The sequence below is a fragment of the Cupriavidus pauculus genome (genome assembly GCF_002858765.1).
In the GTDB taxonomy this organism is placed as follows: domain Bacteria; phylum Pseudomonadota; class Gammaproteobacteria; order Burkholderiales; family Burkholderiaceae; genus Cupriavidus; species Cupriavidus pauculus_B.
The window spans coordinates 56982-114652 of the sequence record NZ_PJRP01000015.1 but is presented as its reverse complement, the minus strand read 5'-3'; the positions used below and the strand labels follow the sequence as shown (position 1 = coordinate 114652).

Genomic DNA, 57671 nt, shown 5'->3' with positions numbered 1-57671 from the left:
TCCGGTTCGATCTGGTCCAGCAACGACCTGACTTCGGCATGATCATAGTGGCGCTCGCCGACTACGCAAGATACCGGTTGGCCCAATGCGGCAATGTAGGCCTGAGCCAGATGCACACCGTCCAGCACCGACTGCCCGGCCTTGCGACGTTGATGCGTAGACCCGATCAAGGCCTTCAGGTGCTTGAACAGCGCGTTATCGCGCGAAGTGACGTGCTTCAAGGACGTGTCTTAGAAAGGCGGGGTTTCCTGGGCCTGAGCCAGAGCATTGACGCGCTCCAGCGCCAAACGGACCGGGGCGAACGACCGCCGATGATGCGGCGTGGGGCCATGCCGATCCAGCGCCGCAAAATGTTGCGGCGTGGGATAGCCAAAATGCGAATCAAAGCCGTATTCGGGGTATGCCGCGTGCAACTCAACAAGATTCCGGTCGCGCGCCACCTTTGCCAGGATCGACGCAGCCGAAATGGCACGTACCTTGGCGTCACCCTTGACGATGGCTTCGACAGGATAGGCCACTTGCGGGCAGCGATTGCCGTCGACCTGTACAAGGTCTGGAATCACACCCGTGGCAGCCAGCCCCTGGACGGCTCGCTGCATGGCCAGCATCGAGGCATGAAGGATATTGATCGAATCGATCTCCTCGACTGTCGCAAAGGAGATGTGCCAGCCAAGCGCGCGCTCGCAAATCCGATCGAACAGGGCTTCCCGCTTTGCCGCGGTCAGAATCTTCGAGTCGGCAAGCCCACGGATCTGGCGGTCTGGATTCAACACGACAGCGGCTGCATACACGGGTCCCGCCAGCGGGCCACGGCCCGCTTCGTCCACGCCACAAAGGCGCTGGACTACGGCGACCGTTTGGGCCAGCTCGAGCCCCATCTGGCCGACATTGACAGCCTTGACGCGCGGCATCACACGGCTCCTCGAGTGTGGAGCAGATCCGCCACGACACCGGCTGCCAGCCGTGACGTATCGCGCTTCAGCGTTTCATGCATGGTCGTGAAGTGTTCGCGCAGGAAGGCAATGTTGCCTTCGTCATTGAGTTGCAGCAGCGTTTCACGCGCCAGCGCTTCCGGCGTGGCGTCGTCCTGCAGCAACTCCGGCACCACGAAGCGCCCAGACAGAATATTAGGCAGTCCCACGTACGGCAGATATCCCTGCCGCTTCATGATTTGCGCCGTCAGCCAGGGCACCTTGTACGAGATCACCATCGGCTTCTTGTACAGCGCGGCTTCGAGCGTGGCCGTGCCACTGGCCAACAAGATCACATCGGCCGCCTCCATCGCCAGATGTGATTGACTATCCACAATTGTCAGGTCAATTTCCGGATGTTGTGCGTACAGCTCCTCGACAATCGCGTGCAGTGCCGGGCTGGCCGCTGGCAACACGAATGCAAGGTTGGCGTCCATGCGATGCATGCGCGCCATGGCCTCGAAAAATGTGCCGCCTAGATTACGCACCTCTGACTGTCGGCTGCCCGGCAGCACCGCCACGATGCGCTTGCCCTCCGGCAGGCCAAGTTTTGCGCGAGCCCCTGCCACGTCGGGCACCATCGGGATTACGTCGGCAAGCGGGTGTCCCACGTATGTGGCCGGAATACCTGCCTTGGCGTAGATCTCCGGCTCGAACGGGAACAGACAGAGAATATGGTCGACCGCGCGGGCAATGGTACGAATGCGTCCGCCCCGCCACGCCCAGATTGACGGGCTGACAAAGTGCACCACGGGTATGCCCGCGCGCCGCAGCGGCACTTCAAGTCCGAAATTGAAATCCGGGGCGTCGACACCGATGAAGCAAAGCGGCGGCTGAGCCAGCAGCTGGTCGCGGATGGCGCGGCGCGTGGCCAGGATTTCTCGCAACGATCCCAGGACTTCCACATAGCCGTTGACGGAGAGCGTTTCCATCGGCCAATGCGAGACGAAACCCTGCGCCATCATCCGACGGCCGCCAATCCCGGCATAGTTCACGGACTCGCCTAGCCGCGCGTGCAGTCCCTCCAGCAACAGCGAAGCCAGCAGGTCGCCGGATGCTTCTCCAGCGACCATGGCAATCGTGCCACGCTTGTTTACATGAGCCTCCGCGTCAGCGGATAGCACGGCCTGCATGGCTGCCTCGACCATGTCCGACTGACGTCTAGCGCACGATGCCGCGTTGGGTCGCGGCGAGGAACTCGACGAAGGCCTTCAGCGGCGTCGCCGTGGTGGCATCCGACTGGCCAAGCATGGCCGAAATCTCGTTGCGGGCATCGTCGAAGCTCAGGTCCGACTTGTACAGCAGCTTGTAAGCCTGACGCAGCGCCGCGATCTGGGCCGCGTCGAAGCCGCGACGACGCAGACCCTCGACGTTGATGCCGTGCGGCGTCGCCTTGTTGCCGCTCTTGTCGCTGGCGGCGATCACGAACGGGGGCACATCCTGGACCAGTGCCGAAGCCCCGCCCAGCATGGCATGCGCGCCGATACGAACGAACTGATGCACGCCGCTCATACCGCCGAGAATCGCCCAGTCGCCCACCTCCACGTGGCCGGCAATCTGCGCATTGCTCGAAAACACCGTGTGATTACCCACGCTGCAGTCGTGCGCGATATGCACGTACGCCATGATCCAGTTATCGCTGCCGATGCTGGTCAGGCCGCGATCCTGCACGGTACCCGTGTGGATCGTGGTGAATTCGCGAATCGTGTTGCGATCGCCGATCTCGAGCCGGGTGGGCTCGTTGGCATACTTCATGTCCTGCGGCACCCCGCCCACCGAAGCATAAGGCCCGATGCGGTTTCCTTCGCCAATCGTGGTATGCCCCTCGACCGTGGTATGCGAGCCGATCCGCGTGCCACTGCCAATCCGCACGTTCGGACCGACGATCGAGAACGGGCCAACTTCAACGTCGGCGGCGAGTTCGGCCTTCGGGTCGATCAGTGCGGTGGGATGGATTTGCGTCATACGTACTGTCCTGTGCTTTCGGTTCTGCTCGGTATCGGGAAAATCAGGCCTCGGCCTGCTTGACCGTGCACATCAGCTCGGCTTCGCAGGCAACCTCGCCATCAACGGTGGCGCTGGCCTTGAACTTCCAGATACCGCGAATGTAGCGCTCCACGGTCACGTTCAGGTGCAACTGATCGCCGGGATACACCACGCGCTTGAAGCGGGCGCCGTCGATGCCGACGAAGTAGTACAGCGCGCCTTCCTTGCGCTCCATGTCGGCGCCAAAGGTCAGCAGGCCGGCCGATTGCGCCAGCGCTTCAAGAATCATGACACCCGGCATCACCGGTTGTTCCGGGAAGTGGCCCATGAAGTACGGCTCGTTGATCGTCACGTTCTTCAGGGTCTTGATCCGCTTCTGCGGTTCAAACTCGAGCACGCGGTCAACCAGCAGGATCGGATACCGATGCGGCAGCAGCTTCAGGATCTTGCGGATGTCGATATCGGAGGCTGTCATGATGATTTCTCTTCGTCTTGTTTGCTATTGACCCCGGCGGATGCGCCGCGCAGCCGGCGTTCCAGCTGCACCACTCGTTCGCGCAGCTTCGACAGGCCGCGCACGATGGCCGCGTTGCGTTCCCATTCGCCATGCGACGTGAACGGGAACACGCTGGTGAAATGCCCACCGGGTTTTGTAATCGATTTGGTAATCGAGGTACCGCCAGACACTGTGGTCCGGTCGGCGATATTCAAATGGCCGGAAAAATTGGCCGCGCCTCCAATCACGCAGAATTTGCCGATCTTCGTGCTGCCCGACACCGCGGCCGTGCCGGCAATCACGGTATGGGCACCCACATGGACGTTATGGGCGATCTGCACCTGATTGTCGATCTTGCAGCCGTCCTCGATGATGGTGTCGGCCATCGCCCCGCGGTCCACGCAGGTATTGGCGCCAATCTCCACATCGTTGCCCAGCACCGCACGACCTACCTGCGGAATCTTGACGTACTCGACGCCGGCCGGCCCGATATCGGGCGCAAAGCCAAAACCATCGGCACCGATCACCGCCCCGCTGTGCAGGATATTCCGCGCACCCACCACGCAACGATGATAGACAGAAACATTGGCGTAGATGAGCGTATCTTCGCCGATCTGCGCGCCTGCGCCGATAAAGGCATTTGCCAGGACTCGGACCCGCTCGCCAAGACGCGCGCCGGCCTCGATGACCACGTTCGGGCCGACAAAGCAGGACGCCGGCACGATTGCGTCGGGTGCCACCGTGGCGCGCGGATCGATGCCAACGCGCGGATCGGCATTGGCGACGCGATCGAAGCGCTGCGCCACACGGGCGAAGCAGACGTACGGATTGCGCGCCACCAGCCAGTTACGGCCATCGGCCTGCCCGTCCGCACGGATGCGCTCCAGGTCTGCCGGCGACACAATCACGGCACCGGCTTTCGAGGCCAACGCCTGGGGCAGGTAGAGCGGATTGGAAAGAAACGACAGATCGCCGGGACCGGCCTGGTCTAGCGGTGCCAGACCGCCTACGGCCAGGTCGGGATCACCCACAACCTGCGCGCCGTTCTCGGTGGCGAGCTGACCCAGTGTGGGTGTCTGCATGGCGGTACTTCCTTGATAAAAAGCGAAAAGCGGCGCACGAGCGCCCGCCGCTTACTTGCCCGAGCCGGCGTTCAGCGCCTTCATCACGTCGTCCGTGATGTCGATGCGCGGATTGACGTAGACCGCTTCCTGCACGATCAGGTCGTACTTGCGCTGCTCGGCCAGTTGACGGATCACGCGGTTGGCGCGCTCCAGCACCTGGGCCAGTTCTTCGTTACGACGCTGGTTCAGGTCTTCGCGGAACTCGCGCTGCTTGCGCTGGAACTCGCGATCGAGGTCGGCCACTTCGCGCTGACGGCGCTGGCGGTCGGCGTCGGCCAGCACGGCCGTGTCCTTGTCGAGCTTGTCAGCCATGGCCTTGATTTTCTGGGCCATATCCTGAAGTTCGCGGTCGCGCTTGGAGAATTCCTGCTCAAGCTTGACCTGCGCAGCCTTGGCCGGCTGCGAGTCACGCAGAATGCGCTCCGAATTCACCGCGGCAATGCGCGCCTCCTGAGCCATCGCCGGGGCCGCCGCGCAAAGGGCCGCAGCGGCCAGCGCGGCCGCGCTCAGGGATTTGATCAGTGGAGTGTGGAGTTTCATCAAACAAATCCTTTTGGGGATCAGAACGCGGTACCAATCTGGAACTGGAACCGCTGAACCTTGTCGTTCTCGTCCTTCTTCAGCGGGAAGCCCATGCTGACCTTCAGCGGGCCGATCGGCGACAGCCACGACATACCGAAGCCGGTCGAGTACTTCAGGTCGCTAACCGTGATCGGCGCGCCTTCCTGATAGACGTTACCGAAGTCGAAGAACGTGAACAGACGCAGCGTGCGGTCGACACCCGAACCCGGCAGCGGGAACACGAATTCCACGTTACCGATCATCTTCGAGGCACCACCCACCGGGTTGCCGTTCTGGTCCTTCGGACCGAGCGTGCTGGTCTGGTAACCACGGACCGAACCGATACCACCGGCATAGAAGTACTTGAACACCGGGAACGGCGTATTGCCGTAGCCGTGGCCGTAGGCCACCTCACCGTTGAACGCCAGCGTGAAGGCCTTCGACAACGGGTAGAAATACTGCTGCTGGAAGCTGGCGCGATAGTACTGCGTATCGCCGCCCGGCACGCCGATTTCCAGGTTGGCCTGGGTGTACGGACCCTTGGTCGGAATCAGCGCACTGTCCCGGCGGTCGCGTGCCCAGCCGATCGTGAACGGGAAGTTGTTGATCGGGTCGCCGCTGGTCTTGCCGATTTTCTGCAGCCAGGCCGTGTACTGGCTCGGCGTGTTGATCGAGGTATAGACCTGCGTCCGCTCGTAGCCAATGCCGAAGAACACCGTGTCGTTCTCAGAGAACGGCACGCCGAACTTGAAGCCGCCGCCGGCCGACACGATCTTGTAGTCCTGGTCGCCCGTGTAATACAGCGGGCGGGACGTACGATAGTAGATATCGGTCGAACGGCTGATGCCGTCCACCGTGAAGTACGGATCGTACTGCGTCAGCGCGATGGTCCGGAACGACTTGGCCGTATTCACATCCAGGCCAAGGCTGGTACCGGAGCCGAACACGTTGTCCTGGCGCAGGCCGGCTTGCAGCACGAGCTTGTCGGTCGACGAGAAACCGAGACCCAGGCTGATCTGGCCAGTCGGCTTTTCCGTCACATTTACGTTCACATCCACCTGATCGGGCGCGCCGGCCACGTCCTCGGTCGTGATGTTCGTATCCGTGAAGTAGCCGGTGCGGTTGATACGCGCCTGCGACTGCTGGAGCTTCTCGCTGTCGAACCACGAGCTTTCCATCTGGCGCATTTCGCGGCGCACCACTTCGTCGCGCGTCTTGCTGTTGCCCACGACGTTCACGCGGCGCACATAGACGCGGCGGCCCGGGTCGACCATCAGGGTCAGCGCCACTTCACGCTTTTCCTTGTCGATCTGCGGTTGCGGGTTGATCGTGGTGAACGCATAGCCGTACGTGCCGAGCAGGTCGGTGATGGCCTTGGTGCTGGCCGTCAGCTTTTCGGACGAGAAAATATCGCCCTTCTTCAGCTGCAGCAGCTTCTGCATTTCTTCCTGCTTGCCCAGCAGTTCGCCAGCCAGATGGATCTCGGACACCTTGAACTGCTCGCCCTCGGCGATATTCAGCGTCAGGTAGATATCCTTCTTGTCAGGCGTGATCGATACCTGCGTCGACTCGATCTGGAATTCCAGGTAGCCGCGATTCAGGTAGAACGAGCGCAGCGCTTCCAGGTCGGCGGTGAGCTTCTGCTTGGAATAGAGATCGTTCTTGGTGTACCACGACAGCCAGTTCGGCGTGGAGAGCTGCATCTCGTCGCGCAGCGTGCCTTCCTTGAACGCCTTGTTGCCGACGATATTGATCTGCCGGATCTTGGCAACCGGGCCCTCTTCCACGTTGAACACCACGGACACGCGGTTGCGGTCCACTGGCGTCACGGTGGTCTGGACTTCGGCGGCGTAGTAGCCACGGGCCACGTACTGGCGCTTCAGTTCCTGCTCGGCCTTGTCGATCAGCGCCTTGTCGTAGTAGCGCGCTTCGGCCACGCCCACCGCCCGCAGGGAGCGGCGCAGCGTGTCCTTGTCGAATTCCTTGATACCGACGAACTCAAGCTGGGAAATCGCGGGTCGTTCCTCGACCTGCACCACCAGCACGCCATCTTCGGCGCGGATCTGCACGTCCTTGAAAAACCCGGTATTGTAGAGCGCACGGATGGCGTCGGCGCCCTTGTCATCGGTGAAGGTTTCGCCGACACGCACGGGCAGGTAGCCAAAGACGGTACCCGGTTCCACGCGCTGCAGGCCTTCAACGCGAATATCCTTGACCACAAACGGATCTGCGGCCCAGCCCGCCGGGCTCCACGCCGCAATAATGGCACTCGTCAGCAAGCCCAGCGAGATGCGCTTATTTCTGATCAAAGTCGATCCCCTCTTCCTCATCGATTTCATGCAGGGTGTTGGCTCCAGCGCCGATTGCAGCTACGCCTGACAATACCGGCACGACTGATCCCTCCCGACGGGGAAAATCCCCCCGGGATACGACCGCCCCCGTCCGACTGGCGTTTCCAGCTGCGCGAAACTAGCCGCGCGCAAGAAACAGTCGGCTGACGTCATTGAACAAAGCGAGTGAGGTCAGGAGCAAGATGCATGCGATGCCGACCTTCTGCAGCATCGCTTGCCAGTGGTCTGGTACAGGCCTGCCAGTCAAAAATTCCACGCAATAATACAGCAAATGCCCCCCATCCAGCACCGGAATAGGTAACAAATTCAGTACACCGAGGCTGACGCTGACCAGCGCGAGGAAGCTGATGAACGGCTGCCAGCCCATGTTGGCTGCCCGCCCGGCATAGTCCGCCACGGTCAGCGGACCGCTCAGGTTCTGCAGCGATGCCTGGCCCACGAGCATCTTGCCGAGCAGCTTCAATGACAGCGTGCTGGTGCTCCAGACCTGATCCGCCGCACGGGCCAGCGCCTGGGTAAATGGGTAACGCACAATTTCGGTCTGCACGGCCTGGTTCAGCGCGGCACCCAGCTTGCCCACCATCGGCGTCGGCTCGCCCTCGGCGCCAGACTTGCCGCCCGGCGCAGCGTCGAGCTTGACGGTCACGTCCAGGCGCTGGCCGGCGCGTTCGATCCCCAGCGTGACATCCTGGCCCGGCCGCGCCCTGACCCCGCGGATCAGTTCGCCGGCCTGGGTCAGCGGCTGCCCCTGCCACGCCACCACCTTGTCGCCAGCGCGCAGGTCCGCCCGTTGCGCCGCGGAATCGGCGACGATTTCTGTAATGGTGACCGGACCGCCCTTGAGCGCCAGACCCAGCGTGGCCAGGGGATCCTGATCGGGATTACCGCCCGTGTCAGGCAGCCGGCCCAGCGCGATGTCGCGTTCGGCGCCATCTGCACCACGGACGTGCATGACCGCCCTCGTGTCGCCGAACCCCTGGGCAAACACCGCCATGCGCAGGTCATTCCAGGATCGGACGGCCTCGGTCTGGCCATTCGCGCTCAGCGACAGGACACGGTCCCCGTCGCGCACCCCGGCCTGCGCCGCCACGGTATTGACCGCTGGCGTTGCCAGCACCGGCGCGGGCTCGCGCATGCCACCGGCAAACAGCACCAGGTACAAGGCGATGGCCAGCGCGAAATTGGCAAGCGGACCTGCCGCCACGATGACGAAGCGCTTGCCCACCGGCTGGCGGTTGAACGCGCGCGGCAGGTCGGCGGCGTCGATGGCCGGATCGGTCTCGGGATCACGCTCCCGCTCGTCCAGCATCTTGACGTAACCGCCGAGCGGGATGGCAGCCAGCGTCCACTCGGTGCGGTCGCGCCCCTTGCTGACCCAGCGGGCCAACGGGCGGCCGAAGCCGATCGAAAACCGCAAGACCTTGACCCCGCACGCACGCGCGGCCAGGTAATGCCCCATCTCGTGAACGAAGATCAGGACGCAGAGGGCGACAACGAACGCGATAACGGTTTGCATGGCAAATCACCTCTTTCCAGATCCGGGCCTCGCCGCGATCGTGACGTCGATCAGCGGCCGGCCAGTTGTTTCAGCAGCGCCTGGGCGGCCTTGCGCGCCGCGGCATCTGCGGCGAGCACGCCGTCGAGCGACCCGGCCTCACCTTCGGCGGGTTGCTCCAGGACACCGGCCACCACGCGCGCGATGTCCGTGAACCGGATACTACCGGCCAGGAACGCCTCCACCGCTACCTCGTTTGCAGCATTCAGCACCGCCGGCGCCACACCTTCGGCACGCAATGCATCAAAGGCTAATCCCAGGCACGGGAAGCGTTCAAGGTCCGGCGTCTCAAAATGGAGGCCACCCGACACGGTCAGATCCAGCGGCGTGACACCGGAGTCGATCCGCTCTGGATAGGCCATGCCATAGGCGATGGGCGTACGCATGTCGGGGTTGCCGAGCTGCGCCAGTACCGACCCGTCGGCATAGGCCACCATCGAATGGACAATGCTCTGCGGGTGGATCAGCACCTCGATCTTGTCGGCCGGGGCGCCAAATAGCCAGTGGGCCTCGATGACCTCGAGCCCCTTGTTCATCATCGTGGCCGAATCCACCGAGATCTTGCGACCCATCACCCACTTCGGGTGCGCACAGGCCTGATCCGGCGTGATGTCGTGCAACGTCGACGGATCGCGGGTGCGGAACGGGCCGCCCGACGCCGTCAGCAGCACCTTCGACACCCCCGCGCCATAGCGCGGGTCACTGGTCGGCAGACACTGGAAGATTGCGTTGTGTTCGCTGTCGATCGGCAGCAGCGTGGCGCCGTGATGGTGCACCGCATCCATGAAGATGCTGCCCGACATCACCAGCGATTCCTTGTTGGCCAGCAGCACGCGCTTGCCGGCACGCGCGGCCGCCAGCGACGAGCGCAGGCCCGCCGCGCCGACGATGGCAGCCATCACGGCATCGGTCTGCGTATCCGCGGCGATCGATTCGAGTGCTTCGGGGCCGTAGCTGACTTCGGTCGCCAGGCCCGCCGCACGCAGCTTGCCTTCGAGCTCGCGCGCCGCCTCGGCCGAACCCACTACCGCCCGCGCGGGGCGGAATTCGACGCAGGCCGCGGCCAGCTTGTCCACCTGACGATGGGCGCTCAGCGCATGCACCGTGTAGCGGTCGGGATGACGGCGCACCACGTCCAGCGTGCTTTCGCCGATGGAACCCGTGGCGCCCAGAATCGTAATGCGTTGCATATAACCAGACGAATTCAGTTGTGATCAGACCCAGGACAACAGCAGTGCTGCCAGCGGGAATACCGGGATCAGCGCGTCGATGCGATCGAGAATGCCGCCGTGGCCAGGCAACAGCCGGCTGCTGTCCTTGATGCCGACCTGACGCTTGAGCAGGGACTCGAACAGATCACCGACCACGCTGGCCGCGACCAGCAGCGTCGTCAGCATGGCCAGCACGCCCAGACCCACCTTGTCGGCGATCAGCGAATACCAGGTGGGCGCGAAGGCATGGCTGACCGCCAGGCCAAGCGCGACGATCATCGCCAGCAACCAGCCGCCGATCGCGCCCTCCCAGGACTTGCCCGGGCTGATGGTCGGTGCCAGCTTGCGCTTGCCGATGGCCTTGCCGACGAAATAGGCACCGATGTCGGCCGCCCAGACCAGCACGGCGGCGGTCAGCAGCACGCCTACTCCGGCCACGCGCAGTGCCATGACCGCATGACCGAAGGCCGGCAGCATGATCAGCCCAAGCACGACACCCAGCACGGTAAACCCGGGGGTTGCCTTCCGTACACCGCGCGCCAGCAATACCAGCGCCACGCCCCAGGCCACAAGCGAAGCCTCAAGCAGCCAGTCGATGGCGAATCCGGATGGAGCGAGATGCCAGGCCAGCAGCGCCACCAGGCATGCCACGGCATAGACATAAGGCCACGGACGCGGCAGGCCGATCAGGCGGCCGAACTCCCATCCACCCAGCAGCACGATGACCGCCACCAGCACCGCCAGCGCCGTGGGCGGCGCCAGGAACAGGATCGGCAGGATCAACAGCAACAGGCATACGGCGGTGATAACGCGGGTCAGAAGCATGCGGCTGCGATTCCCGTAGGTATGAAGGTACGACCGGCCTCAGGCCGTTCCGGACAGGCCCGGCGCCACAACCTGGGCACTGGTCCTGCCAAACCGGCGCTCGCGCTGGCGGTACGACGCAAAGGCCTTGTCGAGCTCCGCGGCGTCAAAATCGGGCCAGAACGTATCGGTGAAATACAGCTCCGTATAGGCGAGCTGCCAAAGCAGGAAATTGCTGATGCGCTGCTCACCGCCGGTGCGGATGAACAGGTCCGGCTCCGGCGCATAGGCCATTGCCAGGTGCGGGGCCAGCAGCGACTCGTCGATCGACTCCCCGTCGAGCATGGGCGAGCGCGCCAGCATCTTGCGCATGGCCTGCAGCAGATCCCATCGGCCACCGTAGTTGGCGGCAATGGTCACCGTCAGACCCGTGTTGCCGGCCGTACGCGCCTCGGCGTCCTTGATCATCTGCTGGATACGGGGGCTGAAGCGCGCCAGGTCGCCCACCACGCGCAGGCGGATGTTGTTGGCGTGCATCCGCACCACCTCGCGGCGCAGGGCGGTCATGAACAGGCGCATCAGGAACGATACTTCGTCCGCGGGCCGGCGCCAGTTCTCGGAGCTGAACGCGAACAAGGTCAGGTACTGCACGCCCCGTGCGGCACAGGCCTGCACGATCTCGCGCACGGTATCCAGACCCCGCGTGTGGCCGGCCACGCGCGGCAGGTGACGCTTTGTCGCCCAGCGGCCGTTGCCATCCATGATGATGGCAACGTGTCGTGGCACATAGGTGGTATCGGGAACGCCGAGCGTCGAACTGATATGCTGCATGGATTCGCGGACGGTCTGGGACAACCCCGGCGGACGAGCCGCCGGGACGGCCTTACACCGTCAAGATCTCCTTCTCTTTCTCGGCGACGAGCCTGTCGATCTCGCCGACATACTTGTCCGTCAGCTTCTGGACGTCGTCCGTGCCGCGGCGCTCGTCATCTTCCGAGATGGTCTTGTCCTTGACGAGCTTCTTGAACTGCTCGTTGGCATCGCGGCGCAGGTTGCGCACGGCCACCTTGGCACCCTCGGCCTCGCCCTTCACCACCTTGATCAGCTCCTTGCGGCGCTCTTCGGTCAGCGGAGGCATCGGCACGCGGATCACGTCGCCCATCGTTGCGGGGTTCAGGCCCAGGTCGGCATCGCGGATTGCCTTTTCCACGGCCTGCACCATCTTCTTTTCCCACGGTTGCACGGTAATCGTGCGGGCATCGCCCAGGCCAACGTTGGCCACTTGGCTGATCGGCACCGGCGAGCCGTAGTAATCCACCTGAACGTGGTCGAGCAGGCCAGTGTGCGCACGGCCAGTGCGAATTTTCGCCAGATCGGCCCTGAAGGCTTCGATCGACTTCTGCATCTTCTGCTCGGCGCTCTTCTTAGTGTCGGCGACGGTCATGATTACCTCCGGAAAACAGCCAGACAGGATCCCGCCTAGCGGGATCGAAAATGGAACATTCTACTCTCAGGCCAGACCGAATCAGCATTTTGATGCGGTCCGGACTGCTTAAACGTGCACTAGCGTACCTTCGTCCTCGCCCAGGATCACACGCTTCAGGGCACCCGGCTTGACGATCGAAAACACCTTGATCGGCAGTTTCTGGTCGCGGCACAGGGCGAACGCGGTGGCGTCCATGACCTGGAGGTTGCGGGAAATGGCTTCGTCGAACGTGATCGTCGTGTAGCGGGTGGCGCTGGGGTCCTTCTTGGGGTCGGCCGTGTACACGCCGTCCACCTTGGTGGCCTTGAGCACGATTTCCGCGCCGATTTCCGAACCGCGCAGCGCGGCGGCCGTATCGGTGGTGAAGAAGGGGTTGCCGGTGCCGGCGGCAAAGATCACGACCTTGCCTTCCTCGAGCTGGCGGATGGCACGCGGGCGGATATACGGCTCCACCACCTGGTCCATACGCAGCGCGGATTGCACGCGGCCTTCGATATTGGCGTGGCGCATGGCGTCCTGCAGTGCCAGCGCATTCATCATCGTGGCCAGCATGCCCATGTAATCGGCCGTGGCGCGGTCCATACCGGCCGCACCGCCGGCAACACCGCGGAAAATGTTGCCGCCACCGATGACAACCGCCACCTGGACGCCCAGTTTCACGATTTCGGCAATGTCATTGACCATGCCTTCGATAGTCGCCCGGTTGATGCCGAAAGCATCGTCGCCCATAAGGGCTTCGCCGGACAGTTTCAGAAGGACGCGCTTGTAGGCTGGCATGTTCACCCTCGGGCAGGTTCTAGTCGCTCGTTTGAACGGATGGATGGGCGCGGGCGGCACAACGCAACTGCGCACCGGCCGCGCATGAATTTGGATTACTTGACAGCTGGAAAGCCGGTTTTCGCCGTCATCTGCCGGCATCGCCCCACTAAAGGCGCGCATATTGCAGGTGACTGCGAAAACTGACTGGCACGGCGCACGTGACAACCGTACTTGTGAAGAGGGGCACCTTTCGGCGCCCCTCGGCATTATACGGTGGCTGACCGGGCATCCCACCAGGGAAACCCGTCCGGCCACCCGGACATCAGCCCTTCTGGGCGGCAGCCACCTGGGCGGCCACTTCAGCAGCGAAGTCGTCCTGCTTCTTCTCGATGCCTTCGCCCACCACGTACAGGGTGAAACCCTTCACGCTGGTGTTCACGGCCTTCAGCATCTGCTCGACGGTCTGCTTGTCGTTCTTCACGAACGGCTGGTTCAGCAGCGACACTTCCTTCAGGTACTTCTGGACCGAACCTTCCACCATCTTGGCGGCGATTTCAGCCGGCTTGCCCGATTCGGCAGCCTTCTGCTCGGCGATGCTGCGCTCCTTGGCGATCAGCTCGGCCGGCACCTGTTCCGACGACAGCGACACCGGCTTCATGGCGGCCACGTGCATGGCGACGTCCTTGGCGGCGGTTTCGTCGCCGTCGAACTCGACCATCACGCCGATACGCGTGCCGTGCAGGTACGAAGCCAGCTTGCCACCGTTGGCGTAGCGCACGAAGCGGCGGATCGTCATGTTCTCGCCGATCTTGCCGATCAGGGCCGAGCGCACGGCATCAACCGTCGAACCGTCCATTTCCAGGGCCAACAGGGCAGCCACATCGACCGGCGCCTGCTTGGCGATCAGTTCGGCGATCTTGGCAGCGAAGCCCAGGAAATCGTCGTTCTTCGACACGAAGTCGGTTTCGCAGTTCAGTTCAACCAGCGAGCCCGTCGTGCCGTCGATGTACGTGGCCACGATGCCTTCGGCGGTCACGCGCGACGCGGCCTTGCTGGCCTTGTTGCCCAGCTTGACGCGCAGCAGTTCTTCAGCCTTGTCCAGGTCGCCATCGGCTTCCGTCAGGGCCTTCTTGCATTCCATCATCGGCGCGTCGGTCTTCGCGCGCAGTTCTGCAACCATGCTTGCGGTAATTGCCGCCATTTGTCACTCCTTGATTGGTTGTCCTCATCCGCGGCGAATCATATCCACGGCGGATGACAACTGAATCTGTTTGCAAAAAGGGGGCGCCAGAAGTGCCCCCTTTTCTTGGTTGCCGCAAGGCGGGCGCCAGTGGCCGGTGTATCCCGGCCTCAAGCGCCAGCAGGCAATCAGCCTTCCTGGACTTCGACGAATTCGTCGTCGCCGCCGCGAACGGCTTCCACCACTTCCTGCACCGCATTCGCACGGCCTTCCAGGATGGCGTCGGCCACGCCGCGCACGTACAGGGCAACAGCCTTGCTCGAGTCGTCGTTGCCCGGGATCACGTAGTCGATGCCTTCCGGCGTGTGGTTCGTGTCAACCACGCCGATCACGGGGATGCCCAGCTTGTTGGCTTCGGTCACGGCAATCTTGTGGTAGCCGACGTCCACCACGAAGATGGCGTCAGGAACGCCGCCCATGTCCTTGATGCCGCCGATGGACTTTTCCAGCTTTTCCATCTCGCGCTCGAACATCAGCGCTTCCTTCTTGCTCATGGTTTCCAGCGCGCCGGCTTCCTTGGCGGCTTCCATGTCCTTCAGGCGCTTGATCGAGATCTTGACGGTCTTGAAGTTCGTCATCATGCCGCCGAGCCAGCGGGCGTCGACGTACGGCATGCCAGCGCGGCCGGCTTCCTCAGCCAGGATCTCGCGCGACTGACGCTTGGTACCCACGAAAAGCACGGTGCCGCGGTTTGCTGCCAGCTGACGCACGTACTTCAGCGCGTCCTGGAACATCGGCAGGGTCTTTTCGAGGTTGATAATGTGGATCTTGTTGCGATGACCGAAGATGAAGGGGGCCATCTTCGGGTTCCAGAAGCGGGTCTGGTGGCCAAAGTGGCAACCGGCTTCCAGCATTTCGCGCATGGTCACGGACATGTGAGTTACTCCAAAAGGGTTAGGGTCTGAAGTCCGCCCCGACATTCCTGAAAAGGAACACCCCGGATGGGCGGACCAGCGATTTACTAAAAACAGCGATAATTTCCAACCCGCAGCAGTTCGTTTCCGGACCGTCAGCAAGTCAGCCCGCGATTGTAGCAACAAAGCAGCCCTTCCCTCAAGCCCCTTCGCAACCGCACGCGAACGGCCGATCCGCGTCCGCCGGGCCAGCCTCCCCCCGTATTTCCCTGCTTTCTCGTCACGAAGGTGAGATAATCCCGCTTTGCGAACAGTAAAGGCGCAGCTGCGGCTGGGCCATCACATTTCAGGCGAAGCAGCATGAGCATCCATATCAATACCGCCGAAGACATCGCCCAAATGCGCGTGGCTTGCCGCCTTGCCTCCGAAGTCCTCGACTACATCACCCCCTTCGTCAAGGTTGGCGTCACGACCGGAGAACTGGACCGCCTCTGCCACGCCTACATGCGTGATGTACAAGGAACCGTGCCGGCCCCGCTGAACTACGCGCCGCCGGGCTACCCGCCCTTCCCTGGCGCCATCTGCACGTCGGTCAACGACGTGATCTGCCACGGCATCCCGGGCGACCGCGTGCTCAAGGGCGGCGACGTGATCAACCTGGACATCACAGTCATCACGAAGGAAGGCTATTACGGCGACACCAGCCGCATGTTCGTGGTGGGCGAGGCATCGATCCTGGCCAAGCGCCTGGCGCAGATTACCTATGAATGCATGTGGAAGGGCATCCAACAAGTGCGCAATGGCGCACGTCTGGGTGACATCGGCCACGCCATCCAGACCCATGCCGAAGGCGCGGGCTACACCGTGGTGCGCGAATACTGCGGCCACGGCATCGGCAAGGTGTTCCACTCGGATCCGCAGATCCTGCATTACGGCCGTCCGGGCACCGGCATGGAAATCAAGTCCGGCATGATCTTCACGGTCGAGCCGATGATCAACGCCGGCAAGCGCGATATCCGTACGATGCCCGACCACTGGACGGTCAAGACGCGCGATCGCAGCCTGTCGGCCCAATGGGAACACACGGTGCTGGTGACGGACACCGGCTACGAAGTGCTGACGCTGTCGGAAGGTTCGCCCGTGCCGCCCGCGTTCATCACCGACACCGTGGCGGCCTGAACCCGCACCGAACGCCAGGGCGCCCACCAAGGCGCCCTTTCTTCTTCCAGCCGTGCCCACGCCTACCCTCGAACCGCCGCCCATGGACACCACGCCGGAACTTCTGCTCTGCCAGCGCATTCGCGACAGGCTCAAGGCCGACAAGCAGGCGCTGTTTGCCGAGTTCGACGCCAACAATCTGGTCACGCCACTGGTGACGAAGCTGCGTCGCGCCGTCGACGCCGCGCTGATCGAGGCCTGGACCGCCCTGGAACTGCCCGCCTCCGCCGCGCTGGTCGCCGTGGGCGGGTATGGCCGTGGCGAGCTGTTTCCGTATTCCGATGTCGACGTGCTGCTGTTGCTGCCCGGCGAGCCCGACAGCGACACGGCCGCCAGGCTGGAGCGCTTCATCGGCCTGTGCTGGGACCTGGGGCTGGAAATCGGCTCGTCGGTGCGTACCGTGGACGACTGCATCCGCGAGTCGGCGGCCGACATCACCATCCGCACGGCGCTGCTCGAGGCGCGCCTGCTGACCGGCAGCAAGACACTGCTGCAGTCGCTGCAGGAACGCTACCAGGCCGACATGGATGCGGCCGACTTCTTCCAGGCCAAGCTGCTGGAATTGCGCCAGCGCCATGCCAAGTACCAGGACACGCCCTACGCGCTGGAGCCGAACTGCAAGGAAAGCCCCGGCGGCCTGCGCGACCTGCAGGTGATCCTGTGGATGACCAAGGCGGCCGGCCTGGGCGACAGCTGGAAGGAACTGTTTGAACGCGGCCTGCTGACCGAGCGCGAGTCGCAGGAACTGAGCCGCAACGAACGTCTGCTGCGCACCATCCGTGCCCGCCTGCACCTGCTGGCGGGCCGCCGGCAGGACGTGCTGGTGTTCGACCTGCAGACCGCGCTGGCCGAGTCGTTCGGCTATCGCCAGACCACGCACAAGCGCGCCAGCGAGCAGCTGATGCGCCGCTACTACTGGGCGGCCAAGGCGGTCACGCAGCTGAACAGCGTGCTGCTGCTGAACATCGAGGCGATGCTGTTCCCGAGCGAGTCCAAGGTCACGCGCGTGATCAACGATAGCTTCGTGGAGCGCCAGGGCATGCTGGAAATCACCAGCGACGACCTGTACGAGCGGAACCCGCACGCGATCCTGGAAACGTTCCTGCTGTACGAGCGCACCCCGGGCGTGAAGGGCCTGTCGCCGCGCACGCTGCGCGGGCTGTACAACGCGCGCACGGTGATGGATGCCAGCTGGCGCAACGACCCCGTCAACCGCAAGCTGTTCCTGGCCATCGTGCAGGAGCCGCAGGGCATCACGCACGCGCTGCGGCTGATGAACCAGACCAGCGTGCTGGGGCGCTACCTGATCAACTTCCGCCGCATCGTCGGCCAGATGCAGCACGACCTGTTCCACGTGTACACCGTGGACCAGCACATCCTGATGGTGGTGCGCAACATGCGCCGCTTCGCGATTGTCGAGCACACGCACGAATTTCCGTTCTGCAGCCAGCTGATGGCCGGCTTCGACCGCCCGTGGGTACTGTGGGTGGCGGCGCTGTTCCACGATATCGCCAAGGGCCGCGGCGGCGATCACTCGAAGCTTGGCACCGTCGACGCGCGCCGCTTCTGCAAGCAGCATGGCATTGCGCGCGAAGACACCGACCTGATCGCCTGGCTCGTGGAAAACCACCTCACGATGAGCCATGTGGCACAGAAGCAGGACCTGACCGACCCCGACGTAGTGAACGCGTTCGCCCAGGTAGTGGGCAACGAGCGCTACCTGACGGCGCTCTACCTGCTGACCGTCGCCGATATCCGCGGCACCAGCCCCAAGGTGTGGAATGCTTGGAAGGGCAAGCTGCTGGAAGACCTGTACCGCATCACGCTGCGCGTGCTGGGCGGCGCCAGGATCGACCAGCATTCGCTCTGGGCACAGAAGCGCGACGACACCATCGCGCAGCTGCGCCTGAAGGCCTTCGACCCCGAACTGGCCAAGCCGCTCTGGAGCCGGCTGGACATGTCGTTCTTCATGCGGCACGATGCGCGCGACATCGCCTGGGTGACGCGACACCTGTTCAACAAGGTGAACAGCGTCGACCCGGTGGTCAAGGCACGCGTATCGCCCGCCGGCGAAGGGCTGCAGGTGGTGGTGTACGTGAAGGACCAGCCCGACCTCTTTGCGCGCATCTGTGGCTATTTCGAGCGCAAGGCGTTCTCGATCCAGGACGCCAAGATCGAGACCACGCGCGACGGCTACGCGCTGGACACCTTCCAGATCACCGACCCCGGCCTGGACGGCGACTACCGCGACATCCTCGCGCTGGTGGAGCATGAACTGGCCGAGCGCGTGCGGCTGGAATGCCCCCTGCCCGATCCGACGCAGGGCCGGCTGTCGCGCCAGTCGCGCAGCTTCCCGATCAAGCCGCGAGTGGACTTGCGTCCCGACGAACGCGGCCAGTACTACCTGCTGTCGGTGTCGGCCAACGACCGCACCGGCCTGCTTTACGCGCTGGCCCGCGTACTGGCCAAATATCGCGTGTCCGTGCATTCGGCGCGCATCAACACGCTCGGCGAACGCGTGGAAGACGTGTTCCTGGTCGACGGCTCGCCGCTGGCCGCCGACAACCGATTGCAGATTCAAGTGGAACAGGATTTGCTCGACGCACTGGCCATCTGATCCTCCGATGGCCGGCGCGCGAGCGCTTGGAAAGATATGACAGACAGCAACAAGCCCGGCCGCAAGACGCTGGGCATCAAGACCTCCACGACGGACGCACCGCGCAAGGCGAGCCGCCCGGTGCGCGTGTCGGACCTGAACCGCAAGCGCGTGCAGGAAGTGGTCACCGGCATCAAGCAGGCCAAGGACCGCGCGACCGACAAGGACAAGCGGGACAAGCGCAAGACCGCGCCGGCCGAAGGTGCGCCGCGCCGTTTCGAGGGCCAAGGCTCTGACCGTCCGCGTCGCTTTGAAGGCCAGGGGTCTGACCGCCCGCGTCGCTTTGAAGGCGAAGGCGCCGATCGTCCGCGTCGTTTTGAAGGCCAAGGCGCCGATCGTCCGCGTCGTTTTGAAGGCCAAGGCGCCGATCGTCCGCGTCGTTTTGAAGGCCAAGGCACCGACCGTCCGCGCCGCTTCGAGGGCCAAGGCTCCGACCGCCCGCGTCGCTTTGAAGGCGAAGGCGCTGATCGTCCGCGCCGCTTTGAAGGCCAAGGCTCCGACCGCCCACGCCGTTTTGAAGGCCAAGGCTCCGACCGCCCGCGTCGCTTTGAAGGCGAAGGCGCCGACCGCCCGCGTCGCTTTGAGGGCCAAGGATCTGACCGTCCGCGTCGCTTTGAAGGCGAAGGCGCTGATCGTCCGCGCCGCTTTGAAGGCCAAGGTTCCGACCGTCCGCGTCGCTTCGAGGGCGAAGGCTCTGATCGTCCGCGTCGCTTCGAGGGCCAAGGTTCCGACCGTCCGCGCCGCTTCGAGGGCGAAGGCGCCGACCGCCCGCGTCGCTTCGAGGGCCAAGGCGCTGATCGCCCGCGTCGCTTTGAAGGCGAAGGCGCCGACCGTCCGCGTCGCTTCGAGGGCCAAGGCTCTGACCGTCCGCGTCGCTTTGAAGGCGAAGGTTCCGATCGTCCGCGTCGCTTTGAAGGCCAAGGCTCCGACCGCCCCCGCCGTTTTGAAGGCGAAGGTTCCGATCGTCCGCGTCGCTTTGAAGGCCAAGGTTCCGACCGTCCCCGCCGTTTTGAAGGCGAAGGCGCTGATCGTCCGCGTCGCTTTGAAGGCCAGGGTTCCGACCGGCCGCGCCGCTTTGAAGGCGAAGGCGCCGACCGTCCGCGCCGTTTTGGCGATGATGGACGCACGGATCGTCCGCGCCGTGACGACAGCGCGCCGCGCCGTGGCAATGCGCCGGCACGCCGCTTCAGCGATACGTCGGACCGCGCGCGTCCGGTACGCGCCGAACGCAGCGAACGCCCGGCGCCGCAAGCCCCGGCCGAGCCGCGTGAAGATGGCCTGGTCCGCCTGTCCAAGCGCATGTCGGAGTTGGGCCTGTGCTCGCGTCGTGAAGCCGACGAATGGATCCCGCTGGGCTGGGTGCTGGTCGACGGCAAGCCCGTGACGGAACTGGGCACCCGCATTCGCCCCGACGCCGAGATCGAAATCCGCCAGGAAGCGCGCTCAGAGCAAGGCGAGCGCGTGACGGTGCTGCTGAACAAGCCCGTCGGCTATGTCTCCGGCCAGGCCGAAGACGGCTACGAGCCCGCCGCCGCGCTGTTCACGGCCGAGAACCAGTGGGAAGCAGACCCCACGCGCAAGCGTTTTGCGCCGTGGCAGCACAAGAACCTGGCCCCGGCGGGCCGGCTCGATATCGATTCCACCGGTCTGCTGGTGCTGACGCAGGACGGCCGCGTCGCGCGCGCCCTGATCGGCGAAGACTCGACCGTCGAGAAGGAATACCTGGTGCGCGTGGAGTGGGAATCGCCGCAAGGGCTGGTTGACCGCAACATCAGCGCCGTCTTTCCCGAAGACCAGCTGGAGCGCCTGCGCTTTGGCCTGTCGCTGGACGGCGTGGCGCTGAAGCCCGCCAAGGTAAGCTGGCAGAACGAGGAGCAACTGCGCTTTGTGCTGCGCGAAGGCCGCAAGCGTCAGATCCGCCGGATGTGCGAACAGGTGGGACTGAAGGTGGTGGGCCTCAAGCGCGTGCGCATGGGCCGTATCTCGCTGGGCGACCTGCCGCCGGGCCAGTGGCGCTTCCTGGGCCAGTTCGAGAAATTCTGAGGCGGCGCGAATCATCACGACCCGCCCCCCTCTCCCGCGTGTTCAGACCGGACACATAGGTGACAGGTGTGCGAGGACATGGTTGACACTTCCGGACGGTTTGCCGTCCGGAGGTTCAAACCATGCCTTGGAACACACGAGACACTATGAGCCTGCGTCTGGAATTCATTGCGTTGGCCACCCAGCCCGGCTGCAATCGTCGCGAGCTGTGCCGGCGCTTTCACGTCAGTCCGCAAACTGCCTATAAATGGCTTGCACGCCATTCGAGTGAAGGCACGGATGGTCTGCGCGATCGCTCCAGGCGTCCGCAGCAAAGCGTACGGGGGCCGGGATCGAGAGGCAGGTGGTCCAGCTGCGCGAGCAGCATCCTGCGTGGGGCGGACGCAAGATCAGCCGGCGCCTGGCCGATCTTGGCCTTGCCGATCCACCGGCACCGAGCACGGTTACCTCCATCCTTCATCGCCACGGATTGATCCCCGAACACGCCACGGGCCAGCACTGCGCGTGGCACCGCTTCGAACATGCCGGCCCCAACGAACTGCTGCAGATGGACTTCAAGGGCTATGTGCGCAATGAGCGCGGTCTGTGTCATCCGCTGACGCTGCTCGACGACCATTCGCGCTATGTCCTGTGCCTGGATGCGTGCGATGACGAACGTGGGACGACGGTCCAGCAGTGCCTGGCAGCGGTCTTTCGGCGCTATGGCTTGCCGCGGCGCATGACCATGGACAACGGATCGCCATGGGGTGGCGACGAGGAGGGGCTGGGATATACGCGGCTGACGGTATGGCTGCTCAGGCTGGGAATCCGGGTCAGCCACTCGCGGCCCTATCACCCGCAGACCCAGGGCAAGGACGAGCGGTTCCATCGCACGCTCAATGCGGAATTGCTGCAGTACCGCCGCTTCGCGGACAACACCGACGCGCAACGCGCATTTGACCGGTATCGGGCCATCTACAACCATGAGCGCCCGCACGAGGCGCTGGGAATGGCGGTGCCGGCTACGCGCTACCAGGTCAGTCCGGTGCCGTATCCCGAAAGCCTGCCCGAACCCGAATACCTGCCGGGCGACCGGATCTACAAGGTAGACAGCGCGGCCCGGATCATGATCGGGCACCGACGCGTGAAGATTGGCAAGGCCTTCATTGGCCAACGCATTGCCCTGCGCGAAACACGGCACGATGGCATCTATGCCCTCTGGTTTGGCGCCATCCGGATCGGACAGATCGACCTGAGCGCCCCGCAGGGCACTCAGGTCTCGACGGCCCCGACCTAGAATGTGTCAACCATGTCCTCGCACATGTGTCAGCGATGTCCCCGGTCTGAACACCGCGGCGCGGGGGAGGGGTTCAGGGAGAGGGCACAGCGTTCCGATTACGACCAGTCGTAATGTGAGCCGCCTGCCCTTTCTCCTCTCCCACAGGTGGGAGAGGGGAAAAACACCTCACACACGCACCGGCGGCAGCTTTCGCAGGGCCGCTTCGGCCTGTTCGTCGGCCGGCACATACACCAGCAGCCGCGCGCCATTGCGCGGCGCCGTCCAGAAATTGGTCTGGGTCAGCTGGAAATCCCCGGTTTCCGGATTTGTGAAACGCTTGACGTGGTTCTGGATGCCGCGCACCTGGTATCGCTGCCAGAGCTGCTCGAATTTCTCGGACACGGCCATATAGCGCGCCAGCTGCGCCTCCCATAGCGGATCGTCGACGTGCTCGGCCATCGCCGCGCGATACATCGCCACCATGTTGCAGACCATGCCTTCCCAATCGGGCACGGCCTTGCGCCAGCCCGGGTGCGTCAGCGCCAGGTAGATGCAATTGCGATCTTCGGGCGGCAGGCTCGGGACATTCATGCCAAGCAACCGGCAATAGGCGTCGTTGTGCGCCACGATGTCGAAGCGGGCGTTCTGCACCAGCGCCGGAATCGGGTCGAGCTGGTCAAGCATGCGCTGCGTGGTGACCGACACCGTTTCGCAAACCGAGGTGCCGGCCAGCGCCGCCGGCCGTTGCAGGCCGGCCAGCGTAAACAGATGCTCGGTCTCGGTGGGCGAGCACTGCAGCGCGGCGGCTACCGCATTGAGCACCTTCGGCGACACACGGATTGGCCTGCCCTGCTCCAGCTTGGTGTACCAGGTGATGCCGATATCGGCCATCGCGGCCACTTCCTCGCGCCGCAGGCCCGGCGTGCGGCTTCGGCCGGCGCGCGACAACCCGATCCGCGCCGGGTCCAGGTTTTCGCGGCGGGCCCGCAGGAAGGCGCCCAGTTCAACCTCCCTGCCGGTGCCGGCGTGGCCGGCGGACTCACCCGGTTCGTTGTCCGGCTCCAGGCCTGCGCCTCGGCCTGTCCCCTGGTCTGCTCCCCGGCTCCATAGCGCACTCGGTTCCTGACGCGCGTTCATAATGCTGCACTCCTGTGTAGCCTGACACTGTTTATACCAGTCTAACTGGACTCTTGTACCAGTCTGATTGCATGACCATACTCCCAGCCTCACGCCTTGTCGAGGTCAGCATTCCATGAAAGCCCCCGCACCCTCTACCCCACTTTCCACCCCAACTTCCGCACCGGATGCCGCGCCCGCGCTCGGCCGCACCGGCCTGTACGTGCTGCTGGCCGGCCAGTTGCTGCCGCAGATCGATTTCTCCATCGTCAACGTCGCCCTGCACCCCATCGAGCATTCGCTGGGCGCGTCTCCGGCCGAGCTGGAGCTGATGGTGGCCGTCTATGGCGTGGCGTTCGCCGTCTGCCTGGCCATGGGCGGCCGGCTGGGCGACAACTTCGGGCGCCGCCGCGTGTTCAATGCTGGCGTTGTGCTGTTCGGTATCGCCTCGCTGCTGTGCGGCGTGGCGGGATCGATGCCGGTGCTGCTGGGCGCCCGGTTGCTGCAAGGTGCATCGGCCGCGCTGCTGGTGCCGCAGATCCTGGCCACCATCCACGTGGGCCTGCGCGGCCACGCGCACTCCCGCGCGCTGGCGCTGTTTGCCTCGGTGGGTGGCGTGGCCTTCATCATCGGGCAGGTGCTGGGCGGCTTCCTGGTGGATGCCGATATCGGCGGCCTGGGGTGGCGCAACGCGTTCCTGATCAACCTGCCTGTGTGCGCGGCCATCCTGTGGCTGTCGCCGCGCGTCATTCCGGAAACGCGGCGGGACAACCCAGCAGGCGTGGATATCCCCGGCACGGCGCTGCTGGCGATGGTGATCCTGGCCGTCCTGCTGCCAGTGGCGATGGGCCCGATGTTCCACTGGTCGTGGCCCGTGCTGGCCACGCTGGCGGCGGCGGCCCCGCTGACGCTATGGCTGTGGCAGGTTGAAAAGCGCCAGGAACAGCGCGGGGTGCATCCGCTGCTGCCACCGTCGCTGGTGCGGCTGCCGAGCGTGCGCTTCGGCTTTGTGGTGGCGATCCTGTTCTACGCGTGCTGGAGCGGGTTCATGTTCGTGCTGGCCCTGGCCCTGCAGGGCGGCGGCGGCATGACACCGACGATGGCCGGCAACGCCTTCATTCCGCTGGGCGTGGCGTTCTCGGTGGCGTCGCTGCTGAGCCCGCGTGTGGTGGGTCTATGGGGTCGTACGCGCGTGCTGCTGATCGGCTGCCTGATCCAGATGGCCGGCATGGCGGCACTCGCCTGGACGCTGCGCCATGTCTGGCCGCACCCCGACCTGCTTTCGCTGGCGGCGCCGACCATGCTGATCGGCATTGGCAATGCGCTGGTGGTGGGCTGCTTCTATCGCATCGGCCTGGCCGACATTCCGCCCGATCACGCCGGCGCCGGCAGCGCGGCGCTGGCCACGGTCCAGCAGGCGTCGCTGGGGCTGGGTTCGGCACTGCTGGGCACGGTGTTCGCCCAGCGGATCCATCACGGCGGCAGCTACCTCGATGCCACGCTCACGAGCCTGGCGGCGGAGCTGATCCTCATGACGATGCTGGTGGCGGCGGCCGCTATCTATCACGCCCGCCACGGCCAGCCGGTGCTGGCCACGGGGGCGGCATAAATAGCACCAAGAGCCAAGGGCCAAGGGCCTGGACCCAGGCTCAGGCCGACCCGGTGCCCGCTCAGTCGTCGTAGTTGGCGGGCAGCTCGGGGAACAGGACTTCCGTGAAGCCGAAGCGCGTGAAGTCCTTGACCCGCATCGGATACAGCACGCCGATCAGGTGATCGCACTCGTGCTGCACCACCCGCGCATGGAAGCCATCGGCCACGCGATCGATCGGATTGCCGAGCATGTCGAAGCCCGAATACTTCAGCCGGGTATGACGCGGCACCACGCCGCGCAGGCCCGGCACCGACAGGCAGCCCTCCCAGCCGTCTTCCATCTCGACGGACAACGGCTCCAGCACCGGATTGATCAGCACGGTCTTGGGCACCGTCGGCGCATCGGGATAGCGCGGGTTGCGATCGAAGCCGAAGATCACCACCTGCAGGTCCACGCCGATCTGCGGCGCGGCCAGGCCGGCACCGTTGGCGTGTTCCATCGTGTCGAACATGTCGTCGATCAACAGCCGCAGTTCGGGCGTGTTGAACTGTGTCACGGGCCGCGCCTGCTGCAGCAGCCGCGCATCGCCCATCTTCAGAATGTCGCGGATCATTGCGGTTCTCCGTTGTCGGGGGCATCCGCCCCGGCGTCGGCCAGCAGCTTGAGCATGCCGTCCTCATCCAGCACCGGCACACCAAGCGCCTGCGCCTTTTCCAGCTTGCTGCCCGCTTCGGCACCGGCCACCACGTAGTCGGTTTTCTTCGATACGGACCCGGCCACCTTGGCACCGGCGGCCTCCAGCTTTTCCTTGGCGTCCTCGCGCGACAGCGTCGGCAACGTGCCGGTCAGCACGACCGTCTTGCCGGCCAGCGGCAGCGGCGCCCTTGCCGTGGGCTCCGATTCGGCCCAGTGTACGCCTGCGGCACGCAACTGTTCGATCACCTCGACGTTGTGCGGCTCGGCCAGGAAATTGGCGATCGATTGCGCCACCACCGGACCCACGTCGTTGACTTCGAGCAGCGCAGCCTCGTCGGCAGCCAGCAAGTTGTCGAGCTTGCCAAAGTGCTTGGCCAGGTCCTTGGCCGTGGCTTCGCCCACGTGGCGGATGCCCAGCGCAAAGATGAACCGGTTCAGCGTGGTCTCGCGGGACTTGTCGATGGCCGCCACCAGGTTCGTGGCCGACTTGTCCGCCATGCGGTCCAGCGCGGCCAGCTTGGCCACCCCGAGCTTGTAGAGATCGGCCGGCGTGCGCACGATGCCCATGTCCACCAGCTGTTCGACGATCTTGTCGCCCAGGCCATCCACATCCATCGCGCGGCGTTGCGCGAAGTGGATCAGCGCCTGCTTGCGCTGGGCCGCGCAGATCAGTCCGCCCGTGCAGCGGGCAATGGCCTCGCCCTCGAGCTTCTCCACATGCGACCCGCACACCGGGCACGCGGTCGGCATCACAAACGCGCGGGCGTCGGCGGGCCGGCGTTCCAGCACCACGGCCACCACCTCGGGTATCACGTCGCCGGCACGGCGAACAATCACCGTATCGCCAATATGCACATCCTTGCGGCGGATCTCGTCCTCGTTGTGCAGCGTGGCGTTGGTCACGGTCACGCCGCCGACGAACACCGGCGCCAGCCGCGCCACGGGAGTGATGGCGCCGGTACGGCCCACCTGCACCTCGATATCCTCGACCGTGGTCGTCATCTCCTGGGCCGGAAACTTATGCGCCAGCGCGAAGCGCGGGGCGCGCGAGACAAAGCCCAGCTGCTCTTGTTCGGGGATGGCATTGACCTTGTAGACCACGCCGTCGATGTCGTATGGCAACTGGTCGCGGCGCTCGCCGATATCGCGATAGAACGACAGCAGCCCCTGCGCGCCCTTCACCACGCGACGCTCGTCGCAAACCGGCAGACCCAGCGTGGCAAACCCGTCCAGCATCACGCTGTGCGTGGCCGGCCGGTCGGCGCCCTGCAATTCGCCCATGCCATAGGCGAAGAACGACAGCGGGCGCTTGGCGGTGATCCGGGGGTCCAGCTGGCGCAGGCTACCGGCCGCGGCATTGCGCGGATTGACGAAGGTCTTCTCGTCGGCCTCGGCCTGGCGCGCGTTGAGCTTGTCGAAATCGGCGCGATACATGAACACCTCGCCGCGCACTTCCAGCACGGCCGGCGCCTTGCCGCGCAGCTTCAGCGGAATGGCCTTGATCGTGCGCACATTGACGGTCACGTCCTCGCCCGTCTCGCCATCGCCGCGCGTGGCGGCCTGCACAAGCTTGCCGTCCTCGTAGCGCAGCGACATGGCCAGGCCATCGAACTTCAGTTCGCACGAATACTCGACGGCGCTGTCCGCCGCGTCGGCGGCGCTGAACAGGTCATCGGCCGGCGCCGAGACGCTGGTCTTGCCCAGCCCTTGCGCGCAGCGGCGGTCGAAATTGACCACGTCTTCGTCCTCGAAGCCGTTGTTCAGCGACAGCATCGGCACGCGGTGACGCACGGTATCGAACGCGGCCAGCGGCGCCCCGCCCACGCGCTGCGTCGGCGAATCGTCGGTCAGCAGGTCGGGATGTTCGGTCTCCAGCGCCTGCAGCTCGCTGAACAGCGCGTCGTAATCCGCATCGGGAACGGTCGGCGCATCCAGCACGTAATACTGATAGCTGTGGCGTTCCAGCTCGGCGCGCAGCCATTGCACGCGCTCGGCGGGAGACGCATTGGCCGGCAAAGGGCCGGCGGGCGCGGGGGCCGGAGCCCGCGCGCCTGAATGCTTGGCGGTCATGGGGGCTCCGTCGTTATACGCTGAACAGGCGCTGGGCCACCGGCGAACCGGCCGGCATGCCGCGCGCTTCCAGCTTTTCGTAGAGCTTTTCGAGTTGGGTGAAGATCGCTACGAACGACGCTTCGGTCAGCGGACGCATATTGTCGTCCACCAGCTGGGCACCCATCCGCTGCGCCAGGCTGTAGCCGTACTCGCAAACCGTCTTGAACGGCTTGATCGTCTGCGCCCCCTGCGGCACGTCCAGCAGCAGCGTGATCTGACGGCCCGCGTTCAGCGTCAGGTCGTCGCGCAGGAAGTTCGTGTCGCCAAACTGCAGCGTGAACAGCGGCTTCTGCACGCCATCGGCGCCCGGTTCATAGCGGATGAATCGCGTACCGTCGCGCGACAGCACCAGGCCGTCCTGCGTAGCCACGGTCTGCACATAGGCGGCTGACCACGGCGCGCCGTCGGAAATCACGTTGACGCCCAGTTGCACGTCGGCACCGGCCGCGAAACCATCCAGTTCGCGTGCGTTCGCCACCGTTTCGGTCATGTCGGGCAGGTCGGCCGATGCATCCAGCGCCTCGGCCAGCGCCTCCACGGCATTGACGAACTCGGAGAATTCCAGCGCATTGAGCGGGCCGCTGCGGTTGGCCAGCTGCACGGCCACCTGCAGGTCTTCGTACTGGTGGCCGGCAGTCACTGGCTCCCAGGCATTGGCTTCGATGCGCAGCCCTTCGATGTGCACCTGCTTCGTGCCCGCGCGGCGCAGACGGCCCGTCAGCGGCAGGATGCGGTCACCGGAGGCCTTGCGCTCCAGGTGCATCGGCACGATGCAGTCGATCAGCGGATCGATCGCGGCCGCAGCGGGCTGGCCGTCCGGCACGGATTCGGTGGCCCGGGCGACCGGGGCAGCCGCCTTGGCGAGCGATTCCTCGACGACTTCGTTGTCGGCGTCGATCGCGGCGTCAGCCAGCGCATTGGCATGGGCCTCGGCGTGGGCTTCTGCATGGGCTTCGGCATGTCCGGCGGCCGGCGCGGCTGCCACGGCGACCTCGTCGGCCACGATCTCGTCGGCATCGGCCGAACTGGCGGCAGCATGCGCGGCGGCGGTGGCGGTCGCCACGTCGGCCTGGGTATCGGCGTGGGTATCGGCCTCGTGCTTCAGCCCCTTACCCGCCTCGCCGAGCGTCGGCTCGCGCCGGTTCACATGCTCGGGCGGCGCTTCCTTGAGCTTGGCCTGCGTTTCGGGCTGCGTGGTCTTGCCCACCACCGGCTCGCGCATCGGCGGCAGGTCGTCCTCGGGCATCAGCGGCCGCACGCGGCGCGCCTTGTGGATCTGCCACCGGTTATAGGCCACCAGCAACAGCAGCAATACAACACCCGCGATGATCAGTGCGTTCTGCAGTTCCATCTTAAGCGGCCTCCGCCATCGATACGGCTGCATCCATGTCCACCGCCACGATCCGCGAGACCCCCTGCTCCTGCATCGTCACGCCAATCAGTTGGTGGGCCATCTCCATCGCAATCTTGTTGTGAGAAATAAATACGAACTGCGTCTTGTCGGACATACGCGCCACCATGTTGGCATAGCGCTCGGTGTTGGCGTCGTCCAGCGGCGCGTCCACCTCGTCCAGCAAGCAGAACGGTGCCGGGTTCAGCTGGAACATCGCGAACACCAGCGCAATGGCCGTCAGGGCCTTTTCGCCACCGGACAGCAGGTGAATCGTCGAGTTCTTCTTGCCCGGCGGCTGCGCCATCACCTGCACGCCGGCGTCCAGAATTTCCTCGCCGGTCATGATCAGCCTGGCCTGGCCGCCACCGAACAGCGCCGGGAACAGCTCGCCGAAGTGGTGGTTGACCTGGTCGAACGTGCCTTGCAGCAGCGCCCGCGTTTCCTGGTCGATCTTGGCGATCGCGTCTTCGAGCGTGTTGATGGCATCGGTCAGGTCGGCCGACTGCGCGTCAAGGAACGTCTTGCGCTCCCGGGCGGCGGACAGTTCGTCCAGCGCGGCCATGTTGACCGGACCCAACGCGTTGATGGCATTGTTCAGGCGCGTCACTTCGCCTTGCAGGTACGACGGCTTCAGGTCGCCGATCAGCTTCTCGGCCAGCGCCGCTTCGTCCACCTCGGCCGTGGTCAGCTGCTCGGTGAACTGCTCCTGGTTCAGGCGGGCCGCCTGTTCCTTGAGCTGGCATTCGGTGATGCGGTCGCGCAGCGGCTGCAGGCTGCGTTCGGCAGCCAGGCGCTGTTCGTCGAACTGGCGCAGCTGGGCCGACAGGGCATCAAGCTCGATCCGTGCGGCCGACAGCTTCTGCTCCTTCTCGGCGCGCACTTCCAGGGCTTCATGCAGGCCGGTATTGGCGGTCTGCTCGTTGATCGTTTCCAGCTCGGCGCGGGCGTTCTCCAGCGATTCCGCCACGCGCTCGCTCTGGTCGCCGGCCATCTGGATATTGCGGCGCAGTTCGTCGATGCGGCCGGCCAGATTGCGCTCGGCAAACACCGCTTCCTGCGCGCCGCGTTCCATGTCGCGCAACTGCTGGCGCGCGTTGGTCAGCTTGGTGTCCAGCCCATCGAAGGCCATCTGCTGGTCTTCGTGCGATGCCTGCAGCTCGGCCAGGCTGGTGTCGTGCTGCTCGAAGCTGGCTTCGGACTCGGCACGGATGGCGCGTTGTTCGTCGATCTGCGCGTCGATCTCGCCCAGTTCCTCGCGGATCTGGTTGCTACGCGCCGAAAAGCGCTCCATGGCCTGCGACAGCTTCAGTACGTCCATCTGCAACGCATGCACGCGGCGCGTGGCCTGCTCGGCGCGCGCACGCGCCTCGATCAGCGTCGTGCTGGCATGCGTATACGCCGTCTCGGCGCGCACGGCGTTGGATCTGGCCTCGTCGGACAGCAGCATCTGCGCGCGCGACTGCTTCTGCAGGTTGTCGATCTCCTGCTCGCGGGCCAGCATGCCGGCCTGCTCGGAATCGGCCGCGTAGATCTGAATGGCGTTGCGGCCCACGAGATGGCCCTCGGCCACCACGAACTGGGCGCCTTCGGGCAGCGTGCCGCGTGCCGACAGCGCCTGCGACATGTCGGTGGCCGTGTAGATGTCGGCCAGCCAGTCCTGCATCACGGCGCGGATGCCGGGCTCGGTGATCTGCACCAGCGACATCAGCGGACGCAGGCCGGCCGGGGCTTCCACCGGACGCGCGGCAGGCGGCGGCGCGTAGAACGCGAGCTTGGACGGCGGGGCGTCGGACAGGAAACCCTTGACCCAGTCAAGGTTCGACACTTCCAGTGCGGCGAGCTTTTCGCGCAGCACCGATTCGAGCGCGTTTTCCCAACCCTGCTCGATATGGACCTTCTTCCACAGACGTGGCAGTTCGGCCAAACCATGGCGTTCCAGCCACGGCTGGACCTTGCCGTCGGTCTGCACGCTTTCCTGCAGTTGGCGCAGCGCAGCCAGGCGGGCGTCCAGCGAGGCGATCGCGGCCGTTTCGCTCTGCACGCGCTCCTGCGCGGCGCGGCGCTCGGTGTCCAGGCGCGGCACCGATTCCTCGGCATCCATCAGCGATGCCTGGGCCTCTTCGAGCGTGGCTTCCTGTTCGGCCAGGTCCATGCGCAGCTCTTCGAGCCGCACTTCGTCCGGACGATCGAGCCCCTGCTCCTCGCCCTTCAGGCGTTCCTTGCGTTGCTCAAGCTGCTGCAGCATCTGGTTGGCGTTGCGCTGGTGCGCCGCTTCAAGCTTCAGCGCCTGCTCGGCCTGCATGATGCCGCTGCGCTGGTCGTTGAGCTTCTGCTGGGCGTCGCGCCACTGGCCTTCCAGCGTTGGCAGTTCGTCGCTCTTCTGGGCGACGGTGTCCTGGGCCTCGATCTTGCGGGCCTCGGCCAGCGCCAGGTCTTCCTCGGCCTGCGCAATGTCGTCATTGGCCTGGTCGGCCTTGCCCTGCCACTGCTCGCGCTGGGCGGTCAGCGCGGCGATCTGCGCCTGCAGCCGGTTGCGCGACTCCACCACATAGCGGATCTCGGCTTCGAGCTTGCTGACTTCGGCGTTGGCCTCGTACAGGGCGCCCTGCGCGACGTGCATGCCATCGGACGCGGCATAGTGCGCGGCGCGCATCGTTTCGAGTTCGGCCTCGACATGGCGCAATTGCGCGGTCTGGGCTTCAAGGTCGATCTGCGCCTGGTCGATGGCGCGGGCATGGCGTTCCTGCTCGGCCTGGGCTTCGCGCTTGCGCAGCAGCCACAGCAGGTGCTGCTTTTCCTCGCCTTCGGACTGCAGGTGCCGGTAGCGTTGCGCCACCTCGGCCTGGCCTTCCAGCTTTTCGAGGTTGTTGCCCAGTTCGCGCAGGATATCTTCCACGCGGGTCAGGTTTTCGCGCGTGTCGCCCAGCCGGTTTTCGGTCTCGCGGCGGCGTTCCTTGTACTTCGATACGCCTGCGGCTTCCTCCAGGAAGATCCGCATGTCGTCGGGCTTGGCCTCGATGATGCGCGAGATCATGCCCTGCCCGATGATGGCGTAGGCGCGCGGCCCCAGGCCGGTACCCAGGAAGATGTCCTGGATGTCCTTGCGGCGCACCGGCTGGTTGTTGATGTAGTACGAAGACGTGCCGTCGCGGGTTAGCACGCGCTTGACCGCCACTTCGGCGTACTGGCTCCACTGGCCGGCGGCGCGGCCTTCGGCGTTGTCGAACACCAGTTCCACGCTGGCCCGGCCCGCCTGCTTGCGCGCGGTGGAGCCGTTGAAGATCACGTCCTGCATGGATTCGCCACGCAGCTCCGACGCACGTGATTCACCAAGCACCCAGCGCACCGCGTCGATGATGTTGGATTTACCGCAGCCGTTGGGACCTACGATGCCGACCAGCTGGCCAGGCACTTGAAAATTGGTGGGATCGACGAAGGACTTGAAGCCCGCCAGTTTGATCGAGGACAGTCGCACGGTTGTCGTGTGGTTTGGGCGATACGAAAATGGGAAACGCCGGGCCCACGCCAGAGCACACGGCAAGGCGTGACGCCTGCGCCGCAAACTGCCCCCGGTGCCCGATAGATTGGCGCTAATCATACCATCGCCAATCCATTGACCGGCCGCTTTCTCCACCGTTGCACCCATCACGAAGCGGTCATTGCCCGACTTGAAAAATCGTTGTATTTCCGAGGCTTGCAGGCGTTGCTGCATGCACTTTCTAGGCGCCTGCGTTGTTTCATGAAAACGTCACGCTGGCAAATCCGCCGGAAACTTCTTAGGGTTAGTGCTAGTCTCTGGAGTTGCCGGCGTGACCCCGGGGCCCCACCCCGAAGCGCCGTGCCCGCCGCTCTGCCCGTGCCCGCCGCCGTGCCGCAGGGCGCCCGCGGCCAGTCTGAAGCTTGATGCCTGCAGTGCAGCAGTTTGGAGGACTGAGCATGACCCCAACACCACCGGCCGAGATGCCGGGTGACCTGCCATGGTCCGTCGCGGAGATCGATTACGACGCCATTGACGTCGCGCAGGTGCGCGACGACCGCACGCTCTTCTACCTGCTGACCGGCGCCTCGTTCATCGAGAGCGGGTCTGACACCTACGCCGGCAATCTGGCCCAGTACTACGCCGACATACCCGACGCCGCCGAATGGCTGTCTCGGCACTGGGAATCCGAGGAACTGCAGCACGGCCTGGCGCTGCGCCGCTATGTCGAGCATGTCTGGCCGGAATTCGACTGGGAACGTGGCTACCAGCGGTTCTTCGACGAGTACAGCAAGACGTGCTCCGTCGACAATTTCGAGCGCACCCAGGCACTGGAAATGGCCGCGCGCTGCGTGGTGGAAACCGGAACCGCTACCTATTACCGGGCGCTGGAACAGGCCAGCGACGAGCCCGTGCTGCGCAACCTGACGCACCGCATCGCCAATGACGAGGTGCGCCACTACAAGCATTTCTTCCGTTATTTCAATGACTTGAGCAGCCGCGAACAGCTTGGCAGGGCCAAGGTGCTGGCCGCCCTGGCGCGCCGGTTGCTGGAGATCAAGAACGAAGACGCCGAAATTGCGCTGCGCAACGTGCTGCGTATCGAGCAGAACCGCGAAGACGTGCCCGATCGCGAAGTCCGCGCCCTGAACTCGCGCTGCAGCGCCGTGATCAGGCGCCACCTGCCGCTCGAAATGACCGTCAAGATGCTGCTGCGTCCCCTGCACCTGCATGCACGCGTCGAAGACCTGGTACGGCGGCCCATCGTGGCAATGGTGTCGCGGGTGATGCTCTATTGATGGCGGTATCGATGTGTACGGCACGGCGCTCCGGGGCGCCGCGAGACGCCGCCCGGCACGCATATGGCGGAGCCCGGCATTCCTTTATAATGCTCGGTTTCAACCGCCCCGCCGCCCTGCCACCGTGAATCCGCGCCTCGACCTGCTCCAGACCTACCCTTTCGAGAAACTGCGCGTGCTGGTGGCCGATGTGAAACCGGCCGACAAGCCGGCCATCAGTTTTGGCATTGGCGAACCCAAGCATCCGACGCCGCAGTTCATCAAGGACGCGATGACCGCATCGCTGTCCGGGCTGGCCGTTTACCCGGCCACGGCCGGCACCGACGCGCTGCGCCAGACCATCGCCGGCTGGCTGGAGCGCCGCTACCAGCTGCCGAAGGTGGATGCCGCGACCGAGGTGCTGCCGGTCAGCGGGTCGCGCGAGGCACTCTTTGCCTTCGCGCAGACCGTGATCGATGCCAGCCAGCCCAATCCGCTGGTGCTGTGCCCGAACCCGTTCTACCAGATCTATGAAGGCGCGGCCCTGCTGGCCGGAGCCCGCCCGGTTTTCGCCAACAGCGACCCGGCGCGCAACTTCGCCCCGGCGTTCGACCAGATCGACGCCGATGTCTGGCCGAACGTGCAGCTGCTCTACGTATGCTCCCCGGGCAATCCCACCGGCGCCGTGCTGTCGCTGGAAGACTGGAAGCAGCTGTTCGCGCTGTCGGACCGCTACGGATTCGTGATCGCGTCGGACGAGTGCTATTCCGAGATCTATTTCGACGAAGCCGCGCCGCCGCTGGGCGCGCTGGAGGCCGCCCACAAGCTGGGCCGCGGCTTCGAGCGCCTGGTGATGTTCTCGAGCCTGTCCAAGCGCTCGAACGTACCGGGCCTGCGCTCGGGCTTCGTGGCCGGCGACGCCGCGATCCTGAAGAAATTCCTGCTGTACCGGACCTATCACGGTGCCGCGCTGAACCCGGCCGTGCAGGCCGCCAGCGTGGCCGCCTGGAACGACGAGGCACACGTGCGCGACAACCGCGCCGCCTACGTGCGCAAGTTTGCCGAGGTCACGCCGCTGCTGGCCGAAGTGCTGGACGTGGCGCTGCCCGACGCGGCGTTCTACCTGTGGGCCGATGTGTCGCGCACGGGCCTGAGCGACACCGAGTTCGCGGTGCGCCTGCTGGCCGAGCAGAACGTGGCCGTGCTGCCGGGCAGCTACCTGGCGCGCGATGCGCACGGTGCCAACCCGGGCAGGAACCGTGTGCGCATGGCGCTGGTGGCCACGCCCGACGAGTGCCTGGAAGGCGCGCGCCGGATTGTCGAATTCTGCAAGTCGCTGGGCTGACCGCACCGGCGCCAACGCTTCACCCTGCTTCACCGATCGAATGCCCTGGCGCCGGGGCACCTGCTGTCCGGCGCCGCCTCTTACACAAATCACCACTGAGAACACCATCATGACGCAAGCTCTGCAAGCCCTGATCGACCAGGCCTGGGAAGACCGCACCAGCCTGTCGCCGAAGTCCGCGCCGAACGATATCCGCGAAGCCGTGGCCAACGTGATCTCGCAACTGGACGCCGGCACGCTGCGCGTGGCCGAGAAGCAAGGCCAGGACTGGATCGTCAACCAGTGGGTCAAGAAGGCCGTGCTGCTGTCGTTCCGCCTGGAAGACAACGCGCCGATGAGCGCCGGCGGCTTTGCCCAGTTCTACGACAAGGTGCCGACCAAGTTCGCCAACTGGAGCCAGGACGATTTCGCAAAGGCTGGCTTCCGCGTGGTGCCGCCGGCCGTGGCCCGTCGCGGTTCGTTCATCGCCAGGAATGCCGTGCTGATGCCGTCGTACGTGAACATCGGCGCCTACGTGGACGAAGGCACGATGGTCGACACCTGGGCCACCGTCGGTTCGTGCGCCCAGATCGGCAAGAACGTCCACCTGTCGGGTGGCGTGGGCATTGGCGGCGTGCTGGAGCCGCTGCAGGCCAACCCGGTCATCATCGAAGACAACTGCTTCATCGGCGCCCGTTCGGAAGTCGTGGAAGGCGTGATCGTTGAAGAAAACTCGGTGATCTCGATGGGCGTGTACCTGGGCCAGTCGACCAAGATCTACGACCGCGAAACGGGCGAGATCCACTATGGCCGCGTGCCGGCCGGTTCGGTGGTGGTGGCGGGCAACCTGCCGTCCAAGGATGGCAAGTACAGCCTGTACTGCGCCGTGATCGTGAAAAAGGTGGACGCGCAAACCCGCGCCAAGACCAGCCTGAACGACCTGCTGCGCGACTGATCCCGCGCGCGCCCAGCCGCACCCTGCCGCCGGGCCATGCCCCGGCGGCGGCCCCAGACCCGCCGATGCCATTCTCTGCCAAGCGACTCATGGCCCTCGACCCCGCCACCGTCAGTACCGTGCTATCCCTGCTGCCCACCATCCTCGAACAGGCCAACAAGACCATCGAGAAGCTCAAGAAGGGCAAGCGCAAGGACGGAAGCGAAAGCACGCAGTCCGACGCCGAGCCGCCGCGCGACCCGGCCGCCCGCATCGCGGAGCTGGAAGCCGCTGCCGTGCAGCAGGCCGAAGCGGTCAAGATGCTGGCCGAGCAGCATGCGATCACGATCGAGGCGCTGCGCCGCGAGGCCGCGCGCCTGGACCGCCGGCTGCGCCTGATGACGGCCGTGGCCATGGCCGGCGTGGCATTTGGCCTGGGCGGACTGATCATCGCGATCAACCTGCTGTTCCGTTAATTCCATTCCGATTCCGCGCATCATGACCGTCCTGCTCTACGGCATTCCCAACTGCGACACCGTCAAGAAGGCCCGCACCTGGCTGGAATCGAACGGCGTCGACTACGCATTCCACGATTTCAAGAAGCAAGGCGTCGACGAGAAGATGTTGCGCGCCTGGCTCAAGCACGTGCCGCTGGCCACGCTGCTGAACAAGAAAGGCACGACGTACCGCGCGCTGTCCGACGCCGACAAGGCCAAGGCGGAGAGCGAAGCCGGCGCCATGGCCCTGATGCAGACCAGCCCGTCGCTGATCAAGCGCCCGGTACTGGATCGCGATGGCAATGTCAGCGTGGGATTTTCCGCCGACACGTACGCCTCGCTGTTCTGAAGACTCGAATTTCGCACCACCCCGCACCATGAATCCGACCCTTGCCCTGACCGAAGACCTGATGCGCCGCCGCTCGGTCACCCCCGCCGACGAAGGCTGCCAGTCCGTGCTGGAAGCGCGCCTGACCGCGCTTGGCTTTACCTGCGAGAACATCGTCAGCGGCCCTGACACCTTCCGCGTGACCAACCTGTGGGCGGTCAAGCGCGGCACGCAAGGCACGGCGGGCAAGCTGCTGGCCTTTGCCGGCCACACCGATGTGGTGCCGACGGGCCCGCTCGAACAGTGGTCGTCCGACCCGTTCGAGCCCACCCAGCGCGACGGCAAGCTCTATGGCCGTGGCGCGGCCGACATGAAGACGTCGATTGCCGGCTTCGTGGTGGCGTGCGAGGAATTCATCGCCCAGCACCCCGACCACGCCAATTCGATCGCGTTCCTGATCACCAGCGACGAGGAAGGCCCCGCGCACGACGGCACCGTGAAGGTGGTGGAAGCCCTGAAGGCCCGCGGCGAGCGCCTGGACTACTGCGTGGTGGGCGAGCCGACCTCGGTCGATACGCTGGGCGACATGGTCAAGAACGGCCGCCGCGGATCGCTGTCGGGCAAGCTCACGGTCAAGGGCGTGCAGGGCCATATCGCCTATCCGCACCTGGCGCGCAACCCGATTCACCTGGCCGCGCCGGCGCTGACCGCGCTGGTGGCCGAGACGTGGGACCAGGGCAACGAGTACTTCCCGCCCACCACGTGGCAGATGTCGAATATCCATGCGGGCACCGGCGCCACCAACGTGATCCCGGGCCACGTGACCATCGACTTCAATTTCCGCTTTTCGACCGCCAGCACGCCGGACGGCCTGAAGCAGCGCGTGCACGCCATCCTGGACCAGCACGGCCTGGAATACACGCTGGACTGGACGCTGGGCGGCGAGCCGTTCCTGACGCCGCGCGGCGATCTGTCCGAAGCGCTGGCGGCCGCCATCGCCGCCGAGTGCGGCGTGACGACCGAGCTGTCGACCACGGGCGGCACGTCCGATGGCCGCTTCATCGCCAAGATCTGCCCGCAGGTCATCGAATTCGGCCCGCCGAACGCCAGCATCCACAAGATCGACGAACACGTGGAAGTGCGCTTCATCGAGCCGCTCAAGAACGTTTACCGTGGCGTGCTGGAACGCCTGATCGCCTGATCGACTGACAATTGGAGCGACCGACCGCCATGCCGACCCCATCCCCCCTGAAAACCGTCCGCGACCTGCTGCGCCTGGCCGTTTCCCGATTTACGGCCGCCCGGCTGTCTTTCGGCCACGGCAGCGCCAACGCCTATGACGAAGCGGCCTACCTGGTGCTGCACACGCTGAGCCTGCCGCTGGACACGCTCGACCCGTTCCTTGACGCGCGCCTGCTGCCCGAGGAAGTCGACGCCGTGCTGAAGGTGATCGACCGCCGCGTGACCGAACGCGTGCCGGCCGCCTACATCACGCATGAGGCGTTCATGCACGGCCTGCGCTTCTACGTGGATTCGCGCGTGATCGTGCCGCGCAGCTTCATCGGCGAATTGCTACAGGACGGCCTGGAGCCGTGGCTGGGCGATATCGAGCAGATCGGTCCGGTGCTGGAGCTTTGCACCGGCTCGGGCTGCCTGCCGGTCATCGCGGCCCATGTCTGGCCCAATGCGAAGATCGACGCCGTGGACATTTCGTCCGACGCACTGGCCGTGGCCCGCCGCAACGTGGCGGACTACAAGATGGAAGATCGCATCGCGCTGTTCGAGGGCGACCTGTACGCGCCGCTGCCGTCTGCCGCCACCTACGACGTGATCCTGACCAACCCGCCCTACGTCAACGAACAGTCGATGCGCGAACTGCCGGCCGAGTACCTGGCCGAGCCGCGCCTGGCACTGGCCGGCGGCGACGATGGCATGGACGTGGTGCGCCGGATCATCGCCGGCGCCAAGAAGCGCCTGAATCCCGGCGGCGTGCTGGTGGTGGAAATCGGCAACGAGCACGACAACGTGGAAGCGGCCTTCCCCGATCTGGATATCGTCTGGCTGTCGGTCAGCGCGGGCGACGATCAGGTATTCCTGGTGACGTACGACGCGTTGCCGGACTGAGGACACTGAGCCTGGACATCGGACCCGCCCTCTGCCTGGACATGTGGGGGCGGGTCGAACAAAAAAACGCCGCGAAACCGCGGCGTTTTTCTTGGTAGATCCCCTACCCGCTTCAGCCTCCCGGCCCGACCGAATAGATCGTGCCGTTCGACGACACCTGGTAGTAGTCGGCGCCGACCCCTACCCAGTGATAGCCCTTCTTGGGCGCGGGCAGGTTGTAGTCCTTGTACTTGTCGATCACGTACTGCCGGTCGCGGAATTCCGTCGGCAGCTTTTCGCCCTTGTTCCATTTCTTGGGCGAGTAAGGCGACTGCGCGCCCATCGGCATCGAGCCCGGCTGGCCGGACGACATCGAGCCTTGCGACATGCCGCCCGAGGACATACCGCCCTGCGACATGCTGCCTTGCGAGCCGGAGCTTTGTCCCTTGTGCGACATGCCATGCGACGACTTGCCGCTGGAAGCCGGCGGCATGGGTGTCGCGTTTGGCGGCATCGCGCCTGCCTGGCCCGGGGATGGCATCGGGGTCGGACCCGACGGCTGGGTCTGGCCAGGCATCGGTTGCTGCTGCTGGGCTTGCGCAAGCGGCACGGCCAGCAAGCCAGCGGTGACCAGGACGGCGGGTATTAACGTCTTCGTTTGCATCGTGATCTCCTCACAGATGGAACACGTCAGACTGCCCCAGAAGCAGGACAGCCCCAAGAAAGCTTAGTAGCAAATGCGGGGCCCGCATGATGACCGGATGTCCGTCCGGCGTCTCTCTGGCCGGCTTTCCCCAATGGATTCAGAGACTTGCAGAGCGAGCTCGGACAGCGGCCAATCTGCGAAAATCGCGCAGTTGGGCGCCATTCGCAGTAGTTTTGGCATGCAGCGGTGTCATATCTTCCCTGGCTATCCGCCGTCCCCGCCCTCCCTGCGCCCGGACGCCCCCTGCTGCGGCGCGCCACAACTTTTTCTTGAAGCGCCGTGCAAAGTCTCCTAGAAATTGGTCAGACCGCTTGACCATTTGTCCGCTGCCTGCCCGGGATACCCATGCCGCTTCAGCAGATCGAACCGCGTCGCCTGTACCGCCAGATTGCCGACCAATTGCGCCGGTTGATCGAAAGCGGTGAATTTCCCGTTGGCGCGCGGCTGCCGCCCGAGCGCGACCTGGCCGTGCAGCTGGGCGTGTCGCGCCCGTCGGTGCGCGAGGCACTGATTGCGCTGGAGGTGGAAGGCCTGGTCGAAGTGCGCATGGGGTCGGGCATCTATGCCTGCGCCGCCGATGCCACGCCACCGGCCACCACCGCCGGCGGCATCGTGGCCGCCACGCCGCTGGACGTGATTCGCGCCCGCCAGGTCATCGAAGGCGAAATGGCCGCCGGCGCGGCGCGCCATTGCACGCCGGCATTGCTGGAAGCGCTGGCCGAATCGATCGCCCTGATGGAAGAAGAAGCCGGCGGCGGCAATATTCCCGTGCGCGGCGACCGCATGTTTCACCTGCGCATTGCCGAGGTCTCGGAAAACGCCGTGCTGTTGCGCCTGGTGGCCGAGCTGTTCGACGAGCGCCACAACCCGTTGTTCGCGCAGTTTGGCAACCACTTCGAGAACGCCGAAAGCTGGACCGCCGCCATTGCCGAGCACCGGGCCGTGGTGAAGGCCATCGATTCAGGCTCGCCCGACGCGGCACGGGCAGCCATGTGCGATCACCTGGAACTGTCGCACAACCGCTTCTACGCGGCGTGGCCGGGCCATGGCAAAGACGTGAAAGTCCACAGCGAGGAGTCATGATGTCCCTGACCTGCCATATCCACGCCAGCGAAGACCTGCGCTTTACCGAGGTGGAACCCGCCACGCCGGGTGCACACGACGTGCTGGTGCGCCTGGGCGCGGCCGGCATCTGCGGATCGGACCTGCACTATTACTTCCACGGCAAGGTCGGCGCGTTCGTCATCAAGGAGCCGCTGACGCCGGGGCATGAAGCGTCCGGCATCGTCGAGGCGGTGGGCAGCGCCGTCACGCGCGTGGCGCCCGGCATGAAGGTGGCGATCAATCCGTCGCATGCGTGCGGCCAGTGCGACTACTGCCGCGCCGGCCGCGACAACCTGTGCCGCAACATGCGCTTTCTGGGCAGCGCCAGCGTGTTCCCGCACGTGCAGGGCATGTTCCGGCAGCACTTCCTGATGCACGAAAGGCAGCTGACGCCCGTCGATGCCGACATCTCGCTGGGCGAACTGGCCTTTGCCGAACCGTTGTCGGTGGCGCTGCACGGTGTGAACCGGGCCGGCGAACTGCTCGGCAAGACCGTGCTGGTCACCGGCGGCGGCACCATCGGCAGCCTGACCGTGATGGCCGCGCGGCTGGCCGGCGCGGCGCGGATCATCGTGTGCGACATCGCGCAGCGGCCGCTGGAAGTGGCCGCCACCGTGGGCGCCGACCACACCATCCTGACCACGCAGGTGCCCGCCGCCGAGCTGCAGGACATCGCCGACGTCAGCCTGGAAGCCGCCGGCAGCGCCGCCGCGCTGGGCACGTGCCTGACGGCCACGCGCCGGGGCGGCCGCATCGTGCAGGTCGGCACCCTGCCGGCCGAAGGGCTGCACTTTCCGGCCAACAGCGACTGGGCGGTGCAGTACCTGACCACCCGGCGGCTCGACGTGCGGCCGCTGCTGTCCGCGCAGTTGCCGCTGGCGCAGGCCGTGCAGGCCTTCCAGCTGGCGGCCGACAAATCCCGCAGTACCAAGGTGCAGTTGACCGGGTGAGGTTTTGCCCTCGCATGCCGACTGGTCACCCAATAAGACCGGCGGATCTTTCACCGAAAAAGGAGACCCATGATGCTTCGTCGCCGGCAGTTCTCGTCCATGCTCGGTGCGGCCCTGCTGCTTGCCGCCACCCTCGCCACCCCCGCCCTGGCCCAGCAGGCCGCCCCGATCAAGCTCAAGTGGGCCCACGTCTACGAGACCTCGGAGCCGTTCCACAAGTGGTCGGTCTGGGCCGCCGACGAGATCAGGAAGCGCAGCAACGGCAAGTACCAGATCGACGTGTTCCCGGCGTCGCAACTGGGCAAGGAGAACGATATCAACCAGGGCCTGGCGATGGGCACGGTGGACATCATCATCTCGGGCTCCAGCTTCGCGGCCAAGTCGTTCCCGCGCATCGGCGTGACGTACTACCCGTACATCTTCCGCAATCCCGACCACCTGCTGGCCTACACGAAGAGCGACATCTACAAGGAACTGACGGCCGGCTACGAGCAGAAGACCGGCAACCATATCGTGGCCACCACGTACTACGGCACGCGCCAGTCCACGTCGAACAAGCCGTTCTCGCACTGCACCGAGATGAAGGGCCTCAAGATGCGCGTGCCCGACGTGCCCGCGTACCTGGCCATGCCGCGCGCCTGCGGCGTGAACACGTCGCCGATTGCGTTCGCCGAGGTCTACCTGGCGCTGCAGAACGGCACCGTGGAAGCCCAGGAAAACCCGCTGACCACCATCGAGGCGAAGAAGTTCTTCGAGGTGCAGAAGTACATCGTGCTGACCGGCCATATCGTCGATCACCTGAACACGATCGTCTCGGGCGCGCTCTGGAAGAAGCTGTCCGAGCCTGAACGCAAGATGTTCCTGGAAGTGACGCAGGAAGCCGCCACCAAGGCCACGGCCGACGTGGTGGCGCGCGAGAAGGAACTCGTGGCCGTGTTCAAGCAGAAGGGCATCACGGTGACGGAAGTCAGCATCCCCGAGTATCGCGACGCCGTGCTCAAGAACGTCAGCATCGAGTCGCAGGGCTATCGCAAGGCGGACTGGGAAAAGATCCAGGCGGTGAAGTAAGCCCGGCCCGTCAATCCCGCTCCCCTCTCCCGTCACACGGGAGAGGGGTTGGGGGAGCGGGCAAGGCCGCTCAAATTGCGACCTGTCTCATCAGAAACGCCTGCCCCTCCCCCGCCCTTCTCCCGCCAGCGGGAGAGGAGAGAAACCCCACCATAAGAACGGAGACATCCAATGGAATTGCGCTCCCAGACCGTGCCCCCGCAGGACCCGGAAGCCCCGCCGCCCGAAGGCGCGCCGCACATGACTTCCGTCGAGGAAATCGTCCACACCTTCGAGGCCGCCGATGCGCAGCCGGTGGATCTTTCCGGCTACGCCGCCGAGGATTGGTTCACCATGGGCCTGTTCTGGGTCATGACGCTGCTGGTCTTCATGCAGTTCTTCACGCGCTACGTGATGAACGATTCGCTGGCCTGGACCGAGGAACTGGCCACCTACTGCCTGATCGGCGTGGTCTTCATCGGCGCGTCGATGTGCGTGCGCAAGAGCCGCCATATCCAGGTAGACCTGCTGTACCGCTATCTGCCGCATGGCCCGGCGCGCGTGCTGTCCACGCTGGTCGACGTGCTGCGCACCGCCTTCCTGGGCTACGCCGCATGGCTGGTCTGGAAGTACATCGGCATCGTGGGCGACGAGCCGATGACCACCATCGAATGGAACAAGAACTACGTGTACTGGGCGGCGCTGCTCGGCTTTGTGCTGATGTCGGGGCGCTCGGTCCAGGTGACCTGGCAAAACTGGCGTAACGGCTATTCGATTCTGGAACGCCCAGAAGCCTTTGAATCGTTTGACGACTAAGGAGCCCCGGCATGTGGATCCTGATTGCTTCGTTCCTGCTGCTGATGCTGGTGGGCATGCCGGTGGCCGTGTCGATGGCGCTGGCGTCGCTGTTCTATATCTGGGCCAGCGGCACCGTGCCCGACGTGATCCTGGCCCAGCGCATGATTGCCGGCGTGGAGAGCTTTCCGCTGCTGGCCGTGCCGTTCTTCATCCTGGCCGGCAACCTGATGAACGTGGCCGGCATCACCGGCCGCATCTACAACTTCGCGGTGGCGCTGGTGGGCTGGATGCGCGGCGGCCTGGGCCACGTCAACATCATCGGCTCGGTGATCTTCTCGGGCATGAGCGGCACGGCCATTGCCGACGCAGCGGGGCTGGGCACCATCGAGATCAAGGCGATGAAGGACCATGGCTACGAAACCGAGTTTGCCGTGGGCGTGACGGCGGCATCGGCCACGCTGGGCCCCATCATCCCGCCGTCGCTGCCGTTCGTGATCTACGGCATGATGGCCAACGTGTCGATTGGCTCGCTGTTCCTGGCCGGCATCGTGCCCGGACTGGTGCTGACGCTGTTCATGATGGCCACCGTGGCGTGGATCGCGCACCGGCGCGGCTGGGGCGGCGACACGGCGTTCTCGTGGAAACTGCTCGGCTCGGCCACGGTGGAGATCATCGTGGTGCTGGCCTTCCCGATGGCCATCTGGCTGGCCGTGTCGGCGGGCATGTCGACCAACATGGCGGCGATGATCGCCCTGGTGGCGCTGCTGGCGCTGGACTGGTACTTCGACTTCTCGGCGGTGATGGCGCTGATGGCGCCCGTGATCCTGATCGGCGGCATGACGCTGGGCTGGTTTACACCCACCGAGGCCGCCGTGGCCGCCGTGATCTGGGCCCTGTTCCTGGGCCTGGTGCGCTACCGCTCGATGACCATGCGGGCGCTGGCAAAAGCCACGCTCGACACGGTGGAAACCACCGCCTCGGTGCTGTTCATCGTCACCGCCGCCTCGATCTTCGCCTGGCTGCTGACCACCAGCCAGGCCGCGCAGGCGCTGACCGACGCCATCCTGGGCTTCACGCACAACAAGTGGGTGTTCCTGCTGCTGGCCAACGTGCTGATCCTGATCGTCGGCTGCTTCATCGACACCACGGCGGCCATCACGATCCTGGTGCCGATCCTGCTGCCCATCGTGCTCAAGCTCGGCATCGACCCGATCCACTTCGGCCTGATCATGACGCTGAACCTGATGATCGGCCTGCTGCATCCGCCGCTGGGCATGGTGCTGTTCGTGCTGGCGCGCGTGGCCAGGCTGTCGGTGGAGCGCACCACGGTGGCCATCCTGCCGTGGCTGATCCCGCTGTTCCTGACGCTGATTGCCATCACCTACGTGCCCGAGATCACGCTGTGGCTGCCCAACCTGGTAGGCAGCAAATGACCCGGATCACGCACGTTGAACTGCTGCAGGTCGATCTGCCTCCCCCCGTTGCACGCTCCGATGCGATCCAGTCGTTTGCTACCCAGGAAACGCCGATGGTGCGCATTCGCTGCGACGACGGCGGCGAGGGCACGGGCTACAGCTATACGATCGGCACAGGCGGGTCGTCGGTCATGGCGCTGCTGCGCGACCACCTGGCGCCGCAACTGATCGGCCGCGACCCGGCCCGCATCGAACAGATCTGGCACGACCTGCTCTTCAGCACCCATGCCACGTCGGTGGGCGCCACCACCAGCCTGGCGCTGGCGGCCATCGACACGGCCCTGTGGGACTGGCGCTGCCGCCGCGACGGCCAGCCGCTGTGGCTGGCCGCCGGCGGCGCGCAGCAGAGCGTGCCGATGTACTCCACCGAAGGCGGCTGGCTGCACCTGTCGCGTACCGAACTGGTCCAGGCCACGCTGGCAGCGAAGCAGGCCGGCTTCCACGGGGCCAAGATCAAGGTCGGCAAGCTGCACCTGGCCGACGACATCGACCGGCTCTACGCCGTGCGCGAAGCGGTGGGCAACCATTTCGCGCTGATGGTCGACGCCAACCAGTGCTTCACGTCGGCCGAGGCCATCCGGCGCGCGTCCCACTACGAAGGCCTGGGCCTGTCGTGGTTCGAGGAACCGCTGCCCGCCGACGACCTGTCCGGCCACGTCCGGCTGGCCGCCGCCACCCACCTGCCGATTGCGGTGGGCGAATCGCTCTATTCCGCCGGCCAGTTTGCCGACTACCTGCGCCAGGGCGCCTGTTCCATCGTGCAGGCCGATGTGGCGCGCGTGGGCGGCATCACGCCGTGGCTCAAGGTGGCGCACCTGGCCGAAGCCTGCAACGTGCCGATCTGCCCCCATTTCCTGATGGAGCTGCATGTGTCGCTCTGTGCGGCGGTACCCAATGCCCCGTGGGTCGAATACATCCCGCAGCTCGATGCCATCACGCACAGCCGCGTGGCGTTTGCCGATGGCCACGCCGTGCCGTCCGCCTTGCCCGGGCTTGGCATCGACTGGGACTGGGCCGCGATCGACCGCCGCGCCACGGCACGTGCCACCGTCTCCTGACAAGACGCACCCGACTGACTACACAAACCCCGCTTGAACCGATAAGGAGCCATCCATGTCGCAACGACTCGCCGGCAAGATCGCGCTGGTAACGGCCGCCGGACAGGGCATTGGCCGGGCCACGGCCGAAGCGTTCCTGCGCGAAGGCGCCCAGGTCATCGCCGCCGACATCAACCCCGAAACGCTGGCGGGGCTGTCTGCCCTGCCCGGCTGCCGGACGCTGCGGCTCGACGTGACCGATGGCGCGGCTGTCGACGCCGCGGCGCGCGAGATCGGCCGCATCCACGTGCTGTTCAACGGGGCCGGCTTCGTGCACCACGGCACCATCCTGGATTGCGACGACGCCGCCTTCGATTTCTCGATCAACCTGAACGTCCGCGCCATGTATCGGATGATGCGCGCGTTCCTGCCGGCCATGCTCGACGCGGGCAGCGGCTCGATCATCAACATGGCCTCGGTGGCCGGCAGCATCAAGGGGGCGCCGAACCGCTTTGTCTACGGCGCCTCCAAGGCGGCCGTGATCGGCATGACCAAGGCCGTGGCCGCCGACTACATCACGCGCGGCATCCGCTGCAATGCGATCTGCCCCGGTACCGTGGAATCGCCATCGCTGCGCCAGCGCATCGGCAACCAGGCCACCGCCAGCGGCCGCTCGCTGGCCCAGGTGGAAGCCGATTTCATCGCCCGCCAGCCGATGGGCCGCATCGGCACCGCCGCCGAGATCGCCGCGCTGGCCGTGTATCTGGCGTCGGACGAATCGGCCTTCACCACCGGCACCGCCCAGGTCATCGACGGCGGCTGGTCCAACTGACCCACTGGAGGCGCACGCATGTCCGCACCGGCTGTCATCCGGATCCATCCCGCCGACGATATCGTCATCGCGTGCCGCCAGCTGCTGCCCGGCACGGTGCTGCACCAGGAAGGCGTCACCGTGGCCAGCCTGGTGCCGCCGGGCCACAAGGTGGCCGTGCGCGCCATTGCCGAAGGCGCGCCCGTGCGGCGCTACAACCAGATCATCGGCTTCGCGCGCCAGGCCATCGCGCCCGGCCAGCATGTGCATACCCACAACCTGGCCATGGGCGATTTCGCGCGCGACTACGCGGCCGGCAGCGACGCCCATGACACCGCGATGGCCACCGCCCCGGCCACGTTCGACGGCATCGTGCGCGCCGATGGCCGCATCGCCACGCGCAACTACATCGGCATCCTGACCTCGGTGAACTGTTCGGCCACCGTGGCGCGGGCCATTGCCGACCACTTCCGGCGCGAGATCCACCCCGAGGCGCTGGCGCCCTATCCCAATGTGGATGGCGTGGTGGCGCTGACGCACGGCGCGGGCTGCGCCACCGACAGCGACGGCGAGAACCTGCGCGTGCTGCGCCGCACACTGGCCGGCTACGCCAGGCATCCGAACTTTGCGGCGGTGCTGGTGGTGGGCCTGGGCTGCGAGACCAACCAGATCGATGGACTGCTGGCCGAGCCGGGCCTGTCGGCGCTGGCCGACGGGCCGCGCTTTCACAGCTTCAATATTCAGGACACCGGCGGCACGGCCAGGACCGTGGCGCGCGGCGTGGGCGTGGTGCAGGCGCTGCTGGAAGACGCCAACCGCGTCAGGCGCCAGCCGGTGCCGGCCAGCCACCTGATGGTGGGGCTGCAGTGCGGCGGGTCCGACGGCTATTCGGGCATCACGGCCAATCCGGCGCTGGGCGCGGCGGTGGACCTGCTCGTGGCGCAGGGCGGCACGGCGATCCTGTCGGAAACGCCCGAGATCTACGGCGCCGAGCACCTGCTGACGCGCCGGGCCGTCTCGCCGGCGGTGGCCGACCGCCTGATCGCCCGCATCCGCTGGTGGGAGGCCTACACCGCGCGCAATGCCGGCAGCATGGACAACAACCCGTCCGCCGGCAACAAGGCCGGAGGGCTGACCACCATCCTGGAAAAATCGTTGGGCGCCGTGGCCAAGAGCGGCACCACCAACCTGGTGGATGTCTACGAATTCGCCGAATCCGTGCGCGCGCACGGCCTGGTCTTCATGGACACCCCCGGCTACGACCCCGTATCGGCCACGGGCCAGGTGGCGGGCGGCGCCAACCTGATCTGCTTCACCACGGGCCGGGGGTCGGCCTATGGCTGCGCGCCGTCGCCGTCGCTGAAGCTGTCCACCAATAACGCGCTGTGGCAGCGCCAGTCGGAGGACATCGACATCAACTGCGGCGACATCCTGGACGGCGAATCGACCATCGCCGACAAGGGCGCGGCCATCTTCCGGCTGATGCTGGAAACGGCCTCGGGCCGCCGCACCCGCAGCGAGCAGCATGGCTACGGCCAGAACGAATTCGTGCCCTGGGCGCTTGGCGCCGTGATGTAACCCACCACCGCACTGCCGGAGACCTGCATGAAGATCACCAACGCACGCGTTATCGTCTGCTGCCCGGGACGCAACTTCGTCACGCTCAAGATCGAAACCGACGAAGGGCTGACCGGAATCGGCGACGCCACACTCAACGGCCGCGAGCTGGCCGTGGTCAGCTATCTGGAAGACCACGTCGTCCCGTGCCTGATCGGCCGCGACGCGCACCAGATCGAGGACATCTGGCAGTACCTGTACCGTGGCGCCTACTGGCGGCGCGGCCCGGTGACGATGAGTGCGATTGCCGCCGTGGACACGGCGCTGTGGGACATCAAGGCCAAGGCGGCCAACCTGCCGCTGTACCAGCTGCTGGGCGGCAAGAGCCGCACCGGGGTGATGGTCTACGGGCACGCCAACGGCAGCGACATCGGCCACACCGTGGAAGAGGTGCTGCGCTACAAGGAAATGGGCTACAAGGCGATTCGCGCGCAGTCCGGCGTGCCGGGGCTGAACAAGGTCTACGGCGTGTCGCGCGACCGGCTGTTCTACGAGCCGGCCGACGCCAACCTGCCCTCGGAACACGACTGGAGCACCGAGCGCTATCTGGACCACACCCCGAAGCTGTTCGACAAGGTGCGCGAGGCGGTCGGCCCCGACATCCACCTGCTGCACGACGTGCATCACCGGCTGACGCCCATCGAGGCTGGCCGGCTGGGCAAGTCGCTGGAGCCGTTCCGGCTGTTCTGGATGGAAGACGCCACGCCCGCCGAAGACCAGCGCGCCTTCCGCCTGATCCGGCAGCACACGGTCACGCCGCTGGCCGTGGGCGAGATCTTCAACAGCATCTGGGACTGCAAGGCCCTGCTGGAGGAACAGCTGATCGACTATATTCGAGCCACGGTGGTGCATGCCGGCGGCATCACCCATTTGCGCCGTATTGCCGACTTCGCGGCGCTGCATCAGGTGCGCACGGGCTGCCATGGCGCCACGGACCTGTCCCCGGCCTGCATGGGAGCGGCGCTGCATTTCGATATCTGGGTGCCGAACTTCGGCATCCAGGAATACATGCGCCACACCGAGGAGACCGACGCCGTATTCCCGCATGCGTACACGTTTCAGGACGGCATGATGTACCCGGGCGATGCACCGGGCCACGGCGTGGACATCGACGAGGCACTGGCCGCGAAGTACCCGTACCAGCGCGCCTACCTGCCGGTGAACCGGCTGGCGCACGATGGCACGCTGTGGCACTGGTAGCGTGACCGCCGACGATCGACCGTTGCACGTTGACCCGAACGCCTGACAAGGAGACCACGATGAGCGATATCGAACAGTTGCCGCGTCTGCATCCTGCCCGGCTCGGCGCGCTGCCGCCCGACGTGCGGCGTCCCGGCTATGCGCGCGACGACCTGCGCGCCGGCATCGTCCACCTGGGGATTGGCGCCTTCCATCGCGGCCACCAGGCGGAGATCACCGAAGCCGCCATCGAGGCCATGGGCGGCGACGGCCTGCACTGGGGCATCATCGGCGTGTCGCTGCGCAGGCCCGACACGCGCGACGCGCTCAAGCCGCAGGAAGGCCTGTACACGCTGGCCTTGCGCAGCGCCACCGCCGAAACGCTGCAGGTCATCGGTGCCGTGCTGGGCGTGCTGGTGGCCGAGGAAGACCCGGAGATCGTGCTCGACCGCATTGCCCACCGCGACACGCACATCGTCAGCCTGACCGTCACCGAGAAAGGCTATTGCCACGACCCCGCCACGGGCGAACTGAACCGCGCCGACCGCGACATCATCGAGGACCTGTCCGCCGTGTCGCACCCCGTGACCGCCATCGGCTACCTGGCGCTGGGCCTGCAGCGGCGCATGCAGCGTGGCCTGGGGCCGGTCACGCTGCTGTCGTGCGACAACCTGGCCAGCAACGGCGATACCCTGCGCCGCGTGCTGCTGGCGTTCTGCGCCGAGATCGATCCGGCGCTGCATGACTGGGTGGCGGCGCGCTGCACCTTCCCCAACACGATGGTCGACCGCATCGTGCCCAAGACCACCATCGACGACGTGGCGCACGTGTCGTCGGCGCTGGGCCTGTACGACGCGTGGCCCGTGGTGGGCGAGCCATTCTTCCAGTGGGTGATCGAGGACCGCTTCGCGGCGGGCCGCCCCCAATGGGAAGCCGGCGGCGCGCAGTTCGTGGCCGACGCCCGGCCGTTCGAGGTACTCAAGCACCGGCTGGTCAATGGCAGCCAGTCGATGATGGCGTACATGGGCGTGCTGGCCGGCTGGGCCACCACCGACCGCGTGATCGCCCAGCCCGCCGTGCACACGTTCATCTCGGACGCCATGGCACGCGAAACACAGCCCACGCTGCCGCCGTTGCCGGGGCTCGACGTGGACGCCTATCGCGCCAGCCTGCTGCCGCGCTTTACCAATCCGGCGCTGGGGCATCGCACGCGCCAGATCGCCATGGATGGATCGCAGAAGATTCCGCAGCGGCTGCTGGCGCCGATCCGCGACCGCATCGCCGCCGGCCAGCCGTTTGCGCGCCTGGCGCTGGGCGTGGCCGCGTGGCTGCACTTCCTGCGCGGCTACGACGAAGCCGGCAATGCCTTCCCGATCGAAGACCCGCTGGCGCAGCCGATGGCCGCCGTGATGGCCGACGCCGCCCGCCAGACCGAAAAACTGTTCGATGCCCGCACACGCGAGCAGGCGCGCGTGCGGACCATCGCCGGCTTTACCCCCGTGTTTGGCGACCTGGCGCAGTCGGCCGTCTTTGTCGATACGGTGGCCGCGCAGCTGGAATTGCTGTGCGCGCATGGCGTGACGGGTGCGCTGACGCGCGTCAACGGCGCCGCCTAGCCCGACGCCAGCGCAGGCCACGCATGCGCTGGCGTCATGCCTGCATGCGCAGATATCGTTTCTCCGCTCACCGCGACGCCCCTACCATCGGCCAGAGCCTGTCATAAAAGGGCTTCCCAGCGTTCTGCCAAACAGGGAGAGAGAGACATGCAAGCCAGCGCCCCCGCCTTTGCGGAGACCGCGCCCCAGATCGGGGCCAGTCAACGCCGCCGCGCCATCATCGCCACGGTGATCGGCAACGGCCTCGAATGGTTCGACTTCACGGTGTACAGCTTCTTCGCCGTGATCATCGCCAAACTGTTCTTCCCCACCGGAAACGACCTGTCGTCGCTGCTGCTGGCCGTGGCCACGTTCGGCGTGGGCTTCTTCATGCGGCCCGTGGGCGGCATCATCCTGGGCGTCTACGCCGACCGCGTGGGCCGCAAGGCGGCGCTGTCGCTGACCATCCTGCTGATGGCCGCCGGCACCACGCTGATCGGCATCGCGCCCACCTACGACCAGATCGGCGTGTTTGCCCCGATGCTGATCGTCATCGCGCGCCTGATGCAGGGTTTCTCCGCCGGCGGCGAGATGGGCGGCGCCACCGCCTTCCTGACCGAGTACGCACCCGAGCGCCAGCGAGCCTACTATTCGAGCTGGATCCAGGCCAGCATCGGCGTGGCCGTGCTGCTGGGTGCCGCCGTGGGCACCTTCGTCACCGCCACGCTGAGCCCCGAGGCCCTCAACAGCTGGGGCTGGCGCCTGCCGTTCCTGATCGGCATGATCATCGGCCCGGTCGGCTTCTATATCCGTCACAACCTTGAAGAGACCCCCACCTTCCAGGCCACCACCGACAAGACCGACTCGCCGTTGACCGAGGTGCTGCGCGACTACCCGCGCCAGACCGCCGCCAGCTTCTCGATGGTGATCCTCTGGACGGTGTGCACCTACGTGCTGCTGTTCTACATGCCGACCTACGCCGTCAAGGTGCTTAAGGTGCCGCAGTCCACCGGCTTCGTCGCCGGCATGGCCGGCGGCATGGCGATCATGGTGTTCGCGCCCATCGTCGGCATGATGGCCGACCGCGTGGGCCGCCGCGGCCTGCTGTCGGGCGCCGCCGCGCTGATCTTCGTGCTGGCCTGGCCGATGTTCGCCTACATCAACCACGCGCCGGGCCTGGGTTCGCTGCTGGTGTTCCAGGTCGTGTTCGGCGTGCTGATTGCCGCCTACACGGGCCCGATCCTGGCCGCGTTTGCCGAAATGTTCCCGGCCAAGGTGCTGTCCACCGGACTGTCGGTGGCCTACAACCTGGCCGTGACGATCTTCGGCGGCTTTGCCTCGTTCTTCATCACGTGGCTGATCGCCAGCACGGGCAGCACCATGGCCCCGGCCATCTACGTGATGATCGCGGCGGCCATCAGCTTCTGCGGCACGCGCCTGGTGCGCGAACCCGCCTACCTGCAATCGAAGTAATCAGAAGTCAATACGCAAGCCAAGATGACCCAGATTCTGCTTCAGGGCGGCAACGTCCTCGACCCCGTTCGCGGCGCCCTGCTGCCGCGCCATGATGTACTGATCGACGGCGAGCGCATTGTCGACGTCAGCGCCACGCCGATCCACGCGCCCCAGGCCCGCGTCATCGACGTGACCGGCAAGACCGTGATGCCGGGCCTGATCGACCTGCACGTGCACGTGCTGGCGTCGCTGGCCAACCTGGGCCTGAACGCGGTGCAGCCCAACGTGCTGGTGGCGTTCCGCGCCATGCCGATCATGCGCGGCATGCTGGAACGCGGCTTCACCACGGTGCGCGATGCCGGCGGCGCCGACTGGGGCCTGTCGCAGGCCGTGGCCACGGGCCTGATCCCCGGCCCGCGCATCTTCCCGTCGGGCAAGGCGCTGTCGCAGACCGGCGGACACGGCGACTTCCGGCCGCGCTCGGACACGCTGGAGCCGTGCTCCTGCGCCTTCCGGGCCGGTGCCATCGCCCGCGTGGCCGACGGCGTGGACGCCGTGCGCCTGGCCGTGCGCGAGGAAATCCAGAAAGGCGCCACGCAGATCAAGATCATGGCGTCGGGCGGCGTGGCATCGCCCACCGACCCCATCGGCAACACCCAGTACAGCGAGGACGAGATCCGCGCCATCGTGGCCGAGGCCGAGGCCGCGCAAACCTACGTGATGGCCCACGCCTACACGGGCCGGGCAATCACCCGCGCCATCCGCTGCGGCGTGCGCACCATCGAGCACGGCAACCTCGTGGATGCGGCGGCCGCCCGCGTGATGCGCGAGCACGGCGCCTTCGTGGTGCCGACGCTGATCACCTACGACGCCCTGGCCCGCGACGGCGCGCGCCTGGGCCTGCCGGCCGACTCCGTGGCCAAGATCGAGACGGTGCGCCAGGCCGGCCGCGATTCGCTGGCCATCTACGCCGAAGCCGGCGTGCCGATGGGTTTCGGGTCCGACCTGCTGGGCGAGATGCACCAGTACCAGTCCGAGGAATTCCGCATCCGCGCCGAACTGCTGGGCAACGCCGAAGCGGTGCGCTCGGCCACGTCGATCGCGGCCGAAATCCTGCAGCGCGACGGCGAACTGGGCGTGGTCAAGCCCGGCGCGATCGCCGACGTGCTGGTGGTCGATGGCGACCCGCTGCAGGACATCGAGGTACTGGCCGGCCCGGCGTCGCGCATCGAACTGGTGATGCAGGCAGGCAAGATCCACAACGCGTAAGGCGGCGCTTCATCTGCCCACGCTTTGCGCCCCTCCCGCATAGATGAACGTGGGAGGCAGCATCAGCCCCCGGCGGTTTTCTCCCCTCTCCCGCCTGCGGGAGAGGGGCCGGGGGAGAGGGCCACGCGGTTCAAATCGAGACCCACGCATCTTGAGACACCCGCCCTCTCCCCAGCCCCTCTCCCATGATTGAGAGAGGGGCGACCACCACCGACGTGGCTACCACCACGGGGATGCTCCCGTTTCCACCTCCCCTCTGGCACAAGGCTTGCGACTATCATTGGCATCGTCACCTGCCCAATGACAAGCCCCCATGCGCATCACCCCCCTGCCCCCTTTGCCCTGTCTGGTCGCGTTCGAGTCCGCAATGCGACACGGCAGTTTCACCAAGGCCGCGGCCGAACTCCATCTCACGCAAAGTGCCATCAGCCGTCAGGTGGCCCAACTGGAACGATTCCTGGGCAAGAAGCTGTTCGTGCGCGAGCCGCGCGCGCTGCGGCTGACCGTCAGCGGCCAGCAGTACGCCGAACAGGTGCAGCGGCTACTGGTGCGCTGCGCCGAAGCCACCGAGGACGTGATGAAGCGCAAGGGCCAGGTCGAGCTGACCGTGGCGTGCTCGTCCGGCGTGGCCGTGCTCTGGCTCACGCCCCGCCTGGCGGCGTTCCGGGCGCGGCATCCGGACTTCCACGTGCGGCTGGTGGTCAACGACAGCCTGGCGTCGCTGTCGGGCACCGACTTCGATGTCGGGCTGTATTACCTGCGTGAAGGCGCGCCCAGCGGCATTTCTGCCCAGCGGCTCTATGACGAGGAAGTCTTTCCGGTCTGCGCGCCGTCATACCTGGGCGGCCGGACGCTGAAGGTATCGGATCTGCCGAGGGAATCGCTGCTGGTGCTGGAGGATGCCCAGCGTATCTGGATGTCGTGGCCGGCCTGGTTCGCGCGCAACGGCCTGCGCGAAACGCGCTTCGAGCGCGAGCTGGTGGCCAACACCTATCCGGTGCTGGTGCAGATGGCCATCGAAGGCCAGGGCATCGTGCTGGCGTGGCGCCATATGATCGACCGATGCCTGGCGGCTGGCCTGCTGGTGCGCGCCTGCGACGCCAGTGCGTCGCTGGGCGGCGGGTACTACGTGGTCTGGCCGCGCGACCGCGCCGAACCGGCGGCGGCGCGCGCCTTCCGTCAATGGCTGATCGAGGAAAGCGACGCCGACGCGTGAGCCTGGACGCCGAGGCGGCCCGGCTGGCTACCCGTCAATGCCCGTGCGCCGGATCGCTGGCACGCAGCGCCTTGACCTTGTCGGCGGTGACGTCGGCGGGCTGCCCGCCGTAGGTGGCACGCAGGTAGTTGGTCAGCGCGGCCAGATCCGCATCACCGAGTCGCGTGGCAAACCCCGGCATCGCCTGCATGCTCTCCAGCCCCGGAAAGTCCTGCCGCTCGATGCCGTCGAGCATCGACACGATCAGGTTGCGCGGGTCCGCGTTACGCACCGACGAATTGCCGAGCATCGCCACCGCCACATGCGGCTTGCCCTCGCCTTCGCGGCCATGGCAGCCGGCGCAGACCGCCAGGTAGTGCTGGCGGCCCGCGGCCATTACCTGCGCATCGGCATTGACGGGCTTGAGCGGCACCGGCGCCAGCGGCTTGTCACCAAGCAGGTAGGTGGTCATGGCGGCCACGTCGGCTGGCTTCAGGTACTGGCTGCTGAGATGGACGACCGGGTACATCTCACCGAACGCCGAGCCTTGCGGGGCGATACCCGTGCGGAAGAACGTCTGCAGGTCGGCATCGGTCCAGCCGCGCGCAGCCAGCCCTTGCGGCGAGATATCGGGGGCGCCGATACGCGCCAGCGCCTCGCCCTTGAGCGGCCGCGCGCCGTCCATCTGCCCGAGCTTGCCCCTTGGCGTATGGCATTCGGCGCAGTGGCCGAGCGCATTGCTCAGGTAGCGGCCGCGAATCCACGCCGGCGACTCGCCCTGCGACGCATCGGGCAGCTTGTCGTCGAGGAACAGCCAGTTCCAGCCGATCATCGCCAGCCGGATGTTGTACGGGAAGCTGAGGTCGTGCGGCCGGTTGGGCACGGCGGCCGGCTTCACCTGCTGCATCAGGTACGCGTACATGGCATCGGTATCGGCGCGCGACAGGCCGCGATACGACGTGTACGGCATGGACGGATACAGGTGCTTGTCCGGCGACACGCCATCGTGCAGCGCCTTGTAGAAGTCATCGGCACTCCACTTGCCGATGCCGTGGTCCTTGTCCGACGTGATGTTGGTGCCGTAGAACGTGCCGAACGGCGAGGCCAGTTCGTAGCCCCCGGCAAACGGCGCGCCATTGGGCGCCGTGTGGCACGCCGCGCAATCGGCCGCCCGCACCAGGTAGCGGCCGCGCTCGATCTGTTCGGCGGCGGACAATTTCGTCGTCGGCGCCTGGTCGGCGGCCGGCGGAATATCGGGCGTGCCCCTGCCGCAGCCGGCCAGCGCCAGCGTGGCCGATGCCGCCAGCGCGGCAACCCATCGTGGATGCACCATCACGCCGCCTTTCCCTTCACGACGCAGCCGGGCGTGTTCATCACCACGTCCTTGACCGCCTCGTAGTAGCGCACGTAGCCCGTGCATCGGCAGATATGCCCGTCCAGCGCCTGGGTGATGGCTGCCTCGACCTTGGCTTCGGCCACCGGCTTGCGCTTCAGGCTTTCCACCAGCACCGTGGCGCCATTGACGAAGCCCGGCGTGCAGTAGCCGCACTGGAAGCTGAAGTGGTCCAGGTAGGCCTGCTGAACGGGGGTGACCTCTACCACCTCGCCCTGCGCATTGCGCTTGCCGTGGGCTTCCACGGTGCGCACCTTTTTCCCCTGGAAGAAGTGCGCGCCCGTGATGCAGGTGCGGATCGTCTCGCTGGTGCCGTCCGGGTGGTCCAGGATGGCCACGCAGGCGTGACAGACGCCCTGGCCGCAGCCCAGCCGCGAGCCGGTCAGGTTCATGTACTCGTGAAGGAAGTCGATCATCATCAGGCCGACCGGCACGTCGAGCGGACCGACATCCTTGCCGTTGAGATGCAGAGACAACGGTTGCGTGGCGATCATGCCAGTACCTCCTGAATCTTTGCGGGTGTCACCGGCAGATCGGTGAATCGATGGCCAATCGCATGCGCGATGCCGTTGACGATGGCGCCCACCACCGGAATCATCACCACCTCGGCAATGCCCT

Annotated in this window: 49 protein-coding genes and 1 pseudogene (2 of these 50 cut by a window edge); 25 read left to right on the top strand and 25 right to left on the bottom strand. The window is 65.8% G+C overall.

Annotation, left to right across the window (positions count from 1 at the left end; translation table 11 throughout):
* From CYJ10_RS25350 to rpsB, 16 genes are all read right to left on the bottom strand, one after another.
* Positions 1-221: the 5' end (the start) of a TrmH family RNA methyltransferase gene (locus tag CYJ10_RS25350; protein ID WP_101684204.1), read on the bottom strand. Its footprint begins 562 nt before the window's first position; 221 of the gene's 783 nt are visible here — the first part of the coding sequence; its start codon is at positions 219-221; its stop codon lies off the left edge, out of view.
* A 9-nt stretch (positions 222-230) separates the two neighbouring features.
* Positions 231-911, bottom strand: a complete 681-nt coding sequence (gene rnhB / locus CYJ10_RS25345; RefSeq protein ID WP_101684203.1) for a ribonuclease HII — start codon at positions 909-911, stop codon at positions 231-233.
* Positions 911-2104, bottom strand: coding sequence for a lipid-A-disaccharide synthase (lpxB, locus tag CYJ10_RS25340; protein WP_374703310.1), 1194 nt, complete (start codon positions 2102-2104; stop codon positions 911-913). Before lpxB ends, rnhB begins: the two co-directional genes overlap by 1 nt.
* Positions 2105-2132: 28 nt before the next feature.
* Entirely contained in the window at positions 2133-2936 is an 804-nt protein-coding gene (gene lpxA, locus CYJ10_RS25335; protein ID WP_101684201.1) for an acyl-ACP--UDP-N-acetylglucosamine O-acyltransferase, read from the bottom strand.
* A 43-nt stretch (positions 2937-2979) separates the two neighbouring features.
* On the bottom strand, positions 2980-3432 hold the full coding sequence (gene fabZ / locus CYJ10_RS25330; RefSeq protein ID WP_061958372.1) for a 3-hydroxyacyl-ACP dehydratase FabZ: 453 nt from the start codon (positions 3430-3432) through the stop codon (positions 2980-2982).
* On the bottom strand, positions 3429-4535 hold the full coding sequence (gene lpxD, locus CYJ10_RS25325) for a UDP-3-O-(3-hydroxymyristoyl)glucosamine N-acyltransferase (protein WP_101684200.1): 1107 nt from the start codon (positions 4533-4535) through the stop codon (positions 3429-3431). The genes fabZ and lpxD overlap by 4 nt, the downstream gene beginning before the upstream one ends.
* 51 nt (positions 4536-4586) lie before the next feature.
* Entirely contained in the window at positions 4587-5117 is a 531-nt protein-coding gene (locus tag CYJ10_RS25320) for an OmpH family outer membrane protein (RefSeq protein ID WP_066735238.1), read from the bottom strand.
* A gap of 20 nt (positions 5118-5137) precedes the next feature.
* The gene (gene bamA / locus CYJ10_RS25315) at positions 5138-7468 is read right to left on the bottom strand and encodes an outer membrane protein assembly factor BamA (protein ID WP_374703309.1); all 2331 of its coding nucleotides are present in this window, start codon (positions 7466-7468) and stop codon (positions 5138-5140) included.
* Positions 7469-7607: 139 nt separating this feature from the next.
* Complete coding sequence (gene rseP, locus CYJ10_RS25310) at positions 7608-9005, bottom strand: RIP metalloprotease RseP (protein ID WP_101684198.1); 1398 nt, start codon at positions 9003-9005, stop codon at positions 7608-7610.
* A gap of 50 nt (positions 9006-9055) precedes the next feature.
* Complete coding sequence (gene ispC, locus CYJ10_RS25305; protein ID WP_101684197.1) at positions 9056-10234, bottom strand: 1-deoxy-D-xylulose-5-phosphate reductoisomerase; 1179 nt, start codon at positions 10232-10234, stop codon at positions 9056-9058.
* 24 nt (positions 10235-10258) lie between these two features.
* Complete coding sequence (locus tag CYJ10_RS25300; RefSeq protein WP_101684196.1) at positions 10259-11080, bottom strand: phosphatidate cytidylyltransferase; 822 nt, start codon at positions 11078-11080, stop codon at positions 10259-10261.
* A gap of 39 nt (positions 11081-11119) precedes the next feature.
* The gene (locus CYJ10_RS25295) at positions 11120-11890 is read right to left on the bottom strand and encodes an isoprenyl transferase (protein ID WP_101684195.1); all 771 of its coding nucleotides are present in this window, start codon (positions 11888-11890) and stop codon (positions 11120-11122) included.
* 52 nt (positions 11891-11942) lie between these two features.
* Positions 11943-12503 (bottom strand): ribosome recycling factor, encoded by a 561-nt coding sequence (gene frr / locus CYJ10_RS25290; RefSeq protein ID WP_101684194.1) that lies wholly within the window; start codon positions 12501-12503, stop codon positions 11943-11945.
* A gap of 108 nt (positions 12504-12611) precedes the next feature.
* Positions 12612-13322, bottom strand: a complete 711-nt coding sequence (gene pyrH, locus CYJ10_RS25285; RefSeq protein ID WP_066735314.1) for a UMP kinase — start codon at positions 13320-13322, stop codon at positions 12612-12614.
* A 304-nt stretch (positions 13323-13626) separates the two neighbouring features.
* On the bottom strand, positions 13627-14505 hold the full coding sequence (gene tsf / locus CYJ10_RS25280) for a translation elongation factor Ts (RefSeq protein ID WP_101684193.1): 879 nt from the start codon (positions 14503-14505) through the stop codon (positions 13627-13629).
* 167 nt (positions 14506-14672) lie between these two features.
* Positions 14673-15419, bottom strand: coding sequence for a 30S ribosomal protein S2 (gene rpsB, locus CYJ10_RS25275; RefSeq protein ID WP_101684192.1), 747 nt, complete (start codon positions 15417-15419; stop codon positions 14673-14675).
* A gap of 339 nt (positions 15420-15758) precedes the next feature.
* Here rpsB and map point away from each other — a divergent pair, with 339 nt between their 5' ends.
* The 4 genes and pseudogenes from map to CYJ10_RS25255 all read left to right on the top strand — a co-directional run bounded on the left by map (position 15759) and on the right by CYJ10_RS25255 (position 22591).
* On the top strand, positions 15759-16577 hold the full coding sequence (map, locus tag CYJ10_RS25270; RefSeq protein WP_101684191.1) for a type I methionyl aminopeptidase: 819 nt from the start codon (positions 15759-15761) through the stop codon (positions 16575-16577).
* A gap of 82 nt (positions 16578-16659) precedes the next feature.
* A complete protein-coding gene (locus CYJ10_RS25265) occupies positions 16660-19233 on the top strand; it encodes a [protein-PII] uridylyltransferase (protein WP_101684190.1) in 2574 nt (857 codons plus the stop codon).
* A gap of 36 nt (positions 19234-19269) precedes the next feature.
* Positions 19270-21315, top strand: coding sequence for a pseudouridine synthase (locus CYJ10_RS35345; protein WP_101684189.1), 2046 nt, complete (start codon positions 19270-19272; stop codon positions 21313-21315).
* A 122-nt stretch (positions 21316-21437) separates the two neighbouring features.
* Positions 21438-22591 (top strand): annotated as a pseudogene (locus CYJ10_RS25255) (IS481 family transposase).
* 168 nt (positions 22592-22759) lie between these two features.
* Here the strand turns inward: CYJ10_RS25255 and CYJ10_RS25250 are convergent.
* Complete coding sequence (locus tag CYJ10_RS25250) at positions 22760-23710, bottom strand: helix-turn-helix transcriptional regulator (RefSeq protein WP_101684188.1); 951 nt, start codon at positions 23708-23710, stop codon at positions 22760-22762.
* A gap of 115 nt (positions 23711-23825) precedes the next feature.
* Here CYJ10_RS25250 and CYJ10_RS25245 point away from each other — a divergent pair, with 115 nt between their 5' ends.
* Positions 23826-25298 (top strand): MFS transporter, encoded by a 1473-nt coding sequence (locus CYJ10_RS25245; protein ID WP_101684187.1) that lies wholly within the window; start codon positions 23826-23828, stop codon positions 25296-25298.
* Between the two features lie 61 nt (positions 25299-25359).
* Here the strand turns inward: CYJ10_RS25245 and def are convergent, their stop codons facing one another.
* From def to smc, 4 genes are read right to left on the bottom strand one after another with little or no spacing between them, the layout of a single operon-like run.
* Positions 25360-25893 (bottom strand): peptide deformylase, encoded by a 534-nt coding sequence (gene def, locus CYJ10_RS25240; RefSeq protein WP_101684186.1) that lies wholly within the window; start codon positions 25891-25893, stop codon positions 25360-25362.
* On the bottom strand, positions 25890-28046 hold the full coding sequence (gene ligA, locus CYJ10_RS25235; RefSeq protein ID WP_101684185.1) for an NAD-dependent DNA ligase LigA: 2157 nt from the start codon (positions 28044-28046) through the stop codon (positions 25890-25892). The genes def and ligA overlap by 4 nt, the downstream gene beginning before the upstream one ends.
* Before the next feature lie 13 nt (positions 28047-28059).
* Positions 28060-29439 carry a cell division protein ZipA C-terminal FtsZ-binding domain-containing protein gene (locus CYJ10_RS25230; RefSeq protein WP_101684184.1) on the bottom strand — a complete coding sequence of 460 codons (1380 nt, stop codon included), beginning with the start codon at positions 29437-29439 and terminating at the stop codon, positions 28060-28062.
* Between the two features lies 1 nt (position 29440).
* Positions 29441-32956 carry a chromosome segregation protein SMC gene (gene smc, locus CYJ10_RS25225; RefSeq protein WP_101684270.1) on the bottom strand — a complete coding sequence of 1172 codons (3516 nt, stop codon included), beginning with the start codon at positions 32954-32956 and terminating at the stop codon, positions 29441-29443.
* A gap of 461 nt (positions 32957-33417) precedes the next feature.
* Between smc and CYJ10_RS25220 the strand changes: the two genes are divergently transcribed.
* The 7 genes from CYJ10_RS25220 (at position 33418) to prmB (ending at position 39443) form a co-directional block, all read left to right on the top strand.
* A complete protein-coding gene (locus CYJ10_RS25220; protein WP_101684183.1) occupies positions 33418-34257 on the top strand; it encodes a ferritin in 840 nt (279 codons plus the stop codon).
* A 124-nt stretch (positions 34258-34381) separates the two neighbouring features.
* On the top strand, positions 34382-35581 hold the full coding sequence (gene dapC / locus CYJ10_RS25215; RefSeq protein ID WP_101684182.1) for a succinyldiaminopimelate transaminase: 1200 nt from the start codon (positions 34382-34384) through the stop codon (positions 35579-35581).
* Positions 35582-35690: 109 nt separating this feature from the next.
* Entirely contained in the window at positions 35691-36515 is an 825-nt protein-coding gene (gene dapD / locus CYJ10_RS25210; RefSeq protein WP_101684181.1) for a 2,3,4,5-tetrahydropyridine-2,6-dicarboxylate N-succinyltransferase, read from the top strand.
* A gap of 89 nt (positions 36516-36604) precedes the next feature.
* Complete coding sequence (locus tag CYJ10_RS25205; RefSeq protein WP_257993523.1) at positions 36605-36970, top strand: hypothetical protein; 366 nt, start codon at positions 36605-36607, stop codon at positions 36968-36970.
* Positions 36971-36992: 22 nt separating this feature from the next.
* Complete coding sequence (locus CYJ10_RS25200) at positions 36993-37340, top strand: arsenate reductase (protein WP_101684179.1); 348 nt, start codon at positions 36993-36995, stop codon at positions 37338-37340.
* A 28-nt stretch (positions 37341-37368) separates the two neighbouring features.
* Positions 37369-38520: a succinyl-diaminopimelate desuccinylase gene (gene dapE / locus CYJ10_RS25195; RefSeq protein ID WP_101684178.1), complete on the top strand. Its 1152-nt coding sequence runs from the start codon at positions 37369-37371 to the stop codon at positions 38518-38520.
* A gap of 29 nt (positions 38521-38549) precedes the next feature.
* Entirely contained in the window at positions 38550-39443 is an 894-nt protein-coding gene (gene prmB / locus CYJ10_RS25190) for a 50S ribosomal protein L3 N(5)-glutamine methyltransferase (protein ID WP_101684177.1), read from the top strand.
* 112 nt (positions 39444-39555) lie between these two features.
* Here the strand turns inward: prmB and CYJ10_RS34960 are convergent, their stop codons facing one another.
* Entirely contained in the window at positions 39556-40086 is a 531-nt protein-coding gene (locus CYJ10_RS34960; protein ID WP_257993522.1) for an RcnB family protein, read from the bottom strand.
* Between the two features lie 387 nt (positions 40087-40473).
* Here CYJ10_RS34960 and CYJ10_RS25180 point away from each other — a divergent pair, with 387 nt between their 5' ends.
* From CYJ10_RS25180 to CYJ10_RS25120, 13 genes are all read left to right on the top strand, one after another.
* Positions 40474-41211, top strand: coding sequence for a FadR/GntR family transcriptional regulator (locus CYJ10_RS25180; RefSeq protein WP_101684176.1), 738 nt, complete (start codon positions 40474-40476; stop codon positions 41209-41211).
* A complete protein-coding gene (locus CYJ10_RS25175) occupies positions 41208-42182 on the top strand; it encodes an L-idonate 5-dehydrogenase (RefSeq protein WP_445347045.1) in 975 nt (324 codons plus the stop codon). The genes CYJ10_RS25180 and CYJ10_RS25175 overlap by 4 nt, the downstream gene beginning before the upstream one ends.
* Positions 42183-42254: 72 nt before the next feature.
* A complete protein-coding gene (locus CYJ10_RS25170; protein WP_101684268.1) occupies positions 42255-43250 on the top strand; it encodes a sialic acid TRAP transporter substrate-binding protein SiaP in 996 nt (331 codons plus the stop codon).
* A 171-nt stretch (positions 43251-43421) separates the two neighbouring features.
* The gene (locus CYJ10_RS25165) at positions 43422-44045 is read left to right on the top strand and encodes a TRAP transporter small permease (protein ID WP_101684174.1); all 624 of its coding nucleotides are present in this window, start codon (positions 43422-43424) and stop codon (positions 44043-44045) included.
* A gap of 11 nt (positions 44046-44056) precedes the next feature.
* Positions 44057-45460: a TRAP transporter large permease gene (locus tag CYJ10_RS25160; protein WP_101684173.1), complete on the top strand. Its 1404-nt coding sequence runs from the start codon at positions 44057-44059 to the stop codon at positions 45458-45460.
* On the top strand, positions 45457-46560 hold the full coding sequence (locus CYJ10_RS25155; RefSeq protein ID WP_101684172.1) for a mandelate racemase/muconate lactonizing enzyme family protein: 1104 nt from the start codon (positions 45457-45459) through the stop codon (positions 46558-46560). The genes CYJ10_RS25160 and CYJ10_RS25155 overlap by 4 nt, the downstream gene beginning before the upstream one ends.
* Before the next feature lie 55 nt (positions 46561-46615).
* Positions 46616-47371 (top strand): SDR family oxidoreductase, encoded by a 756-nt coding sequence (locus CYJ10_RS25150; RefSeq protein WP_101684171.1) that lies wholly within the window; start codon positions 46616-46618, stop codon positions 47369-47371.
* A gap of 18 nt (positions 47372-47389) precedes the next feature.
* Positions 47390-48928 carry a UxaA family hydrolase gene (locus CYJ10_RS25145; protein WP_101684170.1) on the top strand — a complete coding sequence of 513 codons (1539 nt, stop codon included), beginning with the start codon at positions 47390-47392 and terminating at the stop codon, positions 48926-48928.
* A 27-nt stretch (positions 48929-48955) separates the two neighbouring features.
* Positions 48956-50167, top strand: coding sequence for a D-mannonate dehydratase ManD (manD, locus tag CYJ10_RS25140; protein WP_101684169.1), 1212 nt, complete (start codon positions 48956-48958; stop codon positions 50165-50167).
* Between the two features lie 59 nt (positions 50168-50226).
* A complete protein-coding gene (locus CYJ10_RS25135; RefSeq protein ID WP_101684168.1) occupies positions 50227-51762 on the top strand; it encodes a mannitol dehydrogenase family protein in 1536 nt (511 codons plus the stop codon).
* Between the two features lie 147 nt (positions 51763-51909).
* Positions 51910-53214: an MFS transporter gene (locus tag CYJ10_RS25130; RefSeq protein ID WP_101684167.1), complete on the top strand. Its 1305-nt coding sequence runs from the start codon at positions 51910-51912 to the stop codon at positions 53212-53214.
* Between the two features lie 24 nt (positions 53215-53238).
* On the top strand, positions 53239-54465 hold the full coding sequence (locus tag CYJ10_RS25125) for a metal-dependent hydrolase family protein (RefSeq protein ID WP_101684166.1): 1227 nt from the start codon (positions 53239-53241) through the stop codon (positions 54463-54465).
* Positions 54466-54778: 313 nt separating this feature from the next.
* Positions 54779-55681, top strand: coding sequence for a LysR substrate-binding domain-containing protein (locus tag CYJ10_RS25120; protein ID WP_101684165.1), 903 nt, complete (start codon positions 54779-54781; stop codon positions 55679-55681).
* A gap of 34 nt (positions 55682-55715) precedes the next feature.
* Here the strand turns inward: CYJ10_RS25120 and CYJ10_RS25115 are convergent, their stop codons facing one another.
* The 3 genes in view from CYJ10_RS25115 to CYJ10_RS25105 are tightly spaced (each overlapping or abutting the next) and all read right to left on the bottom strand, a layout consistent with a single transcriptional unit that may run on beyond the window.
* Entirely contained in the window at positions 55716-56993 is a 1278-nt protein-coding gene (locus CYJ10_RS25115) for a c-type cytochrome (protein WP_101684164.1), read from the bottom strand.
* On the bottom strand, positions 56993-57547 hold the full coding sequence (locus CYJ10_RS25110) for a (2Fe-2S)-binding protein (protein ID WP_101684163.1): 555 nt from the start codon (positions 57545-57547) through the stop codon (positions 56993-56995). Before CYJ10_RS25110 ends, CYJ10_RS25115 begins: the two co-directional genes overlap by 1 nt.
* A protein-coding gene (locus tag CYJ10_RS25105; protein ID WP_101684162.1) for a xanthine dehydrogenase family protein molybdopterin-binding subunit crosses the window boundary here: on the bottom strand, positions 57544-57671 show its final stretch. It continues 2698 nt past the right edge of the window; 128 of the gene's 2826 nt are visible here — the last part of the coding sequence; the start codon falls outside the window, past its right edge; it ends in the stop codon at positions 57544-57546. The genes CYJ10_RS25110 and CYJ10_RS25105 overlap by 4 nt, the downstream gene beginning before the upstream one ends.

What these genes read in the sequence shown, in the direction of transcription:
- rnhB (WP_101684203.1), bottom strand. Translation starts at nt 911, where the DNA reads ATGCCGCGCGTCAAGGCTGTCAATGTCGGCCAGATGGGGCTCGAGCTG.
- lpxB (WP_374703310.1), bottom strand. Translation starts at nt 2,104, where the DNA reads ATGCAGGCCGTGCTATCCGCTGACGCGGAGGCTCATGTAAACAAGCGT.
- lpxA (WP_101684201.1), bottom strand. Translation starts at nt 2,936, where the DNA reads ATGACGCAAATCCATCCCACCGCACTGATCGACCCGAAGGCCGAACTC.
- fabZ (WP_061958372.1), bottom strand. Translation starts at nt 3,432, where the DNA reads ATGACAGCCTCCGATATCGACATCCGCAAGATCCTGAAGCTGCTGCCG.
- lpxD (WP_101684200.1), bottom strand. Translation starts at nt 4,535, where the DNA reads ATGCAGACACCCACACTGGGTCAGCTCGCCACCGAGAACGGCGCGCAG.
- CYJ10_RS25320 (WP_066735238.1), bottom strand. Translation starts at nt 5,117, where the DNA reads ATGAAACTCCACACTCCACTGATCAAATCCCTGAGCGCGGCCGCGCTG.
- bamA (WP_374703309.1), bottom strand. Translation starts at nt 7,468, where the DNA reads ATGAGGAAGAGGGGATCGACTTTGATCAGAAATAAGCGCATCTCGCTG.
- rseP (WP_101684198.1), bottom strand. Translation starts at nt 9,005, where the DNA reads ATGCAAACCGTTATCGCGTTCGTTGTCGCCCTCTGCGTCCTGATCTTC.
- ispC (WP_101684197.1), bottom strand. Translation starts at nt 10,234, where the DNA reads ATGCAACGCATTACGATTCTGGGCGCCACGGGTTCCATCGGCGAAAGC.
- CYJ10_RS25300 (WP_101684196.1), bottom strand. Translation starts at nt 11,080, where the DNA reads ATGCTTCTGACCCGCGTTATCACCGCCGTATGCCTGTTGCTGTTGATC.
- CYJ10_RS25295 (WP_101684195.1), bottom strand. Translation starts at nt 11,890, where the DNA reads ATGCAGCATATCAGTTCGACGCTCGGCGTTCCCGATACCACCTATGTG.
- frr (WP_101684194.1), bottom strand. Translation starts at nt 12,503, where the DNA reads ATGACCGTCGCCGACACTAAGAAGAGCGCCGAGCAGAAGATGCAGAAG.
- pyrH (WP_066735314.1), bottom strand. Translation starts at nt 13,322, where the DNA reads ATGCCAGCCTACAAGCGCGTCCTTCTGAAACTGTCCGGCGAAGCCCTT.
- tsf (WP_101684193.1), bottom strand. Translation starts at nt 14,505, where the DNA reads ATGGCGGCAATTACCGCAAGCATGGTTGCAGAACTGCGCGCGAAGACC.
- rpsB (WP_101684192.1), bottom strand. Translation starts at nt 15,419, where the DNA reads ATGTCCGTGACCATGCGCGAAATGCTGGAAGCCGGTTGCCACTTTGGC.
- map (WP_101684191.1), top strand. Translation starts at nt 15,759, where the DNA reads ATGAGCATCCATATCAATACCGCCGAAGACATCGCCCAAATGCGCGTG.
- CYJ10_RS25265 (WP_101684190.1), top strand. Translation starts at nt 16,660, where the DNA reads ATGGACACCACGCCGGAACTTCTGCTCTGCCAGCGCATTCGCGACAGG.
- CYJ10_RS35345 (WP_101684189.1), top strand. Translation starts at nt 19,270, where the DNA reads ATGACAGACAGCAACAAGCCCGGCCGCAAGACGCTGGGCATCAAGACC.
- CYJ10_RS25250 (WP_101684188.1), bottom strand. Translation starts at nt 23,710, where the DNA reads ATGAACGCGCGTCAGGAACCGAGTGCGCTATGGAGCCGGGGAGCAGAC.
- CYJ10_RS25245 (WP_101684187.1), top strand. Translation starts at nt 23,826, where the DNA reads ATGAAAGCCCCCGCACCCTCTACCCCACTTTCCACCCCAACTTCCGCA.
- def (WP_101684186.1), bottom strand. Translation starts at nt 25,893, where the DNA reads ATGATCCGCGACATTCTGAAGATGGGCGATGCGCGGCTGCTGCAGCAG.
- ligA (WP_101684185.1), bottom strand. Translation starts at nt 28,046, where the DNA reads ATGACCGCCAAGCATTCAGGCGCGCGGGCTCCGGCCCCCGCGCCCGCC.
- CYJ10_RS25230 (WP_101684184.1), bottom strand. Translation starts at nt 29,439, where the DNA reads ATGGAACTGCAGAACGCACTGATCATCGCGGGTGTTGTATTGCTGCTG.
- CYJ10_RS25220 (WP_101684183.1), top strand. Translation starts at nt 33,418, where the DNA reads ATGACCCCAACACCACCGGCCGAGATGCCGGGTGACCTGCCATGGTCC.
- dapD (WP_101684181.1), top strand. Translation starts at nt 35,691, where the DNA reads ATGACGCAAGCTCTGCAAGCCCTGATCGACCAGGCCTGGGAAGACCGC.
- CYJ10_RS25205 (WP_257993523.1), top strand. Translation starts at nt 36,605, where the DNA reads ATGGCCCTCGACCCCGCCACCGTCAGTACCGTGCTATCCCTGCTGCCC.
- CYJ10_RS25200 (WP_101684179.1), top strand. Translation starts at nt 36,993, where the DNA reads ATGACCGTCCTGCTCTACGGCATTCCCAACTGCGACACCGTCAAGAAG.
- dapE (WP_101684178.1), top strand. Translation starts at nt 37,369, where the DNA reads ATGAATCCGACCCTTGCCCTGACCGAAGACCTGATGCGCCGCCGCTCG.
- prmB (WP_101684177.1), top strand. Translation starts at nt 38,550, where the DNA reads ATGCCGACCCCATCCCCCCTGAAAACCGTCCGCGACCTGCTGCGCCTG.
- CYJ10_RS34960 (WP_257993522.1), bottom strand. Translation starts at nt 40,086, where the DNA reads ATGCAAACGAAGACGTTAATACCCGCCGTCCTGGTCACCGCTGGCTTG.
- CYJ10_RS25180 (WP_101684176.1), top strand. Translation starts at nt 40,474, where the DNA reads ATGCCGCTTCAGCAGATCGAACCGCGTCGCCTGTACCGCCAGATTGCC.
- CYJ10_RS25175 (WP_445347045.1), top strand. Translation starts at nt 41,208, where the DNA reads ATGATGTCCCTGACCTGCCATATCCACGCCAGCGAAGACCTGCGCTTT.
- CYJ10_RS25170 (WP_101684268.1), top strand. Translation starts at nt 42,255, where the DNA reads ATGCTTCGTCGCCGGCAGTTCTCGTCCATGCTCGGTGCGGCCCTGCTG.
- CYJ10_RS25165 (WP_101684174.1), top strand. Translation starts at nt 43,422, where the DNA reads ATGGAATTGCGCTCCCAGACCGTGCCCCCGCAGGACCCGGAAGCCCCG.
- CYJ10_RS25160 (WP_101684173.1), top strand. Translation starts at nt 44,057, where the DNA reads ATGTGGATCCTGATTGCTTCGTTCCTGCTGCTGATGCTGGTGGGCATG.
- CYJ10_RS25155 (WP_101684172.1), top strand. Translation starts at nt 45,457, where the DNA reads ATGACCCGGATCACGCACGTTGAACTGCTGCAGGTCGATCTGCCTCCC.
- CYJ10_RS25150 (WP_101684171.1), top strand. Translation starts at nt 46,616, where the DNA reads ATGTCGCAACGACTCGCCGGCAAGATCGCGCTGGTAACGGCCGCCGGA.
- CYJ10_RS25145 (WP_101684170.1), top strand. Translation starts at nt 47,390, where the DNA reads ATGTCCGCACCGGCTGTCATCCGGATCCATCCCGCCGACGATATCGTC.
- manD (WP_101684169.1), top strand. Translation starts at nt 48,956, where the DNA reads ATGAAGATCACCAACGCACGCGTTATCGTCTGCTGCCCGGGACGCAAC.
- CYJ10_RS25135 (WP_101684168.1), top strand. Translation starts at nt 50,227, where the DNA reads ATGAGCGATATCGAACAGTTGCCGCGTCTGCATCCTGCCCGGCTCGGC.
- CYJ10_RS25130 (WP_101684167.1), top strand. Translation starts at nt 51,910, where the DNA reads ATGCAAGCCAGCGCCCCCGCCTTTGCGGAGACCGCGCCCCAGATCGGG.
- CYJ10_RS25125 (WP_101684166.1), top strand. Translation starts at nt 53,239, where the DNA reads ATGACCCAGATTCTGCTTCAGGGCGGCAACGTCCTCGACCCCGTTCGC.
- CYJ10_RS25120 (WP_101684165.1), top strand. Translation starts at nt 54,779, where the DNA reads ATGCGCATCACCCCCCTGCCCCCTTTGCCCTGTCTGGTCGCGTTCGAG.
- CYJ10_RS25115 (WP_101684164.1), bottom strand. Translation starts at nt 56,993, where the DNA reads ATGGTGCATCCACGATGGGTTGCCGCGCTGGCGGCATCGGCCACGCTG.
- CYJ10_RS25110 (WP_101684163.1), bottom strand. Translation starts at nt 57,547, where the DNA reads ATGATCGCCACGCAACCGTTGTCTCTGCATCTCAACGGCAAGGATGTC.